Source organism: Nocardia sp. NPDC049220 (genome assembly GCF_040647855.1).
Taxonomy (GTDB): domain Bacteria; phylum Actinomycetota; class Actinomycetes; order Mycobacteriales; family Mycobacteriaceae; genus Nocardia.
The window spans coordinates 806,271-863,383 of record NZ_JBEZDA010000001.1; the positions used below are offsets into that span (position 1 = coordinate 806,271).

Sequence of the window (57,113 nt, forward strand, 5' to 3'; positions counted from 1 at the left end):
GCGCCGGGCTCGGTCAGACCACGTCGGTCGGTACGGTCACGTTGATCGCCCCCACCCTCGACATCACCACGACCGGGCAGGCCGAGACGGTCGACGGGGTGCGGATGATCTTTCAACTCACGCCCGGTACCGAGGCACCCGCGGAGATGAATTTCTACTTCCCCGACCATCGTGCGTTGTGCATGGCGGAGAACGCCACCCACACCCTGCACAATCTGCTCACACTGCGCGGCGCTCTGGTACGAGACCCGCACGTGTGGGCGAAATACCTGACCGAGGCGATCAACCTTTTCGCCCGCGAGTCCGACGTGCTCTTCGCTTCCCACCACTGGCCCACCTGGGGTAACGAGCGACTCGTGGAATTCCTGGCGCTGCAACGAGATCTGTACGGCTACCTGAACGACCAAACGTTGCGGCTGCTGAACCAGGGATACGTCGGCGCCGAGATCGCCGAAATGCTCACGCTCCCGCCCGCCGTCGCGAACACATGGCACACCCAGGGGTACTACGGCTCGGTCAGTCACAACGTGAAAGCCATCTACCAGCGCTACATGGGGTGGTTCGACGGAAATCCGGCGCACCTGTGGGAGCATCCGCCGGTCGAATCCGCACGGCGGCACGTCGAATTCATGGGTGGGGCGGATGAGGTGTTGCGCAAGGCGCAGGTCTCCTACGATGCGGGTGATTACCGCTGGGCGGCGCAGGTGCTCAACTACCTGATCTTCGCCGAGCCCGGAAATATCGCGGCCAAGCAGTTGCAGGCCAGCACTTTCGAGCAGCTCGGCTATGGCGCCGAGAACGCGACCTGGCGCAACTTCTACCTCAGCGGCGCCTATGAATTGCGCTACGGATTGTTCGGCACGCCGACGAAGACCGATTCACCGACCATGCTTGCCGTACTGACCATCGAGCAGATCTTCGATGCCATGGCGTTGCGCGTCGACGGACCCAAGGCATGGGACCAGCGTGTGCTGGTGGACTGGATCCTCCGCGACGAGAACCGCACGCACCGCCTCGAACTCCGCAACGGGCGCCTGACCCACTTCGAGGTGGCCGAGGGCATGGTGCTGCCCGAACCCGATGCCGCATTCACCCTCACCAAGGCCACCTTGATCCGCGTCCTGCTGGCCGGCGACGATTTCGGCGTCGCCGTCGCCGCAGGAGATATCGCCGCCGAGGGGGATGTCAGCACGCTGGTCGAGTTGGTCGGCATTTTCGACGCGCCGGACCCGGATTTCGCCATCGTCACGCCGTGACAGCCCCTCCCGGAGTTCGGCGGTGTGTCGAACGGCGCGAGTGGTGTCATCATCGCGGAAAACCGTTCGACCGGTGGCTTTCGGTCGCGGTGGAATAACCAGGTGCTCGGTCACCCCGACCGCGCAGCTGACCGCCGTGTGGTGGATCTCGGCTTCCGAGATCAGACCGAGGTCGGCAGAGCGGCGATGTACCTGCCCGCGACGAAGCGTTGGAGGAGTTCGACCAAGGGTCCACCGAGTCGTGCGTACCAGGCCGCATTGCGCGCGAACGCGGTGACCAGCCCGTACACCGTGTCGTCGGCGGGGTCGTATTCGACGGCGAACAGTTCCTCGCCGATCTCCGGATGACCGGGCAGGGTGCCGTAGGCGAATCCGCGTCGGTCGGGTTCGTCGAGCACGTACACCACCCGGCAGGGCGCCGTGATTCCGAGCGGGCCCACGCCTAGCCGCACCGTCACGGCGCTACCCGGCTCGGCGGTCGGCGTATCGGCGTGTCGAAAAATGCCGGTGCCTTTTTGCATCCGGTAGGCCAAGGTCTCCGCGCCCGCGTACTCGAACAGCGCACGGCCCTGTCCGATCGGGCGACGGAGTCGAAACCGGTGATATCCCTCTGGTAGTACGCCTCGGGTGGCGCCGACCTCCGGGTAGGTGAACGGGGGCGTTTGCTCCATACACTGATCTTTGCTGCTGCACTGAGGAAGAGTGCGACCGCCCGCCCGCATCCCCGCCCTCGAACTGTGCGCTGGCGGCGAATATTCGCTGCTGGCCTACGCGTGCGCAATCGGCGAGTGCGTACGACGACAACATGGTGTGGGAGCGGTGCCCTGGTCGGGCCGTGGCGCGGGGCCGCCCTGCGCGGCAGGGGCCGGCCGCGCGAATTCGGTGGCGTGTTCTGCTGTGCCGTGTTCTGCCGTGCCGCGGAAGCGTCGAGCCGGATCCTCGCAACGGCGATGTCGCTGCCACGCGTCACGGCGCTACCGGTTTCAGCCGTAGGGGAGTGCGGCGCAGAAGTCCCAGCGGGTCCAGATATTCGCGCTTGCGCCGTCCACCGCCCTGGGTGCGCGCACCCCAGTGCAGGCAGGCTGCCGCGCATCCTGGATGGCCGGACTCCAGCGTTCCGATCCTGGTCCCGCGCGTGACCCACCTGCCGACCGGTACCTCGGCGCGGACCGGTTCATAGGTCGTGCGCAGGCCACCCGGGTGATCGATGGAGACGACCGGTTTGTCGGCCACCGCTCCCGCGAAGACGATGAATCCGTCGCCGGCAGCGAGGACTGGTTGCCGCTCGGTTCCGGTCAGATCGACCCCGCGATGCCCCGGTAGCCAGTCCCGTGCGGGCTTGTCGAATCGACGGACAACCGCGGGGCGCGGTTGTAGAGGCCAGTCGAACCGTCCATGCGGTGCCGCCGTCGCGATCGGCTCCCCGGTGATAACCGCGATGAGGCCGAGCCCGAGTAGGTACGGAAGAAGTCGACCTGTCAGCACGCTCGTCGGGAACGTCATTCGGGCCCGCGCGCAGCGTTCCGGCGCCGATGAGTTCGTGCACGCAGCGACGGATCCGGACTCCGCGACACAGCGCGGGGTTGTCGGCGGGGCGGGAGTGGTGCGCGGAAATCGACATGTAATGGCTGGCGAGCAGCACCCGCGGATGCCCTGGGCGCGCATTTCGTTCGCGTCATTTCGTCCCTGGCGGCGACCGGTGGCGCCGCGACGATGCCGAAGGCGAACAACAAGGGGATGAGCAGCGTCAGTGTGGTGGACATCAGTGAGCGCACAGATCCACTCTCGTTCGGCCGACGCGTCGGCCGAACCCCGATAGGTGTGATGTGGACAAGCTTCTCGTCTGTGGATATCCGTTGTTCCACCTGGTCAAAGCCCTCCGATCGGCCCGATTTAGTCCAGGCGTCCGCACGCCGTAGACTGATGAAGCGGTTTGTGCCTGCACAGACCGACTTCGCGCGCCACCTGTGCTTGTTCGTGACGGCGCTGTTCGAATCGAACTCGATATACCTCGTGTTCGCGGCAGCGTGTTCGGAACGAGGAATCGTCGGCTGGTCCCTACCCTTGCGGTCGGGTCCGACGATTCGGCGGCGCCAGGGCAGCGGATCACCGATTCGCTGCGTCAACCGGCAACGAAAGCGAGATACGGGAGCTATGGCTGTCGTAACCATGAAGCAGCTGCTCGACAGCGGCGCGCACTTCGGACACCAGACCCGGCGCTGGAACCCGAAGATGAAGCGGTTCATCTTCACCGACCGCAACGGCATCTACATCATCGACCTGCAGCAGACGCTGACCTACATCGACAAGGCCTACGAGTTCGTCAAGGAGACCGTCGCCCACGGTGGCACCGTTCTCTTCGTCGGCACCAAGAAGCAGGCCCAGGAATCGATCGCGGCCGAGGCGACTCGGGTCGGCATGCCCTACGTGAACCAGCGCTGGCTGGGTGGCATGCTCACCAACTTCTCCACCGTGCACAAGCGCCTGCAGCGCCTCAAGGAACTCGAGGCCATGGAGCAGACCGGTGGTTTCGAGGGCCGCACCAAGAAGGAAATCCTCATGCTGACGCGTGAGATGAACAAGCTGGAGCGCACCCTCGGTGGTATCCGCGACATGCAGAAGGTGCCCTCGGCCATCTGGGTCGTCGACACCAACAAGGAGCACATCGCCGTCGGCGAGGCGCGCAAGCTGAACATCCCGGTCATCGCGATCCTGGACACCAACTGCGACCCCGACCTGGTCGATTACCCGATCCCGGGTAACGACGACGCGATCCGTTCCGCTGCCCTGCTGACCAAGGTCGTCGCCTCCGCGGTGGCCGAGGGTGTGCAGGCCCGCGCGGGTCTGGCCACGGGCGACGCGAAGCCGGAAGCGGGCGCCGGCGAGCCGCTGGCGGAATGGGAGCAGGAGCTGCTCGCGCAGGCCGCCCCGGCTGCCGACGCGGACGCCGCAACTCCCGCCGAGACGGCTCCCGCCGAGACCGCTCCCGCCGAGACCGCTGCCGAAACACCGGCCGAGGCCTGAGGCTCTTACCAGCTGTTTCAGCGGTGATCACGAGCGAGTGCGATCGTGATCACCGCTGCCCAGTACTCACACTTCTCCAAAGGAGGCTCGCCGAGGATGGCGAACTACACCGCTGCCGATGTGAAGCGGCTCCGGGAGCTGACCGGCTCCGGCATGATGGATTGTAAGAATGCGCTGGCCGAGACCGACGGCGATTTCGACAAGGCCGTAGAGCTGTTGCGCATCAAGGGCGCGAAGGACGTCGGCAAACGTGCCGAGCGGACCACCGCCGAAGGCCTGGTCGCCGCCAAGGACGGCGTCATGGTCGAGATCAACTCCGAGACCGACTTCGTCGCGAAGAACGCGGAGTTCCAGCAGTTGGCCGAGCAGGTCGTCGCGGTGGCGGCGGTGGCCAAGCCCGCCGACCTGGAGGCGCTGAAGGCGCTGGACCTGGGTGGCACGACGGTCGACGCGGCGGTCCAGGCTCTCGCGGCCAAGATCGGCGAGAAGCTCGAGTTGCGTCGTGTGATCTCGCTGGATGGCCCGGTCGCCACCTACCTGCACAAGCGTGCGTCGGATCTGCCGCCCGCCGTCGGTGTGCTGGTCGAGTACACCGGTGAGGGCGCCGCCGCGGCCGAGGCCGCTCGCGCCGCCGCCATGCAGGTCGCCGCGCTCAAGGCCAAGTATGTGACCCGCGACGAGGTTCCGGCCGATATCGTGGAGAACGAGCGCCGTATCGCCGAACAGAGCGCTCGCGAGGAGGGCAAGCCGGAGGCGGCGCTGCCCAAGATCACCGAAGGCCGCGTCAACGGCTTCTTCAAGGACGTCGTGCTGCTGGAGCAGTCGTCGGTCACCGATTCGAAGAAGACGGTCAAGGCGCTGTTGGACGAGGCCGGCGTCACCGTGACCCGCTTCGCCCGCTTCGAGGTCGGCGCGAACTGAGACCGCCGCACCGTGCAGTGTGCAGGCCCCCCGTCGACCGAACGAACGCCGGTTGACGGGGGGCCTTCTGCTGCGGCTCCAATCCAATAAGGCAGGATAGATGCCGCTCTGCGTTACCTATGCCACACCTGCCTGCGAGCAGTACCACTCGCCGGAAGAACGACATTCCACCGCTGAAGGAGACTCAGACCGATGACGGACCCGGGGACCGATCGCCCAGGATATCGCCGGGTGCTTCTCAAACTGGGTGGGGAGATGTTCGGTGGCGGTACGGTCGGGCTCGACCCGGACGTCGTGCAGACGGTCGCCGAACAGATCGCCGAGGTGGTCGCCACCGGAGTCCAGGTGGCCGTCGTGATCGGTGGTGGGAACTTCTTCCGCGGGGCCGAACTCGAGGAGCGTGGCATGGAGCGCGCTCGCTCGGACTACATGGGCATGCTCGGAACCGTGATGAACAGCCTTGCACTGCAAGACTTCCTGCAAAAACAGGGCATCGACACCCGGGTGCAGACCGCGATCACCATGGGGCAGGTCGCCGAGCCCTATCTACCGCTGCGCGCCAAGCGGCACCTGGAGAAGGGGCGCGTGGTCATTTTCGGTGCGGGCATGGGCATGCCCTACTTCTCCACCGACACCACCGCCGCGCAGCGCGCCCTGGAGATCGGTGCGGAGGTGGTCCTGATGGCAAAAGCAGTGGACGGGGTGTTCACCGCCGACCCACGAGTCGATGAGACCGCGACCATGTACTCCGAGATCACCCACAAGGAGGTCATCGAGCGCGACCTCAAGGTCGCGGACGCGACCGCCTTCAGCCTGTGTATGGACAACCAGATGCCGATTCTGGTGTTCAATTTGTTGACCAAGGGCAATATCGCCCGCGCGGTCGCCGGTGAGAAGATCGGCACGTTGGTTCGGTCCTGACACACCCCCGCTGACCGCGGATGACGACGCTGTGGAGGAAACGGTCGTGATTGAAGAAGCGCTCTTCGACGCCGAAGAGAAGATGGAGAAAGCCGTCTCGGTGGCGAAGGACGATCTCGGAACCATTCGCACCGGTCGGGCGAATCCGGGCATGTTCTCTCGGATCGTCATCGACTACTACGGATCGCCGACGCCGATCACCCAGATATCCAGCATTACGGTGCCGGAACCGCGCATGGTCGTGATCAAGCCGTACGAGCAGGCCCAGCTAGGCCAGATCGAGACCGCGATCCGTAATTCGGATCTCGGGGTCAACCCCACCAACAACGGTGACATCATTCGGATCTCGGTGCCGCAACTCACCGAAGAGCGCCGTCGCGAGTTGGCCAAGCAGGCCAAAGGTAAGGGCGAGGACGCCAAGGTCGCGATCCGCAACGTCCGCCGCAAGACGATGGACGAACTGTCGCGGATCCAGAAGGATGGCGAGGCAGGTGAGGACGAAGTCGGGCGCGCCGAGAAGGAGCTCGACAAGACCACCGGCAAGTATGTCGGCCAGATCGACGAACTGGTCAAGCACAAGGAAAACGAACTGCTCGAGGTCTGACGCGGCACGCGGCGTGAGCGTAGCGCCCGGAGGCGGTAGCTTGCGTTACCTCGAAGGGTGCCGTGAATGCCGTCGAGAGAGCACAGCGGCGTGAGCGTAGCGCCCGGAGGCGGTAGCTTGCGTTACCACGAAGGGTGCCCGCGAATGCCGCCGAGAGAGCACAGCCGAGGGCCCGCCCGGGCGGGGTACGAACGGAACGACGAGTTGAGCGACGGGACAATCGTGGCCGAGAACGCCGCCGCGACCGGTGCGGCCGAGGAGCCGACGCCGGTGAACGGTACAGCCGATGCGCGGCAGGAGCACGCGAGCGATGCTTCTGGCAGTCCCGGTTGCGAGCCGTTAGCCGCCGCGGCGGCCGAGACCGACGCCGCGGACCCCGATCAGCCTGTTCCCGCACCGAGTGGTTCGCGTGCGGGCCGCGATCTTCCTGCCGCGTTGGCCGTGGGTTTCGGTCTCGGGCTGTCGCTGATCGCAATCCTGTTGTTCGTGCCGAATGTGTTCATCGGTGTCGCCGCGGCCAGTGTCGGCGTGGCGACCTGGGAGGTCGCGAAGCGACTACGCGAGGCCGACGTGCTCGTCCCGCGAATTCCGCTCATCCTTGGCGGTCAGGCGGTGGTCTGGCTCGGTTGGCCGTACGGCGCCAGCGGTGTCGTCGGCGCCTTCGCCGCCACCACGCTGATCTGCATGGTGTGGCGTCTGTTCGACCACGGTTTGCGCACCGCACCGCGAAACTTCTTGCGTGACACGGCAATTACCGTTTTCACGCTGGCCTGGATCCCGCTGCTCGCCTCATTCGCGACGCTGCTGCTGCTCGAACCGAACGGCAACTTGCGGGTGCTGACTTTCATGATCCTGGTGGTCTGCTCCGACGTGGGCGGCTATGTGGCCGGTGTGCTGTTCGGTAAGCATCCGATGGCGCCCTCGATCAGCCCGAAGAAGTCGTGGGAGGGATTCTGCGGGTCGCTGGTTTTCAGCGTGATCGGCGGTCTGCTCACGGTGACGCTGCTGCTGGACGCCAATTCGATGATCGGCGTCGTCCTGGGCGTCGGCCTCGTTCTCGTGGCCACCTGCGGCGATCTCATCGAGTCGCAGATCAAGCGCGAACTCGGCATCAAGGACATGGGTACTCTGCTGCCGGGCCACGGTGGGATCATGGACCGCCTCGACTCCATGCTCCCGTCGGCGTTCGTCTCCTGGCTGGTGTTGTCCATTCTGATCTGAGCCGACTGATCCGAACCGATTCAGCCTTTCTTGGCGACGCGGCGCAGCTGTAGATGTGTACGTCGCCGACCGAGGCCATCACCAGCGCGCTTCGCTGATCACCGAGAGCAGCACCGCGACGCCGAGCGGGAGGACGAGCTGCGTGCTGCCCGGCGCATCCTGGACGAAGTCATCGCATCGGACACCTCGTCGGAGGTGGGGATCATGGTGGAGGTCCCGCAACCGCCGCGGAAGCGGCACTATTCGCCGACCACGTAGACTTCTCGAGCATCGGTAACACCGACCTCACCCGGTACGCCCTCGCGACCGAACGGGGCAACAACGCCGTTGCCCGACTCGTTGATCCACTCGACCCGGCGTGTTGCGCCTGGTCTGCCGCGACGCGGGCACTACCCGTGTCGCGGTGTGCGATGAGATAGCCACTGATCCGGTCGCCGCGCCACTGCTGCTCGGCCTGGGTGTCACCGAACTCAGCGTCACCCCACGGGAATCCCGTTGGTCAAGGCGACCGTCCGGAACCTGAACCTGGACCTGGCCGACTGCCGGAGGGCTGCCGCCCGTGCGCCGACTTGGTGCGCCCGCCGCCGAGGTTCGCGTGGCGGCTCCAGACGCTCATGCCTGGCTGTAGTCGCGTGGGGCCCCGAACGACGGTCTGTGGTTACAGCAGTTGCTGTCAGCCGCGCGGACGCTCGGATAGGTGCTCGGCGGAGGAGATGAGGATCGACTCATGTGGCTTGCCCCGGAAAACCTGCGTAATCTCGTCTTCCGGCCACTGTGATATCCAGTGCAGCAGGTTTTCCCGGAACGTCGGCGGAACCCATATCCCGATCAGACTCGGGTCATCGAAACTGGTTCCGCCGACGATTCCAATACCACCCGGATTGGGTATGGTGTGACGGAGGTTTGTCACAGATTCGTCGAATAGAACGATCGGACTGGACTCGCCCGGAGTGACGTAGTGCGAGGATACGAACGACTCTGCACCCCTGACGTTTTTGATCGGGCCTTTGATCGAGTCTCCGCTGGCCGCGGTTCGTATCGCCGCGGCATAATCTTCAGGGTTTCCCAGGGACGCTCGCTCGACATTCAACCCGCGGAGGCCGGACGGTCCCCGAAATGGTGTGTTTCCCCACGATTCGCTGGTCAATATTCCAGGAAGATTCAGCTCTCCCGTCACGTGTGTGTACACGGTACTGCCGCGTTCAGCCAGCGCGCCGAACACATCGAGCTGGCTGAGGAAGGCTTCCTTTCGTGTGCCGTAGATATCGGAAGAAGATACCCAGGTGAAGGCCTGTTCTTGCATTGGCAAAGTCACCGACTGTTCCCAGCGTCCCCACCCCGGTCTCTCAGAATATGGATTCACAGTGAACTGGACTGTATTTCTTTCCATATCGATATCGACCCTCGTCTTGAGCTCTGGGATCACGTAGGTGGCGCTTCGCGGTGGCGACCCGGTACGACGAAGGGAGCTGGGCAGTGAATGTAAGAAATCGCCGTCGTAGGTGGGTTTTTTGATGATTCTGCGCAACGGCACTTCGGCACCCAGGGAATTCAGCAGATCGTCGGTTTCTTCTCCGGACATATTGTTTTTCGAGATGATTTTCCCGACCGCGTCCCAATCGCCGAACAGAATGGCATTTCGCATGTTGTCGCGTACTGTGATCGATTTCTTGAACGCCTTGTCCGACTTGGTACCCTTTTCCCTGAGTGCATCACCCAGGCGACGCGTGGCGTTGTCGGTCAGTGCCAGCGCGCGCAACTGTGCGCCAGTGACACCGATCTGGTCCAGGTGGCCTCGAGCCGCCGCGTGCGTGCGATCCGCCGCCGTCCCGGGTTCGGGAGGAGCCTCGTCGCGGTTCGTGCGCAGAACGTGCTCACCGCCGCCCTCGGCATTCTTCACCATCGAGTGACGAACCCCTTCGCTGCTCCGCTCGTCCGCTTCCAGATCGTGTCGAACAGTTCCGACGACCTTCCCGGAAGTATCGTTGACGATCTTCTTGTAGCTATCACCTGTACGATGGAACAATTCGTCGAGCGTATGAGCGACCTGGGTGAGTAGCCGAACCAACCACAAATCTCTCATGCCGAGTCACCCCGGCGCTCTTTGTCGGACACGCGTCATACTCCCCTTCATCGGGTGTGACCGGGCTTGGCATGTGAGAAAAAGCGCTATTCGGTCTCACCTTTGCGACCGGCATCGACGGTCGCAACGCTCCCAGCAGCGGGGACTGTGAATCTTAAGTGCTCTGGCTCACTTCGGTGGTGGGTCAGTGCAAGTGGGGGCGCGATACAACTGTGCGTGTTGTGTATGTTGCTGTTGGAGGGGCTTTCTCGAGGTAGGGTCCGCTGGTTGTCTAGGACGAGAGCGACGAATCCTGGTGTCGTCGTTCGGGTCCGAGTGCGGAGGCTGGTTTGCCTGTGGACGTCAATTCGATGATCGGCGTCGGCCTCGTTCTCGTGGCCACCTGTGGCGACCTCATCGAACGCAGATCAAGTCGGAATCGGGATCAAGGACATGGGCACTCTGCTGAACCGAATGAACCGAACCGATTCAGCCTTTCTTGGCGACGCGACGCAACTGCAGGATGCGCACGCCACCGACCGAGGCCATCACCAGCGCTCCGCCGATCACCGAGAGCAGCACCGCGACGCCGAGCGGGAGCGAGAAATGCCAGAAGAACAGGCTCACCTCGACCGTCGCCAGGTTCTGCAGGATGAAGATCAGCAAGATCACCAGGATCAATGCGCCCGCGATCAGGCCGGTCCAGGTGTAACCGGTCCGTGAGGACAGCGACTTCGGGGCCGAGGATGCTGACGGAGTGACCGGCGGTGTGCCGGGCTGGTCGTGGGACCGCTCCGGGGCCGGCTCCGGCATGTTTTCACCAAAGGTGGACATGGGTCGATCATCGTCGACGGCTATCGCGCCCGCACACATTTCCCGCAATGAGCCGGGCAGGTCCGGTCGCACGGACGCGGGCGCGTGCGCGAGTGGTTCGCGGGGATGGAAGAATGAAGCGATTATGGCTGTCTCCCTGCCCCTCGTGTTCGATGCTCCGCGCCGTGGCATGCCGCCGCGGCATCTCGCCGACCTCGATGCCGAGGGCAGGCGGGCGGCCGTCGAAGAGTTGGGTCTGCCGAAGTTCCGCGCCGATCAGATCGCCCGGCAGTATTACGCGCGGTGGCAGGCCGACCCGGAGCAGATGACGGATCTGCCCGCCGCCGTGCGCGAGAAAATCGCCGCGGCGCTGTTCCCGCCGCTGTTGGACGTGGTCAAACACGTGGCATGCGACCGCGGCGAGACGCGCAAGACGTTGTGGCGCGCAGGTGATGGCACGCTGCTGGAAAGCGTGCTCATGCGCTACCCGGACCGTGCGACGCTGTGTATCTCCAGTCAGGCGGGCTGTGGCATGGCCTGTCCGTTCTGTGCGACTGGACAGGGTGGGCTGAACCGCAACCTGTCCACTGCCGAGATCGTCGACCAGGTGCGTGCCGCGGCGGCCGCGCTGCGCGACGGCGAAGTGGCGGGCGGCCCCGGCCGACTGTCCAACATCGTGTTCATGGGCATGGGTGAGCCGCTGGCCAACTATAAGCGGGTGGTCGCGGCGGTCCGCCGGATCACCGAACCCGCGCCGGACGGTCTCGGGATCTCCCAGCGCAACGTGGTCGTTTCGACCGTCGGCCTGGCACCTGCTATCCGCAAGCTGGCCGACGAGAATCTCTCGGTGACTCTCGCGGTATCCCTGCACACCCCGGATGACGAATTGCGCGACACCCTTGTTCCGGTGAACAACCGCTGGCCGGTTGCCGAGGTCCTCGACGCCGCCCGCTACTACGCCGATAAGAGCGGCCGCCGCGTCTCCATCGAGTATGCCCTTATTCGCGACATCAACGACCAGCCGTGGCGCGCCGACCTGCTCGGTCGGAAACTGCACAAGGACCTCGGCTCCCGCGTCCATGTCAACGTGATCCCGTTGAACCCGACGCCGGGCAGTAAGTGGGACGCGAGCCCGAAACCGGTTGAGCAGGAATTCGTTCGGCGCGTGAATGCCCAAGGTGTTCCGTGCACTGTGCGCGATACCCGCGGCCAGGAAATCGCTGCCGCCTGTGGTCAACTGGCGGCCGAAGGCTGATTCCACGAGGTTCGAGGCCGGTGTCCGCGTCAGGTCTGTACCGGGTGTGACAGTCGGCTTGGTGGGAAGAACGTCGACTACGAGGGCTCGGGGCGTGCGGGCGACTGCGGGGAGCCGAATTCCCGGGGGATGGTGCGCGCGGTGGTACGAACCGCGTCGATGATGTTGTCGGTGGCGGCCAATCGGCCGTGGGGAATACGAAACCGACTGCGCCGTTCACGCCACCATCGCGGTCGAAGATTGCTCCGGCGATACAGGATTCGCCGAGTACCGCTTCGTCCCGCTCGTGGGCGATCCCCGACGACGCGACCGTCCGCAGGTGTTCGCCGATCGCCTCGACAGAGGTGATGGTTTCGCCGGTCATGCTGCGTAGCGGACCGGTGTGCGTCCAGGGTAGAAAGGCGAGTATCGCCTTACCCAAGGCGCTTGCGTGCGAGGGGATTTCGAGGCCGACCTCCGGCATCTGCCTGCTGCCGTCGGGGCGTGGTTCGTGGTGGATGATCACGACCTGGTCGCCGAAGAGGACGCCGACTCCGACCGCGAGGCCGGTCTGCCCGGCGAGTTCGTGCACCCAGGTGAGGGATCGGGCACGCAGGTCCAGCGTATCCAGATAGACGTTGACGAGGCGCAGTACCGCCGGTCCGAGCCGGTATCGACCTCCGCCGTGTTCCTGCACCACCACCTCATGGACGGATTGCGCACGCCGCAACGGCTGGCGGCGGAAGTGATCGGCACGGCATTCCTCGGATCAATCGGCGCCGGGTCGGTGCCCGCGACGGTCATCGTCATCGGCAGCGCGCCGCTGACGATGGCTGATCTGGGCATCATCTCGCTGGCCTTCGGCACGGTGGGTGTCGCGAACCGCCTACACCTTCGGGCATGTGTCAGGTAATCACATCAACCCGGTGGTGGCACTCGAGCTCGCTGCCTCCGGTCGGTTCCCCTGGCGGCGAATCCCCGCATATTTCGCGTCGCATTGGCCGGTGCCGTGATCGGATCGCTCGCCATCGTCGGTGTGTTGGGTGATCGGGCGAGCGAGGTGGGGTTCGGGGTTGCGGCATATCCCCAGAATGTCGCTGCCGGCGGGCGTTCATCGCCGAATTCGTGGGTACTTTCATCCTCGTGCTGACCGTGCTGCTGGTGATCCATCGAGCCACGGCGCCGGGTTTCGCGGGCGTCGCGATCATCCCGGTGGCGCCGACGATCGCCGCGTCGATCAACCCGGCACGCACGCTGGGGCTGATGGTGGTGCAACAACTGTGGGGCGCGGACGTGTCGTGGGGTCAGGCGCCGGTCTATCTCGCCGCCGAATTCCTCGCCGGCGCCGCCTACGCGTTGACCCGCGTCGATGCCGTCCGCGCGGACCGCGTCGCGGTCGACACGACCGTCTGACAGGAGAACTCGATGAAGAAACTGATCAACGATCCGGCCGACGTCATCGCCGACGCACTCGCCGGACTGGCCGCGGCACATCCGGAACTGAGGGTCGACCAGCGGAACCGGATCGTATTGCGTGGTGACGCACCAGTTCCCGGCAAGGTGGGACTCGTCTCCGGCGGCGGCTCGGGACACGAACCGATGCACACCGGGTTCGTCGGTCCAGGCATGCTCGATGCCGCCTGTGTCGGAGAGGTTTTCACGTCTCCGGTACCGGATCAGATTCTGGCCGCCACTACGGCGGTCGACGCAGGCGTCGGGGTGTTGCACATCGTCAAGAACTACACCGGCGATGTGATGAACTTCGAGATGGCGGCCGAACTCGCGGCCGCGGAAACCGGAACCGAGGTCGTCTCCGTCGTGGTGAACGACGATGTGGCTGTGCAGGACAGCCTCTACACCGCCGGGCGTCGCGGGGTCGGCGGCACGGTGGTGCTGGAGAAGATCACCGGGGCCGCGGCCGAGCAGCGGAGGCCGCTTGCCGCGGTCGCCGAACTTGCCCGAGTGGTGAACGCGAATTCGCGCAGTATGGGTATGGCGTTGACCTCGTGCACGGTACCCGCCGCCGGCAAGCCGACTTTCGAGTTGCGTGTGACAGAGATGGAGATCGGCATCGGTATCCATGGGGAACCGGGCCGCCGTCGGGTGCTGTTGACGCCCGCGCGCGAGGCCGCCGAAATGCTGCTGGAGCCGATCCTGTCCGATCTGCCGTTTGCCGCAGGCGACACCGTGATCTGCTTTGTCAACGGCATGGGGGGCACCCCGCTTGTCGAGTTGTACGTGATGTACAACGAGGTAGCCCGCATTCTGCGCGACCACAGGGTCTCGATCGCCCGGTCTCTCGTCGGCTCGTACGTCACATCACTCGAGATGGCCGGATGCTCGGTGACATTGACCAAAGTCGACGAGGATCTACTGCGTCTGTGGGATGCGCCGGTGAATACTTCGGCCCTGCGTTGGGGAGTGTGACGATGTTTTCGAGCGGGTCTCGACGGCATCGTCGCCCGCGGCAAGGCGGAAGCGGGGGACAAGACCATGTTCGATGCCTTGGCCCGAACTCAGCGTTGCCACCAGGGCAGTTCCGCTGGTCGAGGCGACCGTCCGAGAATTGGACCTGGCCAACTGCCGCGCAGCGGCCACCCGTGCGCTGAGCTGCGCGTCCGCCGCCGAGGTTCGCAACGCGGCACCCTCGGGTCAACGCACCGTGATCAGGTACTCAGCACCGACGACGCAGCCGCACCGAAGACGAGGTAAGTCAGCCGCGGTGCTTGGCAGGACGGTTGGTGGCGGCCCGGTATTCGGCTTCTTTCGCTTTGATGCGTTCGCTCTCCGCGCGGACTGCGGCGTAACTCTCGCGTTCGCGAATCAGCCATTCCGGCGGGTCGGCGAGCAGAGAGCCGATTTCGTCGGCGGTGAGGGCGTCGGAGACCTCGGCGCGGGCCAGGCCGGTGTTGGAGATGCCCAGCTTGCGGGCGACGACGTCACGGGGGAACGGGCCGGTGCGCCGCAGTTCGGTGAGCCATTCGGGGGGATTGTTGCGCAGTTCGTCGAGGTGGGCGCGGGAGACGGGAGTGTTGCGGAAATCCTCGGGCGCCGCGGGAAGATAGATGCCGAGCTTGTTCGCCGCCGTGAGCGGCTTCATCATCTGCGGTTTCTTGTCCGGGCTCACCCGGACAGCCTAATGGACTCAGCCGGACGGAACTCCGCCTGTAGCCCGCGCCGGGGCGGGCGACGGCGCGGCAGCCGCCAATCCGGCGGCGCGGGCGGTTCCGGCCACGCGGTGGCATACGCTTCCACGAATGAGCCGGTTCGAGTCGATCGATGTCGTGCGCCTGCGCTGGTTCGTCGCGGTCGCGGAGGAACTGCACTTCGCGCGGGCGGCGAAGGCGTTGCGTATCTCACGCCAGAAGCTGAGCCATACGGTCATCGACTTGGAAAACGAGTTCGGCACAAAGCTTTTCGTGCCCGGCGTGCAACCCACCCAGTTGACCGACGCCGGGCGTGAACTGCTCGAGCAGGCCAGGGAGATCATCGCTCGGGCAGAGTCGGCAGGTGACGAAGGTCCCCGAACCCCGCCCGCCCTGCGGGTGGGGTTCGTGCCCGGCGTCACGGTGTCCAAGTGGACCCGGATCTGGGGCGAACGGTTTCCGGACACGCCGCTCGAGGTGGTCGCACTGCCACAGGCCGACCAGGAGATGGCGTTGCGCGAGGGGCAGGTCGACATGTGTTTCGTCCGTCTGCCGATCGAGCGGGACGGCCTGAGCGTCATCCCGCTCTACCGGGAGGTGCCGGTCGTCGTGGTGCGGAAGGAAGATCCGATCTCGGTGTTCGACGAGGTGAGCATGGCCGACCTCGCGGAGGAACGATGCCAGGACACGGCCGACCTCGACGCGGTCGCGGGCGCGCTGGAACTCGTCGCCGCGGCGGGCGGCGTGGCGATCGTGCCGCATTCGCTCGCCCGCCTGCACCATCGTCGCGATCTCGTCTACCGGACGATGATCGGCGTGCCCGACACCGAAATCGCCCTGGCCTGGCCGGTGGACCGCACCAACGACCTGGTCGAGGACTTCGTCGGCATCGTCCGCGGCCGATCCGAGCGCAGCTCGCGTGCCCCGGCGCGCGGAACAGACACCGAAGCGCGGAAGTCCCCGACCCAGCGCGCCGACGGCCGTCCGAGTCCCGCGAAGCGGAAGCCGACCCGGCGCCGTGGGCGTTGACGCTGCTACGTCCGATCGGGTAACCCTGGCTGTTGGGCGGTGCTCGATTGCCCACTGCGCAGTGGCCGACCGATGTCCCCCTCGGGCAGGACGACGATCCGTCCGCGCGGGCGGTCGATGCCTCGGCTCTCCTGGAGGCGGTGCGCGTGCGCGGCGTCGGCCAGGGGGAGCGTCGCGGCGATGCGGGAGCGCAGGCGTCCGTCGGTCAGGAGTCGATTGATCAGGGTCGCGGCGTCGGCCAGGTCGCTGACGGAGGCGTTGCTGATCACGAAGCCGTGGATGCTGATGTCCCGGGTGTACAGCTTGCCCAGGGCAACCTGGGGTCGCGAGTTCAGTCCGGCCATGACGATGATACGGGCGCCGTCGGCGAGGACCGGCAGCATCGACTCGATGTCGTTGACGCCGGTGTTGTCCCAGAACAGGTTGACGCCCCCAACGGCCGCGTCGGCGATGGCGTCGGCGAGGTCGGGGCGGTTGTAGTCGATGACGGTGTGCGCGCCCAACGACAGGCACCAGTCGGCGTCGCGGTTCGAGGCCGTGGCGATGACTCTCGCCCCGGCCGCTGCGGCGATCTGCACGACGGCGCTGCCGACGGCGCCGGCGGCGCCGGTGACGACCAGTGTGTCCCCTGCCCGCAGGCGGCCCTCACGGAATAGGCCGAGGTGCGCGGTCGCCGCGGGGTGGACGACGCTGACGGCATCGGCGGCGGAGACGGAGTCGGGCAGCTGGTAGAGGCGTTCGACGGGAACGGAGGCGTAGCGGGCGAAGGATCCTTGGCGGCCGTGGTGGCCGAGGCTGTTGCACCATACGCGGTCTCCGGGGTGGAATTCGCTGACGCCCGATCCGTGCGCCACGACGGTTCCGGCGAGGTCGCGGCCGATGATGAACGGAAACGGCGTGTGTGTGGGGTAAGCGCCGGAGCGGACGAATGTGTCGACATGGTTGACCGCGAGGGCTTGCACGCGTACGAGTACATCGGTGGCACCGAGCGCTGGTACCGGCAGTTCGCCGACCATGATGTCGTCGGCGCCACCGTGTTCGGTGATGTAGGCGGCAGTCATGACAGCAGGGACATCGCCCATCGGAACTCCTGATCGTGGGTGTCTGGGACCGGGTGCCGCCCGCCTGGTGGGCTGTACCACGCGGCGGGCGGCACCCGGTGGGGTCAGTGCGCGGACTCCGGCGGGTCGTTCGGGAGTCCGTATTTCTCTGTCCACGCCGTGGCCAGGTCGGCTTCCTGAATGTCGGTGAACGTGTAGGCCGGCGACAAGACGGGCAAGATCCGCTCGACGCGCAGGAGGACAGCTTCGTTCGCCGGGTAGCCGGGTCCGTTGAGGTCGAGCAGCCAGTCGCGCAACCACTCATATGCCGGGTGAGCTGGCGGGAGCAATTCGGCGGTGCCCTTGAACCGGTAGCCGCGGCGGCGGATGAAGTCGATGGAACAGATCTCCATGCGAGGATCGCGGCGCAGGTTGGCGATGGTCTCGGGTGAGTTGATGTCCATGAAGATGAGGTGCTCGTCGTCGTAGACGCGGACCGAGCCTTTGGGCGAGAGGTTCGGTGAGCCGTCCGCGCAGATGGTCGCGGCGAACGACAGCTTGGCACTGTCGACGATGTCGCGCATGTCGTCGGTGATCGCGCTCATGGTTCACTCCTGATCGGTGAATGTTGTGCGGTGAGAGCAGGCTGTCGGTGGGCAGGAACGCCGGGGATGGAGCCGGTCAGCAGATCGGCGTCGGAGCTGTCGTCGATAGCGGCGGACAGGTCGGCGTCGCGAGTTTCCGGGCCGAGCGCGGCTCCGATGACGATCAGTGCGCCACCGATGACGAGCAGAACCACCGGCGTGTACTTCAGTGGCATGATCTCGGCGAGCCAGGTCTGGTAGAAGACGTAGAACGCGGGGACGATCACCGCGGCGGTGTATCCGAGCCCGTAGCCGCTGGAGCGGACACCGACGTGGAATCGCTCGATGATGTAGGTCGTGACGACGCCGAAGGTGGACACAACCACGATCACCAGCGCGACCGACACCAGCGTGATGAGGGTGGAACCGGTCACGGTTCGTGAGACCAGCAGCGCGTACAGCACGGGGGCGAGCGTCGCGGTGAGCGGACCGGCGATGAGGAAGAACCGCCGGCGGCCGATGCGCTGACTGGCGATGCCTGCGCCGAGGTAGGCGACGGCCAGCAGCGCGTAGGCCAGCACAAGCAGCAACGTCACGCGCAGGTCGGTGAGTCCCGCGTCGCGTTTGAGTGCTCCTGGCAAGACGGCGCCGATGACGTTGAAGGCCAGCCAGAGCCCGGTCATCAGAATGAACACCTGCAGGAAGTTGCGCAGGTTCACGCCGCGGAACAGTGCTACCAGCGGGATGCTGGGAGCCTTCGGCGCCTGCTTCCACGCGTCGGATTCCTCGAAATTGCGCGATATCCAAGGCACCAGCGCCAGCGCGAGGACTCCTCCGACAACGAACGGGATTCGCCACCCCCACTGGACATAGGCCGATCCGAGGCCGTCCGCCGGCATGACCTGCAACAGGCCGGTGGTGATGAGCGCGATCGCGCAGTAGGCCAGCGGGAAAGCGGTCATGATCACCGCGCCGACGAGACCGCGTTTTCCGCGCGGGGCCTGTTCGAGGGCCAGCGGTATCGCCGAGGTGTACTGGCCGCCCAGGAAGATGCCGTCGGCAAATCGCAGCCCGATCAACGCGAATGTACTGGCCAGGCCGATTTCATGGTAGCCGGGCAGGCTCGCGATCAGCAGCGTGACAACGCCGAAGCCAACCAGCGCGATCATGGACGTGCGGCGGCGACCGGTACGGTCGCTGAAGTGTCCGAAGATCACCGCGCCGAGGGGGCGGCCCAGCAGGGTGGCGGCGAAGATCAGTCCGGTGATGATCAGGCTGGTGGTATCGGATAGGTGCGCGGGCTGAAAGTATGCCGCGGCCGGCGCGAGTGCGATGACCGGCAGATAGACGTCGAACATGTCCACCCACAGTCCGGCCCACGCCCCGGCCACCGCTTTGCGGCCTTTGCCGGACAGTCGCGTCTGGGGTTCAGGGGTCGTGGCAGTGTTCATTGCCCACCTGCCGAGTTCTGCTTCGTGCTGGTGCCGGGACGCCAGGTTGTGTCGCCACCGTGCGGGCCGACGGGATCCTGGCCGGTCCGAGCGGGGACCGCAGGGAGGCCGACGGGACGACCGAGCCCGGCGCTCTCAGAGGAATAGATCATCATGGGACTCTTCACTGTTGGAATAGATGTCGCCTCGCTATGGCGTTGTCGCGCATTCGGCGAGGTCAGGGTCGGCGCGGAGGGCGCCGCTCGACCGCAGTTGGTGCTGTCAAGTCACAGAGCCTAGGCAGACAATCTCACTGGATAACGACAATTCTTCTGTGGAGAACAGCCCGTCGTAAATGCTCGGCCCAACGCTTGCCGCGGTAATTGCCGGGAGGGATCGGGGCAATACATGCGTCGCGTGGTGCAACTGCACAGAGAGGTACCGCGTTCGCGGGTCGGGGAAACGGTGGACCCGATCGGTGCGCAGCCGGATGCACGCGCGATTCCGGCCCCGGTGGAGTCGCGCAGGTGTCGGTGGTCGGCGGCAGGCAGGACTCGGTGTCGTTCGCCCGCACCGCTTCGGGAGCAAAGCGGTACTCGCGCAAGGGAATCGCGACGATGTCGAGACCGCCTCAGGAGGGAACTGCCGGGGCTGGAGGCGTTGTCGCCGCGGGTGCGGTGGTGCCGTTCAGACCCGGGCGGGCACGGTGGCCGCGAAGTGCGATGCCACGATCGACATGCCTTGGGAATGATAGAAGCGGTGTGCACCGTGGTTGGCGACTCCGGAATCCAGTTCGATCCGCACGCACCCGGCGTGCCGCGCACGCTCGCGGAGTTCTGCCATCAGCCGGCTGCCGACACCGGCGGAGCGGACCGTGGGTTCGGTCACCAGGTCATCGATGAAGAGCATTCGGCCGCGGCTGGTGGCGAGCACACGATGGGCCGCGACCCCCACGCATCGGTCTCGGTCGTAGGCGGCGGTGAACACCAATCCCTGTTCGGCGGCTTCGGCGGCGAAGTTGGCGAAGTCTTCAGCGCTCAAATCTGGTCGCAACGTCCGGATCAGGGCGGCGACGTCGGTCGACAGCGCCGGGTCGGTGACCGCGATATCGGTGAAGGTCAGTTTCATGGAGGCGACCATAGCCAGTGGTGGGAAGCGACCGGCACGCGGCGTGTCGCCGTCGCGACGTACGGGCGCGAGGGCAGCGGGTCGGTTGCCATCAATACGCGGAGGCCAGCTGGGCTTGCACGGCGTGCGCGGTCGCGCGCAGCGCAGCGACCACAGTGTGCAAGTGTGCCGGGTCGTAGCGGATGCTGGGCAGCGCCACCGACAGACCCGCCGCCGGTGTGCTGTCGTGGTCGCGGATGAGCACGCCGACTGCGATCAGGCCGCGCTCGGAGTTCTCCTGGTTGACCGCGAAACCGCCGCCCGCTGCCCGGGTCAGCCGCTCACGTAGTTCGCGCAGGTCCGGCCGCTCTGCGGGACGGTCTCGATAGCGGTCGGGCGCGTAGAGCTGCGCGAGTTGCTGGTCATCGAGTTCGGCCAGCATCAACTGGCCGGTGGTGGTGCGGTGGGCGGGAAAAACCATGCCCTCGCGCGAACCCACCCGCAGTGCTTGGGCGCACTCGACGCTGGCGATGAACCGCACGGTATCGCCGGTGCGGATGCTGAGGTTGGCGGTTTCGTCCAGGTCCTCGACCAGTCGCCGCAGGTGCGGTAGCGCGGCCGCACGCAGGCGCGAGGTCTGCGATCGAGAATGCGCGGCCAGTTCCAGCACCGGGCCGGCGCGGTAGACGCGGTCCTCGTCCTGAATCGCGAAGTCGCGATAGACCAGCATCGACAGCAGCCGGTGTGCGGTCGAGCGGGCGACACCCAGCCGCGTGGCCGCCTGGGAAACGGTCATGCCGCCCTCCAACTGGAGCACGGAGGCCAGCCGCAGGGCGTGGTCGACACTGGCGATAGCGTACGGCGGTGGCGTCTTGAGGGGCTTGTCCATTGAGCGACTCCTGTTCTGCTTAACAGAATCTACATGCTGTTGTGCAGAACGGACGGCAGTCTGATGCATGTGACCTCATCTCCTCCTCTCCCGACCTCCCCGGTGCGCTTGGACGTCACGGCCTTCGACGACCAGCCGGAGCCCACGCCCGCACTGGCTGAGCTCTACCGCGGCTTCGAACAGGAACTGCTGGTCCCGCTGTGGACGCAGATCGGTGACCTGATGCCGCGGCAGCCGACATCGCGCGCCGTCGCGCACCTGTGGCGCTGGGACCGGCTCGCGGAATTGGCGGCACGCGCCGGCGAGCTCGTTCCGGTGGGCCGCGGCGGAGAACGACGCGCCATTGCCCTGGCCAACCCGGCCTTGGGTGGCAAACCGTTCGCCACCCCAACACTGTGGGCCGCCATCCAGTACCTGATGCCCGGCGAGGACGCCCCCGAACACCGCCACAGCCAGCACGCCTTTCGGTTCGTCGTCGAAGGTGAAGGTGTGTGGACCGTGGTCGGGCGCGACCCGGTGGCCATGCGCCGCGGCGACTTCCTGCCCCAGGCGGGCTGGAACTTCCACGCCCACCACAACGCCACGGCGGCGCCGATGGCGTGGATCGACGGACTCGACATTCCCTTCCAGTACCTGACCGAAAGCCAGTTCTTCGAATTCGGGCGCGATCAGATCAGTGACGCCGAGCGCGTCACCCCCGACCGCTCACGCTCGGAGCGACTGTGGGGTCACCCCGGGCTGCGCCCGGTCGCGACGGGCCGGCATCAGCACGGCACCCCGCTGCTGGCCTACCGGTGGGAACACACCAATCGGGCTCTCGACGATCAGCTCACTGTCGCGGCGTCCGGGTTCGGCGGAGCCGTTTCCCCTGGCCACGCAGCAGTTAGGTTCACCGACCCGGTCACCGCCGGCGACGTACTGCCGACGCTGCGCGCCGAGATGCATCGCGTGGTCCGCGGTGCCGAAACCGTGCCAACGCGCGAGACCGGCTCCTCGGTGTACCAGGTGTTCGACGGCTCCGGCACCGTCACCGTCGCCGACCGCACGTGGACAGTGCACCGCGGCGATCTGTTCGTCGTCCCCTCATGGCAGCCGTTCTCGGCCCGCTCCGAGGCCGGCGCGACCGATTCCGACTCCGGTGCCCTGGATTTATTCCGCTTCAGCGACGCCCCGATCTTCGAGGCTCTCGGCCTCGACCGCACCCAGATGGAAGGGGTCGGTCGATGAAACTGGCAACCCTGCGCGTCGACGGCGCCACCCGTGCCGTCCGAGTGGACGGCGACATCCTCATCGATCTGGGCCGGCCCGACGTGGGTGCGGTGCTGGCCCAGCACCATTGGCGGCAGCATGCTGCCGCAGCCGACATCACGACCGCCAAGACCTATCCCACCCAGGGCGCGGAGTTCGCCACGCTCGTTCCGCACCCGTCGAAGGTCGTGTGTGTCGGGCTCAACTATCGCCGCCACATACAGGAGATGGGCCGTGTCCTGCCCACACATCCGACCCTGTTCGCCAAATTCGCCGACACCCTCACTGGCCCCTCCGACGACATCATCCGCCCAACTGAATCGGCCGAGTTCGACTGGGAAGTCGAACTCGCCGTGGTGATCGGCACCTCGGTACACCGCGCTCGCGGCGCCGACGCCGAGGCGGCCATCGCGGGATTCACCATCCTCAACGACCTCACCTGCCGCGACTGGCAATTCCGCACGCGGGAATGGCTGCAGGGCAAGATCTGGCAGGCCACCACCCCGGTCGGCCCGTACCTGGTCACGCCGGACGATCTGCCCGGCGGCGCCCGTCCTGCCTTGAATCTGCGGCTACTGGTCGACGGCGAGATCATGCAGTCCGACACCACCGCCGACCTGCTCTTCGACCCGGTGGCGCTCGTCGAATACATCTCCACCACCGTCCGGCTCAACCCCGGCGACATCATCGCCACCGGCACCCCCGGCGGGGTGGGCCACGCCCGCAACCCCCAGCGTTTCCTGTGTGGCGGCGAGCGCGTCGTGGCCGAGATCGACGGCCTGGGCCGGCTCGACAATCGCATCATCGGCACCGCACCCGAAGCAGGCACCTGATGCACCCCCGCGCCCTCGCCCAGACCAGGCGCTGGGCTGTGCTGGGCACCGACCTGTTCACTCGGGCAGTCAGCGACGACGAGGACTGGCTGCGCGCCGCGAGCGGGCTGCCCGAGTGGAGCCGCCGCCAGCTAGTAGCTCATGTCGCCGCCAACGCCGACGCGCTCGGCAACCTCGTCCACTGGGCTGCGACAGGTGAACCCACCCCGATGTACCCAACACCGCACACCCGGGCAGCGGAGATCGCACGCGGTAGCGAGTTGCCCTGTCCCGACCTGCTGGCCTGGCTGCGGTTGTCCGCCGATGGCTTGGCGGACGCCATGGCCGCACTCGACGGCCGTCAGTGGAAGACGTCGGTCGTCACTGCGCAGAGTCGGACCGTGGCCGCCACCGAGATCCCGTGGCTGCGGGCACGTGAGGTGTGCGTGCACAGCGTCGACCTCGCTCATGGCATCACCTTCGCTGATCTGCCCGCCGACTTCCTCGCCGCACTGTGCGACGACGTGGTCGCCAAACCCGCCACGGCGCCGAGGCCGGCGCTGGTGCTCGAGGCTACCGACAGCGGCGACCGATGGGTACTGCCCGGGAACGAATCGCCGATCACGCTCGCCGGCTCCCTGCACCAGATCACTGCCTACCTCACCGGACGGCCCAACCACCTGACTTCCGACGACGCATCGCCCCCGCCGGTTCTCGGCCCCTGGCTGTAAATCCGCCCCGGTTTCGCACTCGAGGAAAACACCATGAACCACTCCGCAACTCCCCCCGACGACTCACCCGATGTGCTCGTGGTCGGCGGCGGTATCGGCGGTCTCGGCGCCGCCCTCGCCCTGACCCGCGACGGTGTCCGTGTCCGAGTCCTGGAGCAGGCTCCGGAATTCGGTGAGGTGGGAGCCGGCATCCAGCTCGCCCCCAACGGCACCCGCATCCTTGCCGACTACGGCCTGCTGGATGAGGCCGTCTCCCTCGGTGTCGTCCCCGCCCGCATGGTCATGCGCGACGCGGTCGACGGCTCCGAACTCACCGCCTTGGACCTGCGCGACCTGCATCACCGCTACGGGTCGCCTTATCTCGTCATCCACCGCAGCGACCTGCACGGGCTGCTGCTGCGAGCCTGCCGACGCGCCGGCGTCGACCTGTGTACCGACCAGCAGGTCGCGAGCTACCACAACGTCGGCGGCGGCGCCGGTGTCGAACTAGCCGACGGCACCGCACACCGAGCCCGTCTCGTGATCGCCGCCGACGGCATCCACTCTGTCGCCCGCCGGCAATTCGTCGGCGACGACGTGGTCAACTCCCGTTATGTCGCGTACCGGGCGGCCCTGCCCGTCGAGCAAGTCCACAACCACGGCATCACCGCCGCCGACGACGAAGTCGTCGTCCATGTCGGACCTCGATGCCACTTCGTGCAGTATCCGCTTCGCGGCGGCGCCACCGTCAACCAGGTCGCCGTCTTCGAATCAACCAAAGCGATTGCGGGCGAACAGAACTGGGGCACCCCCGACGAACTCGACGCCGCGTTCACCGGTACCTGCGATCAGGTCCGCGAGGCCACCGCACTCATGTGGCGGGACCGCTGGTGGCAAATGTTCGACCGCGACCCCATCAGCACCTGGTCCTACGGACGCGTCGTCTTGCTCGGCGACGCCGCGCATCCGCCCCTGCAATACCTTGCCCAAGGCGCGATCATGGCGATCGAGGACGGCTGGGTCCTCGCCCAGCACCTCCGGGCGACCGGCATCGCGCATCCCGGACCCGCGCTGGACGCCTACCAAGCTGTGCGCGCCGCACACTGCAAGCGCGTCCAGACCACGGCGCGTGCGTGGGGCGACCTGTGGCACCTCGACGGAGAGCTTCGACTGCGGCGCAATGCGATCCTCCGTGACCGGGGCATCGATGACTACCACTTCATCGACTGGCTCTATGGACCCACCGCCCTGACCCCCGACCGAGAGCCTCCGATGTTCACCCCGATCCCGCTCAACACGATCGAACCGGCGTAATAGACCGCCTATTGCCCACAGTGGTGCCAGGTGGCGCTGATGATGAGGTGCTGCCGCGGCAGGTCGGGAGTGCCCGGTGACGTTGTGCCGGTCGGGGCTCGAGGGTATCCGGCGCTGAAACGCGAGTGTTATTCGGCGGTTGCCTTTCGCGCGAGCTGCACCAGCCGTTCCCAGGAGCGCGAGGTGATTCCGACTGATTCGTTCACCAGACGGACCAGTTTGGGGTCCAGCGCCGGGGTTGTTCGTCCTGCTCCGGTGCGTCTGCTTGCCAGCCACCGCCGGGTGCGGTCGGCCAGTTCTACCAGGCGTGGGTCATCCGGGGAGCAGTTGAACGCTGCGTCGTAGTCGAGGTAGATAGCTCCGAATTCCGGATCGTCGATGGCGTCGAGCTTGTCGGCGACCCAGTCCGCCGCCTGCTTCGGGGTGACCGACTGCAGCAGAATCCAGATGTCGCGCTCCATTCGGACTGCCCGGTCGCTGACCCCGAGTCGCTGCAGCCGTTCGAGGTACTCGGCAACTTCGGCGGACACGAATAGCCTGTCACCGGAACCCAATTCGACGATCCGCTCGCGGGTTCGGCGGATCTCCTCGGCGCGTTGGGCGAGCGCGCGGTCGATCTCGGCGATCGCCGCCGCGAACTCGTCGGAGTTCGCGGCGAGCAATTCCTTGATACGTGCCAGCGGCACGCCTGCCTGCGCCAGTGTCTTGATCTTGACCAGATCGATGGCGTCTTCGACGCTATAGCGTCGATAGCCGGAGGAGTCGCGCGGCGGTTCGGGAAGCAGGCCACGCCCGTGGTAAACGCGCACGGCCTTGATCGTCACGCCCGCATACTGCGCGAGCTGCCCGATGGTGATCATCCGCGTCCCTCTTCCCCGGTGCGCCGCCCAGCCTTCGCCATCATCACACCCGGGTGAACAATCGGCCGGCTAGGTCGATTCCAGCCACGGCGCCGGATTTGTCACGGGTGAAGAACCCGCGTTGTCCCTGTAGACCGCCGCCAGTAACGATGTACTCGTCGTCGCCGGGCAGTAGGCCGAGCGCGGCGGGCGGAAGGTCGGGCGGTAGTTCGGTGTCCGTGGCGGCGCGGATCTCCGGCTTGATCGCGCATTCGATCGTCAACCCGGTCCCGTTGGTGTCGAGGGTGAGCCGCATCATCTCGTTCTCGTACTGTCCGACGATCTCCGGTGCTCGCGCCCCGTCGTAGGGCAGCGGCTCCGGGTCGCGATCCACCACGCTGAGGACGCGCTCGAGCACCCAATTCACCGTGGCACGGTTGAACGCGAGGCCCGCGTCCGGGCCCGCGTTGGACATCACAACGACGGCGAAGTTCCGTTCTGGCACGATGAGCAGATCGGCGAACTGGCCATTGGCCGATCCGCCGTGCCCGATGGTCGCGACACCGTCCACCTCGCGCAGGAACCAGCAAATGCCGAGCCCATCACCCAACGTGCTGCCGCGCAGTTCCACAGTCTGCTCCCGCATCCGGTGAAGCAGCTCGGCAGGCAGAAGGCGATCGCCGCCAGCAGTCCGGCCGTCGCCGAGGTGGAATTGCGCCCACCGGAGCAAGTCGCCCGCCGACGACACCACACCGCCGCCGGGGTTGTTGGAGCGGTTGTCCTTCCACTGCCTGGCGACCGCGACCGCACCGTTCACATCGATGTTGTGTCCCACCGCGAACCGGCGAGTCATGACATCGTTGACCGCGTAGCGACTGTGCGCCAGCCCGAGCGGCTCGAACAACAGCGACGCGACGGCCCGCTCGAAGGTCAGTCCGGTGACGTTCTCGACGATCCGGCCTGCCAGGTTGAATCCCGCCTGACTGTAGGACGCCCGCGCACCCGGTTCCGCGATCAGCTGCGATTCGGCAAGTTTCGCCGCGTGCTGCGCCAGGGCGTCGTCGCCTTCGCCGGGGTCGACGCTGAGCCGCCATTCCAGCCCGGCCGTATGGTTGAGCAGCCGCAACACGGTGATCCGGTCCGCAGCCGCCACATCGGGAAGGGTGAACTCCGGAACATACCGCCGCACTGGCGCGTTCAGCTCGACCTGCCCCGTGGCGACCAGCCGCATCAGCGCAGTCGCGGTGAACGTCTTGCTCACCGAGCCCACCACGAACATCGTGTCCCGGTCGACTGGAAGTGGATTATCCACGCTCGTCACTCCGTGGCACGCGAAGATCTCCCGGTCACCGGCCAACACCCCCACGGCGACACCCGGCACCCCCAACCTCTCGGCTGAGCTCGCGACGAATTCCGACAATTCCTGTGACATCTCGTTCATGTCCCCATGCTCGAACCCTGCCCCAAGGGCAAGGTCAAGTCCTTGGTCGGAATATAGCCGTCAGCATGTCTGTCGAATGTCCGTTGGCGACAGTCACGGCGGACAGGCGGTTTCCCGAGTCGGGACAATCGCGTGCGACCCTCGCGCATCGGTCACGGGTATGAAGCCGTGCGGCCGCATTCTCGCGGCCGAGGGCTAGTCGGGGGGTCAGCGTCGCATCGCCGCAGCCAGGCCACTGGTGCCGTGCGCATGCCCGCGGCCGGCAAGCGGAGCACGGAATCGAGCCGTTGCGCGGCGGCTGGATTCGACGATGTCGGCGGTGATGTGTGTGTGTGTGTGTGTGTGTGTGTGTGTGTGTGTGTGTGTGTGGGTAACGGGGGGAAGCCGGATCGGATCGGGCCTTCAAGGTCTCGTGACATGAAGTGCGGTGGCACGGGGGTCGATGTCCTTGCGCAGAACCTTGACTTTCGGCACCCTCGCCCACTTTTCGGTTCGATGAGCTGTCCGACAGCATCTTTCACGGAGAACCGTACGTAACGGCCTCCGCTGCCGACAATCATGTACCACCTTCCTTGGCATCAAGCACCCAGTAGGACGTGATCAACCTGAGCACTCACCGTCTCGCCATCGCCATCGTCGGAACCGGCTTCGCGGGACTTGCCGCGGCGATCGAGTTGAAGAAGCACGGCCACGACGACATCGTGCTTTTCGAACGTGGCTCTGAAGTAGGCGGGGTCTGGCGGGAGAACACATACCCTGGTGCTTCGTGTGACGTGCCGTCGTCGCTCTACTCGTTCTCCTTCGAGCCCAACCCCGTATGGCTGCGGCGTAGTTCGCGGCAGCCCGACATCCTGGCCTATCTGCGCAGAACCGCCGAGAAGCACGATGTCCTACGGCACATCCGGTTCGATACGGAGGTGACCACTGCGGAGTTCGACGAGGACTCGAACCGGTGGACGATCGGCACCGGCGATATCGTCCAGGTCGACGTCCTCGTATCAGCGGTTGGACAGCTGTCGCGGCCAGCGCTGCCGGACGTCGAAGGACGGAAGAGTTTCGAACGTGACGCCTTCCATTCCGCGGAGTGGGACCACTCGGTCGAACTGACCGGCAAACGCGTTGCCGTGATCGGCACAGGGGCGAGCGCCATCCAATTCGTTCCGGAAATCCAACCACAGGTGAAGCAGCTGATCCTGTTTCAGCGGACGGCGCCCTATCTGCTTCCTCGATTCGACACCGCGTTCTCCGACGCACACCGCAGACTGTTTCAGCGGTTACCGATCATTCAGAAGGCGCAGCGGGCCGTCTGGTGGATGGCGGCCGAGACCCTGTCGATCGCGTTTCTCTACTCCAAGTCACTGTCGAGGGCTGTCGCAGCACTGAGCCGATGGCACATGAAACGGCAACTGAAAAGTTCCGAGCTGCTCGCGAAGATATGGCCGGACCACCCGGTCGGCTGCAAGCGAATCCTGTTCTCGGACAGCTACCTTACCGCGCTGCGTCAGCCGAACGTGGATGTGGAATCCGATCGGATCGAAGAGATCGCCAACGTGGGGGTCTGCACGGTGGTCGGCGTGGTTCATGAGGTCGACGTGATCATCTACGCGACCGGCTTCGCTGCGAGCGACTTCTTGGCCCCGATGAAGATACTCGGTCAGGGCCGTCGTGATCTGCGTGCCCAGTGGAGTAATGGTGCGCGCGCCTACCTGGGCGTCAGCGTCCCATATTTCCCGAACCTGTTTCTGATGTACGGTCCCAACACGAATCTGGGCGCCGGCTCGATGGTGTACATGCTCGAGAGCCAGGCCAAGTACATCCGGCAGGCCGTCGCCGGCCTCCGTGGCGGGGACGCCCTCGTGGTACGTACTGACGTCGCAGATCGCTATGACGTGGAAACGCAGGCGCGTCTGGTCGGCGGGGTCTGGTCGAAGTGCACGAGCTGGTACCGCGCGGCCGACGGCAGCGTCTCCAACAACTGGCCCGGCACTTCGGCCGAATACCGACGCCGCACAAAAGAGTTCGACGCGAGCGAATTCATGCGCCTGAGCAGCGGTGCAGGCATTTCGTGAAGACGATCAACGCTGACCGTCTCGGTTCGGGCACGCCCGCGGTGGTTGCCCATGGTATCGGCCGCCGGCGGCAGGGTTCGCGGTGTCACCACCGGTGACACGCGGTCACGATCAAGACAACCCGTGCCGTTGCCGACATCATCGGGTGCGGGGAAGCGCTGTGGCGGTGGCCCGCGTGACCGCCACGGCGGATCACGCGGGACATCCCCTACTTTGCCGGCTGTGGGCGCTTACCGCACGGTAGGAGTCAGGTCGTCGGCCGGATAGTAGACCTCGCAGCGCAAGCGTTCCAAATCCGGCGCCACGGAACCGGAGGTTGGCTCATACCTCCCGCTCTCTCGCCCCCAGAGCCCCACGCTCGTCATGTTCACGTATACCTCCGCGTAGTCCTTCCCCCGACCCGACAAGCCGGGGAGCACGCGGAAGAGCGCGGGGACGTAGCGGATCACCGCCTCGAGCTGGGCGCGTTGCTCGGCCACCTGGCGCTGTACCTGCTCGACGGCTTCGCGGCGGGTACACCCAGTCTCGTGACGGATCGCCCGCACCAGGTTGTAGGGAACGTGGTCTGCCTCGTCCTGATCCAACCCCACCAGGTCGTTCTCCAGAAAAGTCACCCAGAAGCCGAGTTCCTCGAGACGGCGGATCACGGGGTGGTTGCGCAACTTCGGCGGCAGTTCCCGGTCCTGATACACCTCCACGCAGGCGAGAGCGGTTTCGATCCCACTGGTCGACATCCGCAACGGCAGATAGTCAGCCGTGGAGGGGATGTAGCCATTGATGCGATGGTGCGCTTCGCGTTCGGCCGCTTCGAGCCACTCCTCGATGCCGTCGAGGAACCGCTCCTGCCATCGGGCGCTGCGTCCCGCGCGCAGGCGGGGCCACAAACTAGCCCACGCAGCCGGGATCGCGCCCGGTCTCCACGGTGCCTCCGGGTCCTGGCGCAGTGTCGCCACCAGCCCACGCCGCAACGCGGTCACGGCTTTCGGGTCCCGCAGCCGCGGATCTTCGAACAGGTCATCCCACATGAGGGCGAGCACAGCCATGCCATAGGCGGTCTGTTCCCGGGCCGCGTTCGCCGCTGGGGCCAAGATTCGCGCCGGGCTCCGGATCGCACCGGTCCACCGATGGTAGTCGGCCTCGGCCGGAGTGCGGGCAAGGCCGGTGTCCATTAGCCAACTCCGCAACCATTGCCCAATCCCCGGTGGGAGCCCATCACTGTGAGTTGTGGGTGCCTGCGTCGACTGCCGGGGGACCGCTGGAGCGGGAGTTCGCCGGTCGAGGATGGACCGGGCGTAGGCGATCATCGCCTGGTGGGCGCGCGGGTCGACGGGTAGGGCAGCAAGCTGACCGGCGGCCTGGTCGATGAATTCCTCGGCCACCGCGTGTGCTTCGTCCACTGCGCCGGAGGCGATGACGAGTTCACGGGCACGTGCGGCTTGCGCCCGCGTCATTCTGCTGCGCAGCAGATGGGCAAGGCTTTGGTCGCGGGCGGCAGCGCGGATCACGGGCAGCGTGTAGATACCCTCGGGTAGATCCGCGTTGACGGTCTTGCCCATTTCCTCGGCGCTCGAAGTCAAATCGAGGATGTCGTCATACAGCTGATAGGCCAATCCGAACTGTCGACCGAACTCGGCCAGCGCCTCTTCCTGCTCCTCGGAACAGCCTGCCTGCATCCCACCCACCCGGCACGCCAACGACAGCACCGCCGCCGTCTTGCCGTCGATCGTATCCAGGTAGGACTGCTCGGTACGGGAGGCCACATAGAGGTCGGCGGCCTCGATCACCATGCCCGCGCACATCTGCTCGCCCGCGATCGTCGCCGCGAGAACCGCGCGTCCGCCGAGCTCGGCCAGCATGCGCATGCCCGAGAAAGTCACCGAGTCCCCACCCAATACCGCCATGTGCGGACCCCACACCGCGTTGGTGCTGGGGCGGCCACGACGCTGGTCCGCGTGATCGATGACGTCGTCGTGATACAGCGAGCCCACATGCATCAACTCCACCCCGGCAGCGGCGCGCACTACCCGGTCATCAGCCGGGGCCGCGGGATCGGTGAGCAGGTAGTACGACAGCAACGTCAACGTCGGACGCACCAGCCGCCGCGACGTCTCGGGCCCCTCGTCGGTGAGCGCGGTCAGCTCAGGGCGGCCCCGAAACTGCACAGGTCCGAGAACGTCACGGACACGGTCCAAGTCCGCATCCAGATGCGGGAAAACAGTCGGATCTACCTCACGCGGCACGTGCAACTCCTGACTAGTGGCCTCGGCAACTCACACCGAAGATTCGATGAAGATTTGACACCACAGCGCACCGAAAATGTTGGTATCAGCCAACTTCGACGGCGCCATCGCTCCGCCGGTGAGGGGCGGCTACTTCTTCACGATTCCACCCGTGTGCCTTTGTGGTCAGGGGTGCGCACCAGCCGCCGCGGGTCGTCGAGGTTGCGGGCGAGCCCGTTCATGGAGTGCACGATCACGGTGTCGCGTCACGGGCGTACCCGATCAGTTCGTCCGCACAGGGCCTGCGCATCGCAATCGAATATGCCGCGGCTCGGCGGGAAGCGCGGACCCGACGACCAAGTCCGCGCCGACCGGAATCAGCCCGCGCAGACCCGATTGAATTCGGTTGTCGCGGCGTCCATGCTGGAGACGTTGTCGTCGGTGAGCGCGTGGGCGTAGGCGTCGATGGCGTCCTTGTCCGCGCCGGTGGCGTCGATCGCCGCGAGCTTGGTGGCCAGCGTCTGCTGCACGGTCGGGTTCAGGTCGCCGTTGGACTCGGCGATGCTCGCGTTGATCAGGTCCACGGCCGCGCCGCACGCCGCCGACTGGGCGTGTGCCGGGCCCGCGGGCAGCAGCAGCGCAGAGCCGACGGCACTGGCGATGAGCAGGGCAGCGGAGAAGGTCTTGGTCATTACGTCCTCGGTGTCGCGTGAACAGGAACGAGGCCCGCGACCCGGCTCGGGCGCGGACCTCGGACGCACACGGTACCGGACGGATTCGGCGGTACGGGACGAATGAAGTTGTGCGAGAAGACTTTTCAGGTCGCTGAACTAGCGCGGCTTGCGCAGCAGCAGGGAATCGCGGATCAGAATGCCTGCGATCAGGACGGCGAAGCCGATGAGGAATACGTCCTCGACCCTGCCTTTGTGGTTGCCATGCAGCATGCAGAGCAGGATCAGCGCGACGATCCAGCCGGCGATGCGGAACGTGCGACGCGATTCGCCACTCCAGCCCCATGCGGCGGAGGGAACTTCGGCGGTGTCCACGTGAGTGACGATGCCGCGCTGGGTGTCGGCGTGTTCGAGTTCCGTGGCGGCCACGATCGCTCCTTAGCTGGTTCGGGTACCGCTGTTGGCGGTGCTCGCTCGATGAGCTATGCCGCATATCGTGACATACGACGGTGTGTCGTGGTAAGTCGGCCCGCGCCCGCCGAACGCACTCGCGTGCGTAGGACACAATGAAGGCGTGTCCGACATCGTGAGAGTCTTGCTCCTGGGCAGTACCGGGTCCATCGGTACCCAAGCGCTCGAGGTGATTGCCGCCAACCCCGACCGTTTCGAGGTGGTCGGGCTGGCCGCCCGCGGCGGCAACACCGAACTGCTGGCCAGCCAGATGACCGCCACCGGCACGCACAACGTTGCCGTCGCCGACCCCGCCGCAGCCCAGCAGCTCGACCTCGCCCTCGGCGGACCGGGCGCGGTGACCGAGTTGGTGCGCCGCACCGAGGCCGATGTCGTGCTCAACGCCCTGGTCGGCTCGCTGGGGTTGGAGCCGACCCTGGCCACCCTCGAGTCCGGCGCCCGCCTCGCGCTGGCCAACAAGGAATCGCTGGTCGCAGGTGGTTCCCTGGTGACTCGTGCGGCTGCGCCCGGACAGATCGTCCCGGTCGACTCGGAGCATTCCGCGCTGGCACAGTGCCTGCGCGGTGGTCGGGCCGACGAGGTCGATCGGCTCGTGCTCACCGCGTCCGGCGGCCCGTTCCGCGGGTGGACGACGCAGATGCTGGAGTCGGTCGGTCCCGCCGAGGCCAAGGCGCATCCGACCTGGTCGATGGGCTTGATGAACACGCTGAACTCCGCCTCCCTGATCAACAAGGGCCTCGAGCTGATCGAGACGCACTTGCTGTTCGGCATCCCCTATGACCGCATCGACGTCACCGTCCATCCGCAGTCGATCGTGCACTCGATGGTCACCTTCACAGATGGATCGACCCTGGCCCAGGCCAGCCCGCCGGACATGAAACTGCCGATCGCGCTGGCCCTCGGCTGGCCGGACCGGGTGCCCGGCGCCGCCGCGGCGTGCGATTTCGGCAGCGCGGCGACCTGGACGTTCGAGCCGGTCGACAACGAGGTCTTCCCCGCCGTGGAGCTGGCCCGCCGGGCCGGGCAGGCGGGCGGCAGCGTGACCGCGGTGTACAACGCCGCGAACGAGATCGCGGTACAGGCGTTTCTGGACGGAGCTATCCGCTTCCCGGACATCGTCCGGACGACGGCCGCCGCGGTGGAGTCGGCCGACCAATGGCGCACGGAGCCGCAATCGCTCGGGGAGGTCCTTGCCGCCGATACTTGGGCGCGCGAGTTCGCCGCCGCTCACGTGCGAGCCTGAGCTGAAACGGCCCGCACCATGCATCGGACTCGCCCGGCGACCGCGCCTGGCACACTGAACACACCGGGTCGGGCGGTGTCCGGTTAGGGTGGTCGTGGTGCTCGCGGCCAGGTGCGGACGCGTGCGTGCGGGATATTCGAGCTGCGCAAACGCAGGAGGGCTGTAGAGCAAATGGTGTTCGCGTTGGGATTCGTGCTGTTCGCGCTCGGCATCACCGTGTCGATCGCACTGCACGAATGTGGGCACATGTGGACCGCCCAGGCGACCGGCATGAAGGTGCGGCGCTACTTCATCGGGTTCGGGCCGAAGATCTTCTCGTTCCGCCGTGGCGAAACCGAGTATGGCCTCAAGGCGCTTCCGCTCGGTGGCTTCTGCGACATCGTGGGCATGACCGCTCTCGACGAACTGCGCCCCGAAGAACTCGAACGCGCCATGTACCGCCAGGCCGCCTGGAAGCGATTGGTGGTGATGTCCGGCGGTATCGCGATGAACTTCCTGCTCGGCTTCCTCCTGGTGGTCGTGCTCGCGATCGGCTGGGGGCTACCACGATTCGACCAGCCGCCCAGCACCGCGTTGGGCGACATGAGTTGTGTGGCGCAGCAGAATCCGGACGGCTCGACTCAGCCGTGCACCGGCACCGGCCCCGCGCAGCGCGCTGGATTGCAGCGCGGCGACGTGGTCAAGCAGGTCAACGGAGTCACGGTGAGCACCTGGAAGGAGTTCCAGGCCGAAACCCAGAGGCAAAACGGCCCGTTCACCTACGTCGTCGAGCGCGATGGCCGGACTCTGACCATTCCGGTCACCCCCGAACGCGTCCTGCGCTACCCGGAGGGCGGCGGCGCCGGGCGGGAAGTCAGCGCGGTCGGAGTCGGCTCGGACTACTACGACCCGGTCAAGTACAACGTGGTCACCGCGCTCCCCGCGGCCGGCGCGTTCACCGGAGACATGTTCATCCGCACGTTCCAATCGCTGGCGCAGATGCCGCAGAAGGTGTCGGCGCTGTGGACCGCGGTGACCGGCGGCGAGCGCGACCCGGAGACTCCGGTCAGCGTGTACGGCGCCAGCAAGATCGGCGGTGAGACCGCGGAACGTGGTCTGTGGGGAGTATTCCTTCTGGTGCTGGCCAGCCTGAACTTCTTCCTAGGCGCCTTCAACATCCTGCCGCTGCTGCCGCTGGACGGCGGCCATATCGCCGTGGTGCTCTATGAGAAGGTTCGCAATACCCTGCGCGGCTGGCGTGGTCTGGCCCCCGGCGCACCGGTGAACTACCTGAAATTGTTGCCGGCGACCTACGTGTTCGTGGTGATCGGCGGTGCATACATGCTGCTCACCCTGGTCGCGGACATCGTCAATCCGATCAAGTTGTTCTGATCGTCACCGGGTCGGATCCCGGTGGTCCGTCTTTCCCGTAGCCCGTCGCGGCAACCGGGTGCGCTGTCGTGGCTGTCACAAGATGTGGGAGAGGCGCGGCCACCGCTAGACTCGGCTGCGGACGAAATGGACATGATGAAAGTAGGCACCCGAACGTGACCAGCACAATCGGATTGGGGATGCCCGCTGCACCGGCGGCTGTTCTCGCGCCCCGACGCAAGACCCGTCAGTTGAAGGTGGGCAATGTCGGTGTCGGTAGCGATCACCCGATCTCGGTGCAGTCGATGACCACCACCAAGACCCACGACGTGAACGCGACCTTGCAGCAGATCGCGGAACTGACCGCGTCGGGATGCGACATCGTGCGGGTGGCCTGCCCGCGTCAGGAGGACGCGGACGCGCTGGCGATCATCGCTCGCAAGTCGCAGATTCCGGTGATCGCCGATATTCATTTCCAGCCGCGCTATATCTTCGCGGCGATCGATGCCGGGTGTGCCGCGGTACGGGTGAACCCCGGCAACATCAAAGAGTTCGACGGCCGGGTCGCGGAGGTCGCGAAAGCGGCGGGCGCGGCTGGGATCCCGATCCGCATCGGTGTGAACGCCGGTTCGCTGGACAAGCGGATGTTGGAGAAGTACGGCAAAGCCACGCCGGAGGCGCTGGTGGAATCGGCGCTGTGGGAGGCGAGCCTGTTCGAGGAGCACGGGTTCGGCGACATCAAGATCTCGGTCAAGCACAACGACCCGGTGATCATGGTCGAGGCCTACCGGCAACTGGCCGCGCGGTGCGATTACCCGCTGCACCTGGGCGTCACCGAGGCAGGTCCGGCGTTCCAGGGCACGATCAAGTCCGCGGTGGCCTTCGGTGCGCTGTTGTCGGAAGGGATCGGCGACACGATTCGGGTGTCGCTGTCGGCGCCGCCCGCTGAAGAGGTCAAGGTCGGCGGGCAGATTCTGCAGTCGCTGAATTTGCGTCCGCGCAAGCTGGAGATCGTGTCGTGTCCGTCCTGCGGCCGCGCGCAGGTCGACGTGTACACGCTGGCCAACGAGGTGACCGCAGGGCTGGAAGGCATGGAGGTACCGTTGCGAGTGGCCGTCATGGGCTGTGTCGTGAACGGGCCCGGCGAGGCGCGCGAGGCCGATCTGGGTGTGGCTTCGGGAAACGGCAAAGGCCAGATTTTCGTCAAGGGGCAGGTCGTCAAAACCGTCCCCGAGGCGCAGATCGTGGAAACCCTGATCGAAGAGGCGATGCGTATTGCCGAGGAGATGGGCGAGGACGCAGGCACCGGCGAAGCGGTCGTCACGGTCAGCTGAGCGAAACCCGCGTACCTGGGCTTTCGCCACAGCCGTTCCGGATCGCGTCGGATCGTGGCAGGCTGTCACCGTGCGGAGTCTGCTGGAGCCGACGCGCCGGAGCAAAGATCTCCCTGCGCGGCAGCTCGCCAACCGGGACCTGGCGCAGGTACTACGTGTTCTGGATGCCGATCCGATCGCCTCGTGCATGATCGCTGCCCGACTACAGGAGTTCGGTCTGGACGCCCGGTGCGGCCACGGCGAACTGTGGAGCCGGGGCGGGCCCTCGGTGTCACTGTGTTTCTCGGGCGCGAATCTGGTGCCGTTGCTCGGCGACCACGACGCGCTGCGCGCCTTCGCCGACCGCGCGATCCGGTGGCCTCGAATGTGTTCCTCGGTGGTCGGCCGCAGAGAGCTGGCACTGCCACTGTGGGAGATGCTGTCCGATCATTGGGGTCCGGAACGAGAGGTGCGCGAGCAACAGCCGTTACTCGCCCTCGCCCAGCCGCCGCTGTCCACACCCGACCTGGCGGTTCGCCGGGTGCGCCCCGACGAACTCGATCGCTACCTCGTCGCCGCGATCGCGATGTTCATCGAGGAGGTTGGTGTCGATCCGCGGGCGAGCGACGGCGGGCGTGGCTACCGCCGCCGGATCCAGAGCCTGATCGAATCCGGGCGGGCCTGGGGTCGTTTCGAGGACGGCGAGGTGATCTTCAAGGCCGAGGTCGGTTCGCTGTCTCGGCGCACCGGCCAGATCCAAGGGGTGTGGGTGCATCCGGAGTACCGGGGCAAGGGGCACGGCACCGCGGGTACCGCATCGGTTGCTGGCGCGGTGGTCGCTTCCGGTCGCACCGCGAGCCTGTACGTGAACGACTACAACGAGATAGCCCGCCGCGCCTACAGTCGGGTCGGCTTCCGGCAGATCGCGACCTTCGCCACGATCCTGGTCGACTGAGCGCGGATCGTGGCTCCGGGTCCGGCCGAATTCCGGAGCGCCGCAGGCGTTTGCCGGACAGTGGCGGCTACGATCGGTGCTGATGCCGACACGGATGGTCCTCTCGCTCACGGTCGTGGCGCTCGCGGTCGCCGCGGCCGGTTGCGCGAGCGAGCCACGCGGTCCGCTCCCCGTCGCCGACGCGTTCGTCGAGGCATTTGCCCGGAATGATGTGGCTGCCGCCGCCGAATTCACCAATCTCCCGGAGAAGGCCAGCGGCGCACTGCGTTCCGCGTGGGACAAGTTGCAGGCCGAACAGCTTGTCGCGCGCACCGGCGCGGCGCGGGTCAGCGGCGATACCGCCACCGTCGACTACACCTACGAGTGGCGGCTGCCCAAGAATAGGATGTGGCGCTACTCCGGGCAGTTGCAGATGGGTCGCAGCGACGGGCGCTGGATGGTCCGCTGGACCTCGTCGGACATCCACCCGAAACTCGGCGACACGCAGACCTTGGCGTTGCGGTCCGCCCCGGCGCCACGGGCCAGGGTCAACGAGCAGTCCGGCAGTGATGTGCTGGTGCCGGGCAAGGTGTCCCGGGTCGCGTTCACCGCGGCGCAGGCCACGGACGCCAAGGCGGTGGCCACCGCCTTGGCCGCCGCGCTGAATCGCTTCGACAAGTCGTTGACGCCCGAGTCCATCCTCCGTGCGGCGAAGGCTGCCACCGGCGCCTACACCGTCGCGCGGCTGAACGAGAACGAATCCGGTCAGGTAAGTACCGATCTCATCGGGCTGCCCGGCGTCACGCTGACCCAACAGTGGGACCTGATCGGTACCGACCGCGATTTCGCACCCGATCTGCTGGCCCAAGTGCGCAAAACGGTGATCGAAGAGGTAGACGGCAAGGCGGGGTGGAGCGTGGTCACCATGAACGCCAACGGGGTCGACACCGATCTGCTCACCGAGGTGCCCGCGCAACCCGCGCCATCGTTCTCGCTGAGCATCGATCGCAATGTGCAGAACGCCGCCCAGCGTGCGGTGGACCCGCGGACCGAGCAGACCATGATGGTGGTGCTTCGCCCGTCCACCGGCGCGATTCTGGCGGTCGCACAGAACAAGGCCGCCGATCGGGACGGGCCGATCGCGACGATTGGCCAATACCCGCCCGGCTCGGTGTTCAAGACGGTCACCGCGGCCGCGGCGATCTCGACCGGCCTCGCGACACCGGACACGGTGCTGCCGTGCCCGAGCCAGATTGTGATCGGGGAGCGAACCATCCCCAACTACAATCTGTTCACCGTGGGTAGCGTTCCGATGACCACCGCCTACGAACGGTCCTGCAACACCTCGTTCGCCCAACTTGCCAGTGCGCTGCCGGGCTCGGCGCTGCATGACACCGCCGCGAAACTGGGTGTGGGACCGCGCTATTCGGTGGTGGGGCTGCCAACGGTGTCCGGCACGGTGCCATCCGCCGACAATCTGATCCAGCGCACCGAAGACGGCATCGGGCAAGGCAAGGTAGTAGTCAGCCCGTTCGGCATGGCACTGATGACGGCGACCATCGCGCATGGCTCGGCGCCCGTGCCCTATCTGATCGCAGGGCGTCCGACCGAGATCGATGGCGATCGTCCCGCCCTCGCCTCCGACGTGGTCGACGGGCTGCGCGCGATGATGCGCCGAGTGGTCACCGGTGGCACGGCCGAACGGATCGCCGATCAGGGTGAGGTGTCCGGCAAGACCGGCGAGGCCGAGGTCGACGGTGGGTCGCATTCCTGGTTCGTCGGCTTTCGCGGTGATATCGCCTTCGCGACCCTGCTGGTGCGGGGCGGCAGTTCCGACAACGCGGTCGCGGTGACGCGGGACATGTTCGCGGCGCTGCCCGCTGGGTACTGACGCTTTCCTCGGCTGGACAACCAGGAGCGGACGATCACGTCGCGCCGGGCGCGGTACCCGCCGCAGCGGCATCGCTGTTTCGGGTACCGGGCGGTCACCGCACCGACTCAGAATCCAAGACGTCCCGGTCTTCGACCAGCTTTCCGCTCTCGAACCGGAGAATGTCCATGATCGCCCCCCACGCTGTCCTGGCTCCCGCACCGCATACATCCGGAGGGTGCCGCTATGGTCGCGCTCGACCTGCGAGCAGCCGTCCACGGTGCGGCGTCGATACGCCCGATCAGCCGGATCAGCCCTGGCCGCCATTGCGGGACCAGGTGGCGAGGTTCTCACCAAACTTGTCGGCATTCCGTCGCCACCGCGGGGAGATCATGGCCGCTGCGAGAAAGTTCGCGTCTTCGGCCAGCACTCGAACATGGCCAACTGAACCGCGCGGATGGCCTCTGAACTGGCACTTTTACCCGATTATGGTGGTATCCAAGGTACCGGGCGGTCGTACACAGGCACCTCACACAGTGGCTTATGTGGGGCTACTAGGTAGCCGCTATAGGTATATCCATCGGTATCTGCCGATGCGCGGCACCACCCCTATTCGTCAATCATTGGTGATTGTCAGGATTTGTGTTCGATGGCCGGAAGGACCGAAGGGTGCGACGCGGACTGAGTCAGGTGGGCAGGCGTGGTATGCCGTTGGCTCATCGGCTGCTGCGGAGTGCACGGCTGGCCCCCTTGCCGATGGCGGACCGAACCCCTGCGGCCCCGATGTCCATGACGTTGTCTCGTACGCAGGTGAAATGTCGGTCGATGCCCGAACTGCACGTTCTGAGTCCTCGTTCCGCGCCGATCCGGCTGAGGGGAGAACTGCAATGACCAGCGCGATCGTGCGACCCGGCGAGCAGCCCACCTACTCGGAACCATGGCCGGTCACCAAGGACCGGACGTCGGATCCGCACCGGCTGGGATCGGTCTGCGAGGCCGACGATCTCGGCTGGAACGACACGCCCATCAACGGAGTGGACACGTGGCAACAGGATCTGTGCCACATCCGCGTACGGTTCACGTGTCCGTCGTTGGAGTTGGACTACCAGGATTACCGCGAGGTGGCCGACCGGTTCGCCGCGGTCGCCCACAAGGTCGGCGCAGACGTCACGATCGATGACGAACTCTGTGACAGCCGACCCCCCCTACCCTGTCGCAGACTCTGGACCTGAACCCTTCGTCACGGACGCTTCCCAGCCCGATCACCCGGCTGGATCAGGGAGTGCCCGGACTATCACCGTCACCGTGGGCTACGTGGGCGATGCCCGGTTCGGTGTGGCTGTCTGGTCGCCTCGGTGCGAACCTCGCCGATTTGGTCTTCGGGAACGAATCCGATGATGTCATCGCGTGAGGCGATGGTCAGTTTCTGGAAGATGGCGGCCATCTGCGCGTCCACGGTCCTGCGGGAAATTCCTCGGCGGGCCGCGATCGCGGCATTCGTCCACCCGGCCGCGGCCAAGGTCGCAACCTGCTGCTCGGCTGCCGTCAGCTCGCCCCAGTGCGAGGAGGTGTTTTCCCGGGCGGGATGGTCCATCGGCATCTTCTCGATGGACAGCGTCCCCAGCGCCAAGCGCTGCACCTCACAGAACTCGGGGCGTAACCGGGAGCCTTGCTGCTGTGCGGCGGCGAACGCGTCAGGTCCGAGCATCTGGCGAGCGATGTCGACGGCCTTGCTCGTCTCATAGGCAACGGGGCCCAGGCCATCGATACTGACACCCAACTCCGCAGATAACCTTGCCGCTGCTCCGGCGAGTTGCGCGGTTTTGGTGGCTACCTTCCTCAGTTCCATCCCGTCGGTGCTGCCCGCCGCGATCGAATCGGTGATGACCTGCGCCAACGACCATATCCGGACATGTATGGTCCACACCGCGCCCCACTGGTCGTGCACAGCTACCTGGTGCGCGAGTATCGTGTATCCGACCGTCAACGCCTCCTTCGGATCACCGTGTTTGGTCAACGCGATCGCCACGGGCAACTCGGCCCATGCCTTCGACCACGCTCCGGCGTCGGCGGCGTGCTCGAGGTGACGCCGTGTGATCTCCATGGCCTGTCCAGCCGATCCGAGAAGGCTCGCGGCCAAAGCCTGGTGCCATTCGCTTCTCGCCTCGCCGCCGCGCACGCCGAGAGCGCGGTATTTCTCCAGTGCCCGCGCCAACACCGGGATGGCTTTCGGGTCGCGGTGGGCGAACATCAGTTCTACACCCCAGACGAATTCGACCGGAGCGGGAAGTCCGATGTCGCTTTCGGGGGTGCGTCGCCAGTTCTGTCGGGTCTTCGGATCATCGATGCACGCGGTCACGCAGTCCTCGAGGATCTGTTCGGCGTCCTCGTTGTTGCCCTGGAGCAGGGAAAGCCACCCGATCAAGGTCATGGCCTCGACTTGGAGCTCGATGGGCTGCGGGGTCAGCGTGCGGGTCGCCCGCAGGGCGCGTTCGGTCCAGAGCAGCAGTTCTCGAAGCGATCCCTTGAAAAAAGATGCTCGTAGCGATATCAGACCCGCGGAGATTTCCAAGCCGACGACCGGTTCGCCCGCGGTCAGGCTGGTCTCGATCGCGGTCATGATGTTGTCGCACGCCGCGCGCGCCCAGTTCAACAGATCCTGCTCGGCGGGGCTGAACCAATTGCGTTGTACATGAACGACTTTGTCCCGATAGTAACGACGGTGCCGTTGTTCGAACCGCGCCGGTTCGTCGACCTCGACAGTGGACCGTTCTTCGAGCTGTTGCCGGGTGAACAGGCGAATGCACTCCAGCATCGAGTAGCGCACCGCGTTGGGTGTGATGTGGGCGGTCACCAGCGACTGGTCGACCAGACGCTCGAGCAGACCCTCGACGTCGTCGGCCGCCACACCTACCACGATCTTTCTATTGTGGTCGGGTTCGGGTGCCGGCTCGTCGGCGCACACCGCCTCGATGGCCTCCAGATCGGCGCCGACATCCAGGGCCGAACAGGTGTGATCTTCGGGGTTGGTGTCGTACCCTGCGGCGAAGACCGACATGCGGTCCAGCAGCAACTGCTCCTTGTCCGAACACAGGTCATAAGACCAGGCAATGACGCTACGGACCCCCTGATGCCGTCGTTCGGCGCCCACCCGCGGTCCATGTGACCATCGCAATCGTCTGTCGGTCGCCTCGCCGGACAATTCTCGGACGATCATCGCCAATGGCTGCCGCATCAACCGCGCCGCCGCCAACCGCACGCACAGAGGGTGATTATGCGCACGACCGCAGATCAAGCCGACCACCGTCCCCTCATCGGCGTCCGCGATGGGGTGACCGGTGAACTCGGCGCGCTGCTTGAACAAGGTCACCGCCTGCTCCCGAGTCAGCGGGGGAACTACTACCACGTGTTCGTCGACCCACCCGATCGCCTCGCGGCTGGTGGCCACGATAGTCAATCCCGGTACCGCGGCGAGCAATTCCGCGATAACGTGTCCGGCGCCGGTGAGGACGTGCTCGCAGTTGTCCATCACCAGTACCGTCCGCAGGGTGTGTTCCGACTCGTCGGTCCTGGTCAATGTATCGACCAACGCCTCCCACCCCGACCGTCCCGAAAAGTCGGCCTCGACCACCGATGCCGTTGCCTCTTCTTCGATCGCTACCGCGTCGGCGCCTTTGGCCAATCGGGCCAGTCGTACCCAGAACACCGGGGTATTGCTGGCTTTGCCGAACCGGCCGAGCGCCGCGGTCGCGAGTCGCGTTTTCCCGATCCCGCCCGGCCCGAGCAGTGTGATCAATCGGGCCGAACCTACAAGCAGCGCGCAGATCCTGTCGAGCTCCGGGCCGCGACCAACGAAACTATCCGTTGCCGCTACCGGACCCCTGCCACGCTCTCGATGCGTCGCCGACATATCAGCCCAGCCTAGTCGTCCGGATGCACCGCACGCTATCTCTGGGCAGGCCCGGCAGCCGGTTCGTTATCTCGTGTGCCACAAGCGCGTGGATCGTCCGGCCTCGTTACCGAATTGGTTTGTGGACGGCGGGCGGGCGAGGGCCGATTGATCATGGTTCGCGGTCGGTCGAGTCCTCGGCGGCCTCCCCGGTTCGGTTGCGGCAGGGGTCGGGTGGAGTTCGGGTTCGCGATCTCGTCCGGTGAACTCCCAGTAATGGGAATCCGACATCGAGGAATACGCCGGTGCCCCAATACGATTCGGCCACACTCCACGCCGGATCTGGTGGTGTCCTGCCCGGCCGCGCGGAATCGAAGAAAGGCAACGGATGCGCTCGAGATGCGGCTGCGGGGTTCGGTGCGGCGCCGCAACGGTTGTGCATCGCCTCCGGCGACAATGAGTGGATCGCGGATCTATACGGACCGGAATTTTGTGCTGCTGTGGTCCGGAAACGCGTTATCGCTGATGGGATTTCACGGTGTACGAATCGCTTACCCGATGCTGGTGCTGGCGGTGACCGGTTCGCCCGTGGCGGCCGGTTGGGCGGGGTTCGCGCTGAGCGCGCCGGGTTTGCTCTTCCAAATTCCGGCCGGCATGCTCGCCGACCGGGCCGATAGGCTACGAACCTTGAAGATTTGCCAAGTGGTCGGGTTGGCCGGCACCTGTCTGGCCGCCGCGGCGGCTACGGCCCGGCCTCCAAGTCTGGGCGTGATCCTCGCCGGTACCGCATTCATCGAGGGAAGCGTCTACGTCTTCGTCAGCCTGAGCGAACTGGGCATGGTGCGGGATCTGGTTTCCGTCGAACAACGGCCGGCGGCGTTCGCATTCCTCGAGGCCGAGCAATCGATCGCGAATCTGATCGGGCGTGCGACGGGGGCCGCGATGTACGGTGTCGCTCGCTGGCTGCCGTTCATCGCCAATGCCGCGTCCTACATCTATTGCGCCGCTGCGCTATCCCGGATTCGACCGAAGTCGGTGGAGGCGGAATCCGCGGACTCCTCCCGACCAACCGGGCGAGAGATTCTGGCCGGTATGCGCATCGTCTGGGCCGAACCACTGCTGCGCACCTCGACACTGCTGATCGGAGCCTCGAATGTCATCATTCAAGTTGTGTTGCTGCTGATCCTGGTGGAGCTGAAAATCAGTGGTCAACCGGCCTGGATTACCGGTGTCGTGCTGGGTATGTCCGGGGTGGGCGGAATCCTCGGCGCCGCGATGGGCCCATGGATCACCGACCGTTTCTCCGCGGAATGCGCCTATCGAGGAGCGCTGTGGATGTGGACAGCGCTGCTCGTGCCGATCGCGTTCAGCGTCAACCCTATTGTGCTGGCGCTGTGTTGGTGCGGCATCGGATGCGTCGCCGTCGCCAGCAACATCGCATTGACTGTCTACCGGGTGTCCGTTATACCCGAGCGGGTTCTCGGACGCGCTCTCGGGACCATGTCGCTGGTCTCCGAGGGGGCAATGGCACTCGGCGCGCTGAGTGCGGGCTACCTATTGTCCGCCGTCGGGATCGTTACCACTCGGTGGGCACTGCTTGTCGCGATGCTCGTCCTTGCGGTGCGCGGGAGCACTATCAGCGCAACAAAACCCGAGGTGATATTGGGTCGTCTGCGGTGACAACGGCCGCCATGCGAGTATCGGCCGGCTTCGCCACGAATGTCGAAGCCGGCCGATAGTCTCGGCTATCTCACCCGAGCGGCGGCGGGGCGAACGGCGGCGGCGCCATCGGCGGCGGGGCCATCGGCGGCGGAACGATCATGCCGGGGGGAGGTGTCATTGTGCCGGGCGGCGGGGCAATCTTGGTCATCGGAGGTTCCTTCCTCTTTGATCAGCCTGAGGCGGCTTATGCCCCAGGCAGTCTCGGAACTCGGGCGGAATTCCCGCCTGAGTACACAGGGGCGGGCATTCAGAAGAAATGCCGCCGTTCGAAGTGTCAGTTATTCCACTGGACTGACGATGTTCCGATTGCTGTCGGCATGTTCATGAAGGCAATGCTCGAGCGGACCATTTCTTAACGTTGCCGAGGTAATTCGCACCGCCGTATACAAACTGGCTCATCGAGGCCTCCGCTTCTTCGGTCGCGCAATGTGTTATCCATTGTGGTCCAGTCGATCTCGATCAAGCTTCCCAATTCTGGGTATAGAGTGCGTCGTTCTTTGTCAGGCTCTGGCGTTTCCGGAGGTCAGTTACGTGCGGTGGGCGGATCGGCGCGCGTTCCGACTGGCGACCAAAAGTCCACGGGCTCTATGAATCAGTACTCCAGCCGCACTTCGTAATGTTGTGCAATAACAACTTTTGGCGTGGCGAGCATTGGGGCTCGACCACCGGAGTTGTGGGTTCGGGTGGTCTGTTCGCACAGGTAATGGTGCATTTCTCGCGGGCTGAACCGCGTTGCGGGGTCATGTGCAGGGGTCTCGGGCAGCAAGAATGGGTGGACACATGCGGAAGCCGCTGGTGGCACCGTACCGGGCGGGAGGTGGTGGCTGGCCGACAGTGTGGCGGGGATTGCCAGTGGTGCCCGTGCCCGTGCCCGTGCCCGTGCCGGTGTCCGCGCATGCTGACCGAACGTCCGAGTCATCCGAGCGGCGTGCTGATCGCAGACGGGACGTGTTCGGTGCGGGCCTGTGTGACATAGCCAGGGGCGCAGCGGCAATGCCCTGGCAACGTCAGTTGTCGAGAACTCCGGGTCGAGGTGGTTCTGCGTGTACGCGACCGGGGAGGTTGCCTATCGGTTGATCGGGTGTGGCTAGCCGGAGTCGCGGAGTAGGTGACCCCGCCATGCGTTCGGGCCACCTCGATCGGCGCAGGCGGATCTCGCGTGGAATATCGTGTCGTGCACTTGGTTTGGGCCGGACGGTGTCGACGTGAGAGGTCGGGAATCGTCTGGGCGGGCGTCTCGACCGGGCCGAACAAGCCAACTGCCGGCGAAGATAGCGATTGCATAACAAAGTGCGGCTCGAGTATCAATCTTGTGGCTGCCTGGCACATTTTCGGTGTCGTCCACGGTGCGCGGCGGCGATAGCGAGCTCGGATCGGACCCAGTCCGGTCTCCGGTTGGTCGGCTTCGTGTTGACGCTCTAGAGGCCATGTGCGTTTCCGGTGACCTCGGAACGCCACCGAGATGTCACCTCGCCTGCAGGGCCGGGCCCGCTTGCCCGGCTTGCGGGGCGTGTCCGGTGACGATTGAAGGTTCGACGTCCGAGCCCGCCGCGGCAGTAGTCGCTGGCCGTTCGGCCTCGGCCGTTCCCGCGACTGGATGATCCGGCTCGGCCGGCGACCGCCCGCTATCCAGGTCGCATAATCAGCGCGACCACTCGGTTACCGCGGCAATCTGCCAGAACCGGCTCCTGTTTGCGATGCTGCCATCTTGTCCCACCGGGTGGGCCACGGAATGTGGCCCGACCTTCGCCCGACCATCACGCACCCACCGTGACAATCGGCCGGTCGAACCCAGCCGAAATAATGGACACGCCGACGCGACTGTTTCGGTTCCGCCCGCCACCGACTGGTTGTCCGATTACTGGACTGATCGCGGACAGTGGACTGTCGAACGGATCCTTTGTCAACAATGAGCCGGAGAATCGACTCTGGCGACACGATTCGCGGAGGCAAATCGGTGTTCATCGTCGAAGGCGGCCCCCACATTCGAGAATAAGATGATGATCGCGCAAGTCGTACTGCTGACCCTGAATTAATTGCCCGACGACCAGTATCTGATTCTGAAGGCGCAGTGTCGCCCCTACGAGAGTCGGTCGCATTCCTACCTGTCGAACCGTTGAATTGCCGCCGATATTTGTCCTCTTGTCTCCTCCGCCAAGTATGCGGGTGTTGTCGATAGTCCACCTCGCAGACTTGCTCGAACCAGCTCGTGAACACGCACTGGAGCGCGTCGTGATCGCCGATCGCGAGTGGGGAGATTCCGGCTGGAATTCTCAGTGGTGCCGAGTGCGTAACACCGCTCGGACAGCACGGTGTCCAGCTAGATCGGGTGGAAACCCGCCCCGACGCCACCTCGCGCGTCGGCGTCGTTGACAACGGCGGTGATGTTCGACCCGAGTTGCGGTCCGAGGCACGGTACGGACAGGTACCCGTTGACCATGCCGACGAGCACCGTTCCGACCACGACCGGACCGCCGGAGTCACCGGGAGCGACGCATATCTGAGTCAAGGTCGAGGTGTTGGACTGCAACACATCGCCATAGGTCAGTCCGCAGGTCTGACCGGTGGAAAAGCCTTCCTTACAGGCGATATCCGGAAAGCGCGCAGGACCGCCCACACTGGTGATCGTCGTGTTTCCCACCCGGTTCACCGGCATGACCTTGGCGGGATCGAACACGATGACGGCGTAGTCCAGTTCGGTGTTCGTGTAGGCGAAGGTGCCGACTACGCCGGCGTCGCGGTTGCCCTCGGCGACGACTGTGGCGCCAGCATCGCCGCAATGACCTGCGGTGAAACCGACCAGCCGACCTCCGGAATCGTGCCCGATCGTCGTGAGCGTGCATATGCGCTGGTCATCGACAACGATGCCGGAGCCGCCACCCAGGACGGCCGGACCAGCGGCATGCGCGATAGCTCCTTGCGCCCCGGTCAGCGCTATCCATGCCGCGAGTGCGACGGCGGCTCCCGCGAGTTTCTCGAGCATGTCCCATCCAATCCCTCGAATGAACCGCACCATCTGTGCGGGCGGAACAGCCTCTGCTCATTCTTCGACAGGGTGGCCGGTAAGGCGACAATGCGTCATCGTCACGCGTGTTCTGTGCCCGTGGAGCCTGTGGTGGGTGTGCGTTTCCAGTGCGGACGCGCCCACATCGACGACACTAGCTACGCGTGACGCGCGGCGTCTTCAATTTGCCGCGATGCTGTCCAGGCAACACGTCAACGCTGGACGAAGTCGGCTGTCGAACGTGCGATATCGGCAGACGGAATGCGCGGCAGTCGCGCTGCGGTCACACCCTGTGCAGGGTTGCCGAGAGATGTTGTTGCAGCGGCTCGCCCACGGCAGCCATGCGCACGGTGTAGTCGAACGTGTCGCCGGATATCCGGATCGAGCGGCCGAGGGTGGTCACGAGTTTCGCGGTGGTACTACAACCGATGTCGGTGGAGTCCAACTCCAGAGACAGCCGACCGTCATCGAGGGAGAGCCCGCCTTCGCAGATTTCGGTGATCCCCGTCGGGTGGGCGAGGATCAATTCGACTCGGTCCGGTCGCGGGCAGCGCAGATACCCGGTTTCGGAGTGCAGCGGGCGCCCGTCGTCGGTGGCTCGGGTCTTCTGTCGATAGGTGAGGAACGGGCGCCCGAGGTGGCCGAACCGTATTTCCTCGACATAACCGAATGGCTCAACGGTCGAGTAAACACCCTGTCCGCTGCCACGCCATGTGCCGAGTAGCGGCGCCAACGGGGCGATATCCGGATGCAGAGCTATCAGAGGATGGTGTTCGACCACGGCGAACAGCCTAAACCCGTGCTTGTCGGGGCGCTCGGATACCTTCCAACTTATTGCACGCTAAGGTTAGCGTCGCCTAATCGCCAATAGTGGTGATGGTCGGAAAGGAACGGGAAAGTTGAACGGACGGTGGAGTGATTCGCGCCCGAGCGGTGCACTACGGTCGCGGACCGGAAAGGGTCTGCGGCACGCATCGGTGCTGGGCGTCGCACTGGTCGTCGTCGCCTGCTCGGATACGAACGAGCCGGCACCGGGCCTCGACGGCAACAGGTACATCCAGTCCAATCTCGCGTCCAACAACACCGAGTACCACGCGCAGTTCACTTTTCCCGGAATGGTGAATGCCCGGGGTCTCGCCGACCGCCCGAAAAGCGCGGACGGGCACTTCGTGGTCGGCGCGGGCGGCTCTTCGTTCCCCTTCATCGGTGACGTCACCAAGTCCTCGGATCCCCAGGTGCAGAAGCTCTTCCAGGATCCGCTGACGGCTGTCACCATTCCGGGCGCCGACGCCGACACCTCCGACACCAGCGCGGGCAAGACCACCGGGGTCGTGGGCAACCCGGCGCCGAGCACCTCCGATCTGTTCTTCGTGCATGACCAGCCGGTCGACGTGGACGGCGCCCCGCAGCTGCTGAACGGGTCGGCCCGCTACATCTTCGCCACCGATTCCGGCAAGCTCTCGGCGTGGACCGACCAGGGCTTGGACGGACAGATCGTGCGCCGAGACGGTCCGGCCAACCTGGTCTTCGACGGCCAGCCGCAGGGTATGCGGTTCTTCGGGATTGCGCTCGCGCCCTCGGGTGACAGGCTGCTCGCCGCCGATTTCGGCGCCGACCCGCAGGTGCGGACGTTCGACAAGGACTGGCAGCTGATCCCGACCGTCGGCTTCGCCAACCCGTTCGCCACCGGCGTGGCGGTCGATGCGTCCGCGCCGGACAAAGGCAAGAGGGCCAAGCCGGGCGACCCCGCACCGTTCAACGTCGCCACCGTCGGCGACCGAGTGTTCATCACCTACGCCGACACCGAGTCCGACGAGAAAGACTCGACCACGTTCGACGCCGGTGAGGAGGATTCGCTGGGCAAGGACGAGGAGAGGGATGCCAGCGGTAAGCCGGACAAGGGCAAGGTCGCCGAGTTCGACGCCAACGGCAAGTTGGTCCGCATCCTCGCTGACGGCAAGCGGTTGAATGCCCCGTCGGCCGTCGCCATCGCGCCCGCGGAATTCGGCCCGCTGGGTGGCGCATTGTTGGTCGGCAACTTCGGGGGCGCGGGGCACGTGGTGGCCTACGACGATGCCACCGGCACGTTCATCGATTACCTGCGTGACGGCACGGGCAAGCCGGTCGCGGTCGAAGGTCTCTGGGCGCTGATGTTCGGTAACGGTGAGAGCCTCGGTGACGCCGACTCGCTCTACTTCACCGCGGGACCGCACGACCAGAAGGACGGTTTGTTCGGCAAGTTCCGTGTGAAGTAAGCCGATTCAGTCGAGCGGCCCGCGTCGGACGATGTGGGCCGCTTTCCGCTATCGGCCTCCGGTCGGCGCCGAGACCCGGCGGTCGGTGCGCCGATCGTGGATCGCCGACTCGACCTCGTGCACTGCCGTGCGAATGACGGCGCCGTAGCCGTCGTCGGCGAGGGTGTGTAGGCAGGCGCGGGCGGCGTCGATTTCGCGTTGTGCGGCGGCGAAGGAGTTCAGCCTGCGGTATACATCGGCGAGGTTGAGATGCAGCGAGGGGTAGAAGGCGGCGACGCGCAGTGACCCGGCGTGGCCGCTCGCGCGATCGTCGGACAGGCTGTCAGCGGCATCCAAGGCTCGGATATCCCAGGTGAGCGCTTCGGCCGCGTCGTCGTAGAGGTCAGCCAGGTAGTGGGCGAGGACGCAGCGGTGTAGTGGGTCGCCCTGCGGTCCGAGCGAAGTCCACAGGGTGAGCAGGGACTCGCGGGCGACGTCCGGACGGCCTTCGTGTCCGAGTGCGACCGCTCGAGTGATAGCGGCCATGGTCTCGTCGGTGGGGGTGGTCATGATTCTCCGGTCGGTCGAGTGGGCATGGCCAGGGTGGTGAGGGCGCCGTCGGTGGCCGAGCGCAGGAGCACCGGCTGGTCGGCAGCGGCGATGTCGAGCATCAGATCGGGGCCGAGTGCGGTGTGGACGGTGGCGAGCAGTGTCGCGGTGTCGAAGTACACGGTGAGGGCGGAGCCGGTGACCGTGGCGGACAGGTGGTTGTTCTCGGACACGGTGATGCCGGTCTGGTCGATCGCCAATTGCACGGTCGCTTCAGTTTTTTCGAGTATGCCCAGCAGTTGGTCACGGGCGACGACTGCCCTGGTCCGCACCGGGCCCAGTCCGGACAGCACGGCACGATAATCCGGGAACGGCGCGTCGATGACGGCGGAACGGTGTTCGGCATTGCTGCCGCTCAGGATCAGGAAGTGCTCCGTCGGAGTCGCGATGATCTCGTCCTCGCCGCGCAGCCATGCGGTGGTCGGCCCGAGTCCGTCCGGGTCGAGTACCCGCGACCATGCGCCGCCGCGGCCGCGGTGCGCCACCACGCTGCGTGTGCAGAGCCGGTAGCGGTCGGTCGCGGTGAGCGTGAGGACATTCGCGTCGGCCTCCACCAGAACGCCGGCCAGCACCGGGATGCCCCGCGTGGTCGCCGCGGCGGCGCGGACCTGCTCGAGTGCGTCGGCGAGGGCCGCCGCGGACACCACTACGTGCGAGCCTGTTCCGAGCGATCGCTTGACCGCCGCGACGACATGCGCGGCGTCGCGGGCCCGTCGTGCGAGTTCGTCCACGTGGTCGTCGAGGAGCTGGCGTGCCCGTGCGGCGTCGTCGGACAAGATTCTTGCAATCGTGTCCAGCGGCAGGTCGATCGCGCGCAACTGCCGGATGAGCGTCGCGCGTTCGCGCTGCGCCTCGGTGTAGTAGCGGTATCCGGTCAGCGGATCGACCGCAGCCGGGATCAGTAGCCCGCAGTCGTCGTAGAAACGCAGCGCACTCGCGGTGAGCCCACTGGCCCGCGCGAGGACGCCGATCGTGATCAATCCTTCGGATGCCGAACCTGCCACCCGGCCATCATGGAGTCTCAACCAGGTCGAAGGTCAAACGCGGCGTGCCGCCGCAGCGGCGCGAATTACTTCGAGGATCGAGAGATGGCCGCGTGACAGCGGGGATGCTCACTGCCCTGTGTGGCGTTTGCCCGACTCGTCATAGAGAGGCTGCCACATTGGATCAACTTGTCATAGCCGCAGTAAGTCGGTCATGATCGACCGGATACAGTGATGTCACTGAATATTTGCTATGACGTCAATTGTCGAGCGGGCGCGTGATCGGAAGCGGGTGACATCGATCGGCGGATGCCGATCTCGGGTCACGGTCGGCAGGTGCGGACGATAGGAAAAGTGCCGGGAAACCGGCGTGGCAGGGCGTCGACGACGCGACCGGTGCACACGCGACCGGATCGCGCCCGCCCGGGTCGGGATGGGAGGGCTCGAGTGACACAGACGGCCGATGACCGGACGATTCCCAGGAAAGAACTGCTGCTTGCGGCATTCCGTGGCCTACCGCATGGCGATCACCCGATGCTGGAGGTCGCCGGGGAACTGGCCCAACTGCATCAGGTCCGCGAGCACACACCGGCCGGCCGATCCGCCAAACTCGACCGACGGCGACAACAGCTGGTGCGCGGTATCGACCGCTGGATCACGCTCGCCACCCCGGTCCCGCGTGCTTGCGCACCGGAACACACCGAGACGGTGGGCCGGGTAGTGGATCGACTGGCCATACTCACCTCCCAGGCGTTCGTCGCCCTCGCATACGCGCCCGAGGCGGTTTTCTACGACACCTGGATCCAGATCGACGAATTGGCGGACAGCTATCAGGATCTGATCGATGACCTGCGTGTCGGAATCAGACGATTGCCCGAGGAACGCTACGACCGCTGGTAGCTACTTGCGGCGCCTGAACCACCGGAACGAGCGTCTTCGCCGTCGGGGCAGCGTCGCGTACACCAGGGTCATATCCGCGAACACTTCCGCTTCCCGCTCGTGATCGGCGTCGAATTCGTCGCGACCGAGCACCCGTTCGATCGAGTGCGGTGAGATCGAAGGGAGGATAACGGCCACCGAGGGCGGCACCGAACCGCCGGTCCCGCCGTCCTTGCCGTGATCGAGCAGCATGTGCCCTATCTCGTGCAGGATGATGTGGTCCGCACGCCGGCCGGTGGCATCCGCGTCGTACACGATGATGTCATCGTGCTTGCGGGCCACCCACAGACCGCCGATGCCGCACCCCGTCTCGGCCAGCAGCGTCGTTGGTACGGGGTGCAGGCTGATCGAGCGGCCACGGTGCGTGGCCACTGCGGCGAGATACGCGGTCAGGTTCCACGGGTTGGGAAGCGGCACCGTCCGGGTCGCGTCCCCGAAACGGGCTTCCATGCTGGTCATCGGCGCTCACCTTACCCATCGGGCGCCGACTAGTCACCAGCTGATCCGGGCAATCCGTCCACGCTCGGTTCGCTGGCGGATAGCGTGTTCGGTCGCTGTGGCAGTGGATCGACCGCGGGTTCGGCGCCTGTCTCGTCGATAACCAGGTAGTTCCGGCCGCACAGCGCGGCGCGAACCGGCCGATCGGTGTCATCCGGCGATCGGCGCGCCCGCGACCCGCGGAGGGTGGCCCGGTCCTGGCAAACAGGCACGGGCAACCGGAAGATGACTGCGTGCAGACGAGATTGCTCATGGGCGCGGCGAGACCGCGGACCGCGACGATCGTGCAGTGGTGGGTGCTGACCCGTCGCCTGATCCGGCCTGCGCTGCGCAACGGCGAACTGTTCACCGCCGTGCTCGCCCCTGTCTTGTTCACCGTCGGGTTCTATGTGCCGCTGCACGTGGTGATGAATGTGTACGGGTACGGGCTGAGCAGTTATGCCCAGTTCCTCATGCCGATGATCGTTATGCAGGCGGTGGGCTTTTGTGTGAGCAGCGCCTCGTTCCGTGCGGCCAGCGATGCCAGGGACGGACTGAACGTGCGATTCGGCGCCATGCCGATGGCGTCGGTCGTACCGCTGGCAGCCCGGGTCACCGCGGCACTGTGCCGGGGTGTGGTGGCGTTGGTAGCGGCCGTGGTGTCCGGCACGGTGATCGGCTTCCGTTTCTACGGAACTGTGCTCGAGACCGTCGGATTCCTCGCGTTCGCAGTGCTGATCGCGTTGGCGTTGTGCCTGGGCGCCGATTTCCTCGGCAGCCTGTCCAAGAGCCCGGAGGCGACCACCCAGTCGCTGCTGTTGCCGCAGTTGATCCTCGGCATCGCGTCCACCGGGCTCGTCCCCGCAAGCCATTTCCCGTCCTGGCTTCAGGGTTTCGCGCGCAACCAGCCGATCTCGCAGTTCGTGTACGCCCTGCGGGCGCTGGCCGGTGATCCGTCGGGCAACGCGGGCGCGGTCGGATGGCCGGTCCTCGGTCCCCCACTGGCGTGGGGGCTCGGCTCGCTGGTGGTCTACGGCGGCATGGCGGTGGCGGTATCGGCGCGGAGGTCAGGATGACGGTGACAACGCGGGGAACGGTGGCGGAGATGCCGATGGTGTCCGGCCGCACTGAAACCGTCTGGCAGCTGGTCCCGCAGACACTCATTCAGACCCGGCGGCTACTACTGCGCTGGCGGCGCGATCCGCTGACGATAGTGCAGTCGCTGATTTTTCCGGCGCTACTCCTGGTAGTCCTCAATACTGTTCTTGGAAAACAGATTTCGATGTTCTCCGGGGTGAGCGCGCTATACGGTTCGGTGCCGATGGTCGCGCTGGTCGCAGTGATGTCGGGGTCGGTGGCGGGCGCGGTCACACTGGGGCGCGAGCGGGAACAGGGGCTGCTGGCCCGCTTCTGGGTGCTGCCGGTACACCGCGGTTCCGGACTCGCGGCGCGGATCGCCGCCGAAGGCTCCCGAATCCTGCTGTGCACGCTGGTGCTCTTCGGTGTCGGAGTGGCGCTCGGCTTCCGGTTCGCGCAGGGGCCGCTCGCCGGGTTCGCGCTGTTCGGCGTGCCGCTGCTGTACGGTCTGGGATTCGCGACCCTGGTCACTGCCGTCGCCGTGTACAGCGCGAAAACTGCTCTGGTGGAAGCGGTCTCGCTGGGCGCCTCGATGATGATGTTCTTCAGTACCGGGTTCGTGCCACTGGCGGCGTATCCGCCCTGGGCCCAGCCGATCGTGCGGCACCAGCCGATGACCTACGCGATCGAGGCCATGCGCGGGCTGTCGCTCGGCGGGGCGGTGCGTGCACCGCTGCTGGCGACGATCGCGTGGTCGGTTGGCGCCTTGGCGCTGTTCGCGGTGCCCGCCGCGATCGGATACCGGAGGGCCAGCCGGGCCTAACCCATCCGGGTCGCGGCGTCGATGATCATCGCGGCGGAATCCCGTGGGCTCAGCGCCATAGCGCGCAACTGGTCGAAAATCACGCCGAAGCGCCGGATTTCGTTGTGTCCTTCGATCAGTTCGTCGCGCGCGATGCCCTCGACGTAGACCAACTCGGGGTCGGCCGGATCATGGAAGTCCAGGACCGTGAAGGAACCCGCCATGCCGGGATGAGCGCCCGCGTCGAAGGGGAGTATCTGCAGGATGACATTCTTGCGCTTGGCTTCTTGTAGTAGCCGGTCGAGCTGGCCGCGCATCACCACCGGCCCACCGACCGTGCGACGGATCGCCGCCTCGTCCATCACGACCCACAGCTCCAGCGGATCCTCCTTGGCGAGGTTGGCCGCGCGGTCCATTCTGGCCTTCGCCCTGCTTTCCATGACCGACGCTTCGAGCTTCGGCATCGAGGTCTCGATCACCGCCGTCGCGTACTCGTAGGTCTGCAAAAGCCCTGGGACGATGGAGGTTTGGTAATGTCGGGCCGAGAGCGCCTCGGCCTCGAAGTTGATATAGGCCGCGTACACCTCCGACACGCTGCCCTCGTAGGCGCGCGACATTCCGGGTTTCAGCGCGTCGGACAGCAACTCCAGCGCGTCCTCGCGCTGCTCGTCGCCGATGCGGTACAGATCGAGCATCGCCATCAGAGTGCGACGTTGCGGACGGGCCTGCGCGGTCTCGATCCGATACAGCGTGGTGACGTTGATCCCTGTTTTGGCGCTGACCTCTTCCTTGCTGAGCTGAGCTTGTTCCCGCATCTCGTGCAGCATCGCCGCGAGACGTCGTAATCGGACGGTCAGGACGGTGCGCTTGCCTGCCATCAAAAACCCTTTCGGTGTGCGCACTGGAGGCGTCGGACTACGCGGTGCGCCCAGGTGCTGCCGCTGCGTGGGGTGCGGCAGCCTGCGACGGATGCGTGGTCTCAGCATCAGAGACTACCTCCAGTGATCTTCCGTATGGTCAGTGCTTTGCGCGGTGAGGCGGGCGGTGGTCGGCCGCATGGATTTCGTCGGTCGGCGCGAAGGGTGCGAACGGAAGGAAAGGACTCAGCCGGCCTGTTCGCAGCCGGGATCGCCTACCACCCTTGAAGTTCGACTCCGATCGTCTCGTCTGTGGTATCCGTGCAGGATCGGTGCTGCGGACGGTTCCGGCGGAGTGACTGCCGCTCGCTGGTGGCGACCAGTTCGGTCGCGAGTGGGATCCTCGCTCTCGAGTCCGGGCCGCTGGTGCACGGCGGATTCTCTCCTTGCCGACGTGTGCAATCGGCAGATCGGTCTGCTGTGTTGTGCGTGCGAACTGCGTCGCGGGGGACCGATCGAATCCGCACGCCGATATCGATCGGTGGTCCTGTCCAGTATGCGGTGCGAGATAGTTGCCATAACGAGATATTTTTGCCCAAAATCGATGATCATGGCCCATTGAACTGGGCAATCCTTGGTGTGCGGAAAGTTTGCTCGTCACATATTAGTGACCGTGTTTTGCCTGCTTTGCGCCGATGAGGAGGGATAATCGACGCGTGACGGGGATAGATCGCC

Annotated in this window: 53 protein-coding genes and 2 pseudogenes (2 of these 55 cut by a window edge); 31 read left to right on the forward strand and 24 right to left on the reverse strand. The window is 65.8% G+C overall.

Annotation, left to right across the window (positions count from 1 at the left end; all coding sequences use genetic code 11):
• On the forward strand, positions 1-1,256 hold the 3' portion of the coding sequence (locus AB0C34_RS03435; protein ID WP_357067006.1) for an alkyl sulfatase dimerization domain-containing protein. The gene continues 646 nt to the left of window position 1, outside the view; 1,256 of the gene's 1,902 nt are visible here — the last part of the coding sequence; its start codon lies off the left edge, out of view; the stop codon is at positions 1,254-1,256.
• 161 nt (positions 1,257-1,417) lie between these two features.
• Here AB0C34_RS03435 and AB0C34_RS03440 read toward each other — a convergent pair whose 3' ends face one another.
• The gene (locus AB0C34_RS03440; protein WP_357067008.1) at positions 1,418-1,927 is read right to left on the reverse strand and encodes a DUF1990 domain-containing protein; all 510 of its coding nucleotides are present in this window, start codon (positions 1,925-1,927) and stop codon (positions 1,418-1,420) included.
• A gap of 295 nt (positions 1,928-2,222) precedes the next feature.
• Positions 2,223-2,759, reverse strand: a complete 537-nt coding sequence (locus AB0C34_RS03445) for a M23 family metallopeptidase (RefSeq protein WP_357067010.1) — start codon at positions 2,757-2,759, stop codon at positions 2,223-2,225.
• Positions 2,760-3,410: 651 nt separating this feature from the next.
• Here AB0C34_RS03445 and rpsB point away from each other — a divergent pair.
• The 7 genes from rpsB to AB0C34_RS03480 all read left to right on the forward strand — a co-directional run bounded on the left by rpsB (position 3,411) and on the right by AB0C34_RS03480 (position 8,470).
• The gene (gene rpsB / locus AB0C34_RS03450; RefSeq protein WP_357067012.1) at positions 3,411-4,280 is read left to right on the forward strand and encodes a 30S ribosomal protein S2; all 870 of its coding nucleotides are present in this window, start codon (positions 3,411-3,413) and stop codon (positions 4,278-4,280) included.
• Positions 4,281-4,376: 96 nt separating this feature from the next.
• Positions 4,377-5,201, forward strand: coding sequence for a translation elongation factor Ts (tsf, locus tag AB0C34_RS03455; RefSeq protein ID WP_357067014.1), 825 nt, complete (start codon positions 4,377-4,379; stop codon positions 5,199-5,201).
• Between the two features lie 192 nt (positions 5,202-5,393).
• Positions 5,394-6,122, forward strand: a complete 729-nt coding sequence (pyrH, locus tag AB0C34_RS03460) for a UMP kinase (RefSeq protein WP_357067015.1) — start codon at positions 5,394-5,396, stop codon at positions 6,120-6,122.
• Between the two features lie 46 nt (positions 6,123-6,168).
• Positions 6,169-6,726 (forward strand): ribosome recycling factor, encoded by a 558-nt coding sequence (gene frr / locus AB0C34_RS03465; protein WP_357067017.1) that lies wholly within the window; start codon positions 6,169-6,171, stop codon positions 6,724-6,726.
• Between the two features lie 204 nt (positions 6,727-6,930).
• A complete protein-coding gene (locus AB0C34_RS03470) occupies positions 6,931-7,947 on the forward strand; it encodes a phosphatidate cytidylyltransferase (RefSeq protein WP_357067019.1) in 1,017 nt (338 codons plus the stop codon).
• A gap of 269 nt (positions 7,948-8,216) precedes the next feature.
• Complete coding sequence (locus tag AB0C34_RS03475) at positions 8,217-8,366, forward strand: putative PEP-binding protein (RefSeq protein ID WP_357068445.1); 150 nt, start codon at positions 8,217-8,219, stop codon at positions 8,364-8,366.
• On the forward strand, positions 8,351-8,470 hold the full coding sequence (locus tag AB0C34_RS03480; RefSeq protein ID WP_357068447.1) for a hypothetical protein: 120 nt from the start codon (positions 8,351-8,353) through the stop codon (positions 8,468-8,470). The genes AB0C34_RS03475 and AB0C34_RS03480 overlap by 16 nt, the downstream gene beginning before the upstream one ends.
• A 150-nt stretch (positions 8,471-8,620) precedes the next feature.
• Here AB0C34_RS03480 and AB0C34_RS03485 read toward each other — a convergent pair whose 3' ends face one another.
• Both AB0C34_RS03485 and AB0C34_RS03490 read right to left on the reverse strand, forming a co-directional pair.
• On the reverse strand, positions 8,621-10,030 hold the full coding sequence (locus tag AB0C34_RS03485) for a hypothetical protein (protein WP_357067021.1): 1,410 nt from the start codon (positions 10,028-10,030) through the stop codon (positions 8,621-8,623).
• Between the two features lie 468 nt (positions 10,031-10,498).
• On the reverse strand, positions 10,499-10,843 hold the full coding sequence (locus AB0C34_RS03490) for a lipopolysaccharide assembly protein LapA domain-containing protein (protein WP_357067023.1): 345 nt from the start codon (positions 10,841-10,843) through the stop codon (positions 10,499-10,501).
• 124 nt (positions 10,844-10,967) lie between these two features.
• Between AB0C34_RS03490 and rlmN the strand changes: the two genes are divergently transcribed.
• A complete protein-coding gene (gene rlmN, locus AB0C34_RS03495; protein ID WP_357067025.1) occupies positions 10,968-12,077 on the forward strand; it encodes a 23S rRNA (adenine(2503)-C(2))-methyltransferase RlmN in 1,110 nt (369 codons plus the stop codon).
• Positions 12,078-12,321: 244 nt separating this feature from the next.
• On the opposite strand, the pseudogene AB0C34_RS03500 reads toward rlmN, so the two are convergent.
• A pseudogene (locus tag AB0C34_RS03500) lies at positions 12,322-12,540 on the reverse strand (IclR family transcriptional regulator C-terminal domain-containing protein); the annotation flags it as partial.
• Between AB0C34_RS03500 and AB0C34_RS03505 the strand changes: the two are divergent.
• From AB0C34_RS03505 to dhaK, 4 genes are all read left to right on the forward strand, one after another.
• The gene (locus AB0C34_RS03505; protein ID WP_357068568.1) at positions 12,508-12,969 is read left to right on the forward strand and encodes a hypothetical protein; all 462 of its coding nucleotides are present in this window, start codon (positions 12,508-12,510) and stop codon (positions 12,967-12,969) included. The pseudogene AB0C34_RS03500 and the gene AB0C34_RS03505 overlap by 33 nt on opposite strands.
• Positions 12,959-13,069 carry a hypothetical protein gene (locus AB0C34_RS03510; RefSeq protein ID WP_357067026.1) on the forward strand — a complete coding sequence of 37 codons (111 nt, stop codon included), beginning with the start codon at positions 12,959-12,961 and terminating at the stop codon, positions 13,067-13,069. The genes AB0C34_RS03505 and AB0C34_RS03510 overlap by 11 nt, the downstream gene beginning before the upstream one ends.
• 112 nt (positions 13,070-13,181) lie before the next feature.
• Positions 13,182-13,469, forward strand: coding sequence for a hypothetical protein (locus AB0C34_RS03515; RefSeq protein WP_357067028.1), 288 nt, complete (start codon positions 13,182-13,184; stop codon positions 13,467-13,469).
• Positions 13,470-13,481: 12 nt separating this feature from the next.
• Positions 13,482-14,483, forward strand: coding sequence for a dihydroxyacetone kinase subunit DhaK (gene dhaK, locus AB0C34_RS03520; protein ID WP_357067030.1), 1,002 nt, complete (start codon positions 13,482-13,484; stop codon positions 14,481-14,483).
• A 286-nt stretch (positions 14,484-14,769) separates the two neighbouring features.
• Here the strand turns inward: dhaK and AB0C34_RS03525 are convergent, their stop codons facing one another.
• Positions 14,770-15,183 (reverse strand): DUF5997 family protein, encoded by a 414-nt coding sequence (locus AB0C34_RS03525; RefSeq protein WP_357067032.1) that lies wholly within the window; start codon positions 15,181-15,183, stop codon positions 14,770-14,772.
• Positions 15,184-15,313: 130 nt separating this feature from the next.
• On the opposite strand from AB0C34_RS03525, the gene AB0C34_RS03530 reads away from it, so the two are divergent.
• Positions 15,314-16,231, forward strand: coding sequence for a LysR substrate-binding domain-containing protein (locus AB0C34_RS03530; RefSeq protein WP_357067034.1), 918 nt, complete (start codon positions 15,314-15,316; stop codon positions 16,229-16,231).
• Positions 16,232-16,236: 5 nt separating this feature from the next.
• Here AB0C34_RS03530 and AB0C34_RS03535 read toward each other — a convergent pair whose 3' ends face one another.
• The 5 genes from AB0C34_RS03535 to AB0C34_RS03555 form a co-directional block, all read right to left on the reverse strand.
• Positions 16,237-17,313 carry an NADPH:quinone reductase gene (locus AB0C34_RS03535; protein WP_357067036.1) on the reverse strand — a complete coding sequence of 359 codons (1,077 nt, stop codon included), beginning with the start codon at positions 17,311-17,313 and terminating at the stop codon, positions 16,237-16,239.
• 83 nt (positions 17,314-17,396) lie between these two features.
• Complete coding sequence (locus AB0C34_RS03540) at positions 17,397-17,876, reverse strand: pyridoxamine 5'-phosphate oxidase family protein (RefSeq protein WP_357067038.1); 480 nt, start codon at positions 17,874-17,876, stop codon at positions 17,397-17,399.
• Positions 17,873-19,306 (reverse strand): MFS transporter, encoded by a 1,434-nt coding sequence (locus tag AB0C34_RS03545; RefSeq protein WP_357067040.1) that lies wholly within the window; start codon positions 19,304-19,306, stop codon positions 17,873-17,875. Before AB0C34_RS03545 ends, AB0C34_RS03540 begins: the two co-directional genes overlap by 4 nt.
• A 666-nt stretch (positions 19,307-19,972) precedes the next feature.
• Positions 19,973-20,413, reverse strand: coding sequence for a GNAT family N-acetyltransferase (locus AB0C34_RS03550; RefSeq protein WP_357067042.1), 441 nt, complete (start codon positions 20,411-20,413; stop codon positions 19,973-19,975).
• Positions 20,414-20,504: 91 nt separating this feature from the next.
• Entirely contained in the window at positions 20,505-21,281 is a 777-nt protein-coding gene (locus AB0C34_RS03555; RefSeq protein ID WP_357067044.1) for an IclR family transcriptional regulator, read from the reverse strand.
• Positions 21,282-21,344: 63 nt separating this feature from the next.
• On the opposite strand from AB0C34_RS03555, the gene AB0C34_RS03560 reads away from it, so the two are divergent.
• Genes AB0C34_RS03560 through AB0C34_RS03575 form a run of 4 tightly spaced genes read left to right on the forward strand, consistent with a single transcriptional unit; the run spans position 21,345 to position 25,365 of the window.
• A complete protein-coding gene (locus AB0C34_RS03560; protein ID WP_357067046.1) occupies positions 21,345-22,508 on the forward strand; it encodes a cupin domain-containing protein in 1,164 nt (387 codons plus the stop codon).
• Complete coding sequence (locus tag AB0C34_RS03565; protein WP_357067048.1) at positions 22,505-23,362, forward strand: fumarylacetoacetate hydrolase family protein; 858 nt, start codon at positions 22,505-22,507, stop codon at positions 23,360-23,362. Before AB0C34_RS03560 ends, AB0C34_RS03565 begins: the two co-directional genes overlap by 4 nt.
• Entirely contained in the window at positions 23,362-24,072 is a 711-nt protein-coding gene (locus AB0C34_RS03570; protein ID WP_357067050.1) for a maleylpyruvate isomerase family mycothiol-dependent enzyme, read from the forward strand. The genes AB0C34_RS03565 and AB0C34_RS03570 overlap by 1 nt, the downstream gene beginning before the upstream one ends.
• Before the next feature lie 33 nt (positions 24,073-24,105).
• Positions 24,106-25,365, forward strand: coding sequence for an FAD-dependent monooxygenase (locus AB0C34_RS03575; RefSeq protein ID WP_357067052.1), 1,260 nt, complete (start codon positions 24,106-24,108; stop codon positions 25,363-25,365).
• A 128-nt stretch (positions 25,366-25,493) separates the two neighbouring features.
• On the opposite strand, the gene AB0C34_RS03580 is transcribed toward AB0C34_RS03575, so the two are convergent.
• Together AB0C34_RS03580 and AB0C34_RS03585 are read right to left on the reverse strand one after the other, a co-directional pair.
• The gene (locus AB0C34_RS03580; RefSeq protein ID WP_357067054.1) at positions 25,494-26,225 is read right to left on the reverse strand and encodes a MerR family transcriptional regulator; all 732 of its coding nucleotides are present in this window, start codon (positions 26,223-26,225) and stop codon (positions 25,494-25,496) included.
• A gap of 43 nt (positions 26,226-26,268) precedes the next feature.
• Positions 26,269-27,645: a serine hydrolase domain-containing protein gene (locus AB0C34_RS03585; RefSeq protein ID WP_357067056.1), complete on the reverse strand. Its 1,377-nt coding sequence runs from the start codon at positions 27,643-27,645 to the stop codon at positions 26,269-26,271.
• 596 nt (positions 27,646-28,241) lie between these two features.
• Here AB0C34_RS03585 and AB0C34_RS03590 point away from each other — a divergent pair.
• Positions 28,242-29,714: an NAD(P)/FAD-dependent oxidoreductase gene (locus AB0C34_RS03590; RefSeq protein WP_357067058.1), complete on the forward strand. Its 1,473-nt coding sequence runs from the start codon at positions 28,242-28,244 to the stop codon at positions 29,712-29,714.
• 230 nt (positions 29,715-29,944) lie between these two features.
• On the opposite strand, the gene AB0C34_RS03595 is transcribed toward AB0C34_RS03590, so the two are convergent.
• From AB0C34_RS03595 to AB0C34_RS03610, 4 genes and pseudogenes are all read right to left on the reverse strand, one after another.
• The gene (locus tag AB0C34_RS03595; RefSeq protein WP_357067060.1) at positions 29,945-31,954 is read right to left on the reverse strand and encodes a polyprenyl synthetase family protein; all 2,010 of its coding nucleotides are present in this window, start codon (positions 31,952-31,954) and stop codon (positions 29,945-29,947) included.
• Between the two features lie 170 nt (positions 31,955-32,124).
• Positions 32,125-32,243 (reverse strand): annotated as a pseudogene (locus tag AB0C34_RS03600) (recombinase family protein); the annotation flags it as partial.
• Positions 32,244-32,310: 67 nt separating this feature from the next.
• Positions 32,311-32,625 carry a hypothetical protein gene (locus AB0C34_RS03605; RefSeq protein ID WP_357067062.1) on the reverse strand — a complete coding sequence of 105 codons (315 nt, stop codon included), beginning with the start codon at positions 32,623-32,625 and terminating at the stop codon, positions 32,311-32,313.
• Positions 32,626-32,763: 138 nt separating this feature from the next.
• Complete coding sequence (locus tag AB0C34_RS03610) at positions 32,764-33,033, reverse strand: DUF2631 domain-containing protein (protein WP_357067064.1); 270 nt, start codon at positions 33,031-33,033, stop codon at positions 32,764-32,766.
• Positions 33,034-33,178: 145 nt separating this feature from the next.
• Here AB0C34_RS03610 and dxr point away from each other — a divergent pair, with 145 nt between their 5' ends.
• From dxr to AB0C34_RS03640, 6 genes are all read left to right on the forward strand, one after another.
• Positions 33,179-34,318, forward strand: coding sequence for a 1-deoxy-D-xylulose-5-phosphate reductoisomerase (gene dxr / locus AB0C34_RS03615; protein WP_357067066.1), 1,140 nt, complete (start codon positions 33,179-33,181; stop codon positions 34,316-34,318).
• 171 nt (positions 34,319-34,489) lie between these two features.
• A complete protein-coding gene (locus tag AB0C34_RS03620) occupies positions 34,490-35,689 on the forward strand; it encodes a M50 family metallopeptidase (protein WP_357067068.1) in 1,200 nt (399 codons plus the stop codon).
• A gap of 155 nt (positions 35,690-35,844) precedes the next feature.
• Positions 35,845-37,002, forward strand: coding sequence for a flavodoxin-dependent (E)-4-hydroxy-3-methylbut-2-enyl-diphosphate synthase (ispG, locus tag AB0C34_RS03625; protein WP_357067070.1), 1,158 nt, complete (start codon positions 35,845-35,847; stop codon positions 37,000-37,002).
• Positions 37,003-37,072: 70 nt separating this feature from the next.
• Positions 37,073-37,936 carry a GNAT family N-acetyltransferase gene (locus AB0C34_RS03630; RefSeq protein ID WP_357067072.1) on the forward strand — a complete coding sequence of 288 codons (864 nt, stop codon included), beginning with the start codon at positions 37,073-37,075 and terminating at the stop codon, positions 37,934-37,936.
• Between the two features lie 82 nt (positions 37,937-38,018).
• Positions 38,019-39,806: a penicillin-binding transpeptidase domain-containing protein gene (locus tag AB0C34_RS03635; protein WP_357067074.1), complete on the forward strand. Its 1,788-nt coding sequence runs from the start codon at positions 38,019-38,021 to the stop codon at positions 39,804-39,806.
• Between the two features lie 866 nt (positions 39,807-40,672).
• On the forward strand, positions 40,673-41,017 hold the full coding sequence (locus tag AB0C34_RS03640; protein WP_357067076.1) for a hypothetical protein: 345 nt from the start codon (positions 40,673-40,675) through the stop codon (positions 41,015-41,017).
• A 68-nt stretch (positions 41,018-41,085) separates the two neighbouring features.
• On the opposite strand, the gene AB0C34_RS03645 is transcribed toward AB0C34_RS03640, so the two are convergent.
• Entirely contained in the window at positions 41,086-43,581 is a 2,496-nt protein-coding gene (locus tag AB0C34_RS03645) for a LuxR C-terminal-related transcriptional regulator (RefSeq protein WP_357067078.1), read from the reverse strand.
• Positions 43,582-44,130: 549 nt separating this feature from the next.
• On the opposite strand from AB0C34_RS03645, the gene AB0C34_RS03650 reads away from it, so the two are divergent.
• Positions 44,131-45,354 (forward strand): MFS transporter, encoded by a 1,224-nt coding sequence (locus AB0C34_RS03650; RefSeq protein ID WP_357067080.1) that lies wholly within the window; start codon positions 44,131-44,133, stop codon positions 45,352-45,354.
• A gap of 2,362 nt (positions 45,355-47,716) precedes the next feature.
• Here AB0C34_RS03650 and AB0C34_RS03655 read toward each other — a convergent pair.
• Together AB0C34_RS03655 and AB0C34_RS03660 are read right to left on the reverse strand one after the other, a co-directional pair.
• The gene (locus tag AB0C34_RS03655) at positions 47,717-48,379 is read right to left on the reverse strand and encodes a serine protease (RefSeq protein WP_357067082.1); all 663 of its coding nucleotides are present in this window, start codon (positions 48,377-48,379) and stop codon (positions 47,717-47,719) included.
• Between the two features lie 304 nt (positions 48,380-48,683).
• A complete protein-coding gene (locus AB0C34_RS03660; RefSeq protein WP_357067084.1) occupies positions 48,684-49,181 on the reverse strand; it encodes a peroxynitrite isomerase in 498 nt (165 codons plus the stop codon).
• Between the two features lie 211 nt (positions 49,182-49,392).
• Here AB0C34_RS03660 and AB0C34_RS03665 point away from each other — a divergent pair, with 211 nt between their 5' ends.
• Entirely contained in the window at positions 49,393-50,655 is a 1,263-nt protein-coding gene (locus AB0C34_RS03665) for a TIGR03118 family protein (protein ID WP_357068448.1), read from the forward strand.
• A gap of 48 nt (positions 50,656-50,703) precedes the next feature.
• Here the strand turns inward: AB0C34_RS03665 and AB0C34_RS03670 are convergent, their stop codons facing one another.
• Complete coding sequence (locus tag AB0C34_RS03670; RefSeq protein ID WP_357067086.1) at positions 50,704-51,204, reverse strand: hypothetical protein; 501 nt, start codon at positions 51,202-51,204, stop codon at positions 50,704-50,706.
• Positions 51,201-52,247 (reverse strand): MerR family transcriptional regulator, encoded by a 1,047-nt coding sequence (locus AB0C34_RS03675; RefSeq protein ID WP_357067088.1) that lies wholly within the window; start codon positions 52,245-52,247, stop codon positions 51,201-51,203. Before AB0C34_RS03675 ends, AB0C34_RS03670 begins: the two co-directional genes overlap by 4 nt.
• 426 nt (positions 52,248-52,673) lie before the next feature.
• Between AB0C34_RS03675 and AB0C34_RS03680 the strand changes: the two genes are divergently transcribed.
• Complete coding sequence (locus AB0C34_RS03680; protein ID WP_357067090.1) at positions 52,674-53,126, forward strand: DUF4254 domain-containing protein; 453 nt, start codon at positions 52,674-52,676, stop codon at positions 53,124-53,126.
• On the opposite strand, the gene AB0C34_RS03685 is transcribed toward AB0C34_RS03680, so the two are convergent.
• Complete coding sequence (locus AB0C34_RS03685; protein ID WP_357067092.1) at positions 53,127-53,624, reverse strand: hypothetical protein; 498 nt, start codon at positions 53,622-53,624, stop codon at positions 53,127-53,129.
• Between the two features lie 290 nt (positions 53,625-53,914).
• Here AB0C34_RS03685 and AB0C34_RS03690 point away from each other — a divergent pair, with 290 nt between their 5' ends.
• Positions 53,915-54,718: an ABC transporter permease gene (locus AB0C34_RS03690; RefSeq protein ID WP_357068450.1), complete on the forward strand. Its 804-nt coding sequence runs from the start codon at positions 53,915-53,917 to the stop codon at positions 54,716-54,718.
• Positions 54,715-55,542 carry an ABC transporter permease gene (locus AB0C34_RS03695; RefSeq protein WP_357067094.1) on the forward strand — a complete coding sequence of 276 codons (828 nt, stop codon included), beginning with the start codon at positions 54,715-54,717 and terminating at the stop codon, positions 55,540-55,542. The genes AB0C34_RS03690 and AB0C34_RS03695 overlap by 4 nt, the downstream gene beginning before the upstream one ends.
• Here the strand turns inward: AB0C34_RS03695 and AB0C34_RS03700 are convergent.
• Positions 55,539-56,507: a helix-turn-helix transcriptional regulator gene (locus tag AB0C34_RS03700; RefSeq protein ID WP_357067096.1), complete on the reverse strand. Its 969-nt coding sequence runs from the start codon at positions 56,505-56,507 to the stop codon at positions 55,539-55,541. The two genes, AB0C34_RS03695 and AB0C34_RS03700, sit on opposite strands and share 4 nt — an antisense overlap.
• A gap of 587 nt (positions 56,508-57,094) precedes the next feature.
• Here AB0C34_RS03700 and AB0C34_RS03705 point away from each other — a divergent pair.
• On the forward strand, positions 57,095-57,113 hold the start of the coding sequence (locus AB0C34_RS03705) for a PAS and ANTAR domain-containing protein (RefSeq protein ID WP_357067098.1). It continues 665 nt past the right edge of the window; 19 of the gene's 684 nt are visible here — the first part of the coding sequence; its start codon is at positions 57,095-57,097; its stop codon lies beyond the right edge, outside the window.

Excerpts from the sequence above, each read along its gene's own strand:
- AB0C34_RS03635 (WP_357067074.1), top strand. The coding sequence starts at position 38,019 with ATGCCGACACGGATGGTCCTCTCGCTCACGGTCGTGGCGCTCGCGGTC.
- AB0C34_RS03550 (WP_357067042.1), bottom strand. The coding sequence starts at position 20,413 with ATGAAACTGACCTTCACCGATATCGCGGTCACCGACCCGGCGCTGTCG.
- AB0C34_RS03535 (WP_357067036.1), bottom strand. The coding sequence starts at position 17,313 with ATGGGCGATGTCCCTGCTGTCATGACTGCCGCCTACATCACCGAACAC.
- AB0C34_RS03700 (WP_357067096.1), bottom strand. The coding sequence starts at position 56,507 with ATGCTGAGACCACGCATCCGTCGCAGGCTGCCGCACCCCACGCAGCGG.
- AB0C34_RS03570 (WP_357067050.1), top strand. The coding sequence starts at position 23,362 with ATGCACCCCCGCGCCCTCGCCCAGACCAGGCGCTGGGCTGTGCTGGGC.
- AB0C34_RS03440 (WP_357067008.1), bottom strand. The coding sequence starts at position 1,927 with ATGGAGCAAACGCCCCCGTTCACCTACCCGGAGGTCGGCGCCACCCGA.
- tsf (WP_357067014.1), top strand. The coding sequence starts at position 4,377 with ATGGCGAACTACACCGCTGCCGATGTGAAGCGGCTCCGGGAGCTGACC.
- AB0C34_RS03620 (WP_357067068.1), top strand. The coding sequence starts at position 34,490 with ATGGTGTTCGCGTTGGGATTCGTGCTGTTCGCGCTCGGCATCACCGTG.
- AB0C34_RS03655 (WP_357067082.1), bottom strand. The coding sequence starts at position 48,379 with ATGCTCGAGAAACTCGCGGGAGCCGCCGTCGCACTCGCGGCATGGATA.
- dhaK (WP_357067030.1), top strand. The coding sequence starts at position 13,482 with ATGAAGAAACTGATCAACGATCCGGCCGACGTCATCGCCGACGCACTC.
- AB0C34_RS03690 (WP_357068450.1), top strand. The coding sequence starts at position 53,915 with ATGGGCGCGGCGAGACCGCGGACCGCGACGATCGTGCAGTGGTGGGTG.
- pyrH (WP_357067015.1), top strand. The coding sequence starts at position 5,394 with ATGACGGACCCGGGGACCGATCGCCCAGGATATCGCCGGGTGCTTCTC.
- AB0C34_RS03565 (WP_357067048.1), top strand. The coding sequence starts at position 22,505 with ATGAAACTGGCAACCCTGCGCGTCGACGGCGCCACCCGTGCCGTCCGA.
- AB0C34_RS03485 (WP_357067021.1), bottom strand. The coding sequence starts at position 10,030 with ATGAGAGATTTGTGGTTGGTTCGGCTACTCACCCAGGTCGCTCATACG.
- AB0C34_RS03605 (WP_357067062.1), bottom strand. The coding sequence starts at position 32,625 with ATGACCAAGACCTTCTCCGCTGCCCTGCTCATCGCCAGTGCCGTCGGC.
- AB0C34_RS03685 (WP_357067092.1), bottom strand. The coding sequence starts at position 53,624 with ATGACCAGCATGGAAGCCCGTTTCGGGGACGCGACCCGGACGGTGCCG.
- AB0C34_RS03530 (WP_357067034.1), top strand. The coding sequence starts at position 15,314 with ATGAGCCGGTTCGAGTCGATCGATGTCGTGCGCCTGCGCTGGTTCGTC.
- AB0C34_RS03640 (WP_357067076.1), top strand. The coding sequence starts at position 40,673 with ATGACCAGCGCGATCGTGCGACCCGGCGAGCAGCCCACCTACTCGGAA.
- AB0C34_RS03540 (WP_357067038.1), bottom strand. The coding sequence starts at position 17,876 with ATGAGCGCGATCACCGACGACATGCGCGACATCGTCGACAGTGCCAAG.
- AB0C34_RS03555 (WP_357067044.1), bottom strand. The coding sequence starts at position 21,281 with ATGGACAAGCCCCTCAAGACGCCACCGCCGTACGCTATCGCCAGTGTC.
- rlmN (WP_357067025.1), top strand. The coding sequence starts at position 10,968 with ATGGCTGTCTCCCTGCCCCTCGTGTTCGATGCTCCGCGCCGTGGCATG.
- AB0C34_RS03545 (WP_357067040.1), bottom strand. The coding sequence starts at position 19,306 with ATGAACACTGCCACGACCCCTGAACCCCAGACGCGACTGTCCGGCAAA.
- AB0C34_RS03560 (WP_357067046.1), top strand. The coding sequence starts at position 21,345 with ATGCATGTGACCTCATCTCCTCCTCTCCCGACCTCCCCGGTGCGCTTG.
- AB0C34_RS03575 (WP_357067052.1), top strand. The coding sequence starts at position 24,106 with ATGAACCACTCCGCAACTCCCCCCGACGACTCACCCGATGTGCTCGTG.
- AB0C34_RS03585 (WP_357067056.1), bottom strand. The coding sequence starts at position 27,645 with ATGAACGAGATGTCACAGGAATTGTCGGAATTCGTCGCGAGCTCAGCC.
- AB0C34_RS03650 (WP_357067080.1), top strand. The coding sequence starts at position 44,131 with ATGAGTGGATCGCGGATCTATACGGACCGGAATTTTGTGCTGCTGTGG.
- AB0C34_RS03670 (WP_357067086.1), bottom strand. The coding sequence starts at position 51,204 with ATGACCACCCCCACCGACGAGACCATGGCCGCTATCACTCGAGCGGTC.
- AB0C34_RS03580 (WP_357067054.1), bottom strand. The coding sequence starts at position 26,225 with ATGATCACCATCGGGCAGCTCGCGCAGTATGCGGGCGTGACGATCAAG.
- AB0C34_RS03695 (WP_357067094.1), top strand. The coding sequence starts at position 54,715 with ATGACGGTGACAACGCGGGGAACGGTGGCGGAGATGCCGATGGTGTCC.
- AB0C34_RS03490 (WP_357067023.1), bottom strand. The coding sequence starts at position 10,843 with ATGTCCACCTTTGGTGAAAACATGCCGGAGCCGGCCCCGGAGCGGTCC.
- rpsB (WP_357067012.1), top strand. The coding sequence starts at position 3,411 with ATGGCTGTCGTAACCATGAAGCAGCTGCTCGACAGCGGCGCGCACTTC.
- AB0C34_RS03445 (WP_357067010.1), bottom strand. The coding sequence starts at position 2,759 with ATGACGTTCCCGACGAGCGTGCTGACAGGTCGACTTCTTCCGTACCTA.